The following is a 57,671-nucleotide window of genomic DNA, read 5'->3' as shown; positions in this document are numbered from 1 at the left end:
CCGATAGCAGCGCAGTTCTGGACTTTCTCATGTCCGGATACCACATCTTCAATCTCATTGGGATAGACATTGAACCCTGAGACCAGCACCATATCTTTAATACGGTCAACAATGCTCACATAACCATCTTCCCTGATTATTCCCACATCGCCTGTTTTAAACCAGCCATCGTCGGATAACACATTAGCTGTCTCGTTGGGACGATTCCAATACCCTTTCATCACTTGCGGCCCTTTGATACACAGTTCACCGCGCTCACCCAGTGGCAGCTCTTCCCCCTGTTCATTGATGACTTTTAACGCGGTTCCCACCGCTGGTATGCCAACCGTTCCCAGTTGCGTATAGACATCTGCAGGATTGGAACACACCACGGGAGACGTTTCAGAAAGGCCGTAGCCTTCGGATATCCTGCAACCGGTGATCTCTTGCCACTGCTCAGCAATGGCAGACTGAAGCGCGGTACCACCGGAAACCGTTAACCGCAGGTGCGAGAAGTCAAGACGCTTGAAGTCCGGATGGTTCATCAAGCCGGAAAACAACGTATTAAGCCCGATAAAAATATCAAATTTATGCGGCTTCAGTATTTTCATAAAAGCATCAATATCCCGGGGATTAGGGATCAGAACACTATGGCCTCCCAATTTGAAAAAGGCCATGAGATGCACAGTAAATGCATAGATATGATAGAGCGGCAGGGGAGCCGTAGCGGTAAAACCGTTGGGGTTGGCCAAAGGTTTACCGTTGTCGTCAGTCTGGGACTGATTGTTAGCCGTTTGCAGGACATTACTGACCAGATTACCATGAGTCAGCATGGCACCTTTCGATACCCCGGTAGTTCCACCTGTGTATTGCAGAACCGCCAGATCATCGGGTTTTGCCGGAGCAGGTTTCTGATATTGATGATTGCTCCCCAGTTTCATGGCCTGATTAAAACTCACGGCCTGGGGAAGACTGTAGTCCGGCACCATTTTACGAATATGCTTTACCGCCAGATTGATCAGGGTCCGTTTAGGCCAGGAAAGCAGGTCGGCCATTTCCGTGATCACCAGGTGTTCGATGTCGGTATCCTGAATAATATCAGCCACCATATGCCCAACCATATTAAGACAGATTAGCGCCCTGGCTCCGGAATCGACCAGTTGTGTCTTCATTTCCCTGGCCGTATACAGTGGGTTGATATTCACCACAACCAGGCCAGCTTTAAATGCACCGTAAACGACAACAGGATACTGCAACAGGTTTGGCATCTGTATTGCGATACGGTCACCTGGCTGAAGTTTTGTATGATTTTGCAGATAGCATGCAAACGTCGTACTTAAGCGGTCAACCGTATTGAATGTAAGCGTCTTACCAAAGCCGGTAAACGCTGGTCGGTTACCATGTTGTTGGATCGCACGTTCAATCAATTCAACAAGATTGTTGTATTCATTAAGATCAATTCGGTCTGAAACTCCGGGAGCTCTTTTTCCATCCCAAAAAACGGCATCCATACACGCCTCTTTTTATTATTGGTTAACTACCTGCATCCAGAGGACTGGATAATGGTCTTCGTAGTTAATTAATGTATTTTTTCTAAATAACGTTCGATTGCAAGACCCATGAACACCCCATAATCGGTTTACTGCAGCGGGTTAACTTATCTGCAATGATACGTGAGGAGTATGTTGACTTTCCGTTGCGGGTTCTGGGTATCAGGGTGAACGGAGATCGTATACATCAAACTCATCGAAATGGTGAGGTTACCGGGAACAAATGGTATTTTGCCATTTGTTCCCGTATCAGCCTGGTTACCAGTAAGCTTAACGTTTGCCCAGTCGACGCAGGTTGGCTGATTTCCAGAAGGAAAGTGGCTTCTGCTCTGCCAGTATATTACGCATGCCGACATCGCCATTTTCCATATTGGATACGGAATAAGTGGCATTAGCAAGGTCATGATAGACAGTAGGCGATGACATCATAGAGGGGATCTCATAAGCCATTTTCAGGTGAGCTGTATTTACTTTCCATAATCCTCCCCGGCTATCATAGGCTTCCATAATGGCTCCCGCCCAGCTGTCTTCATCCAGATACATACGGCGCTTGCTGTATATATGTCGGTTACCTTCTTTCAGGTTGCCCTCTATCACCCAGACACGGTGAAGTTCCCAACGGGTATAGTCAGGATTCAGGTGGTGAGGAGTCAGCAGCGTCTCACTCGAAAGGTCTTTACTGGCAAGCGCATAGCTATTATAGGGAATATACATTTCCTGCTTGCCCACGATCTGCCAGTCAAAGCGGTCCGGGGAACCGTTATAAAGATCGACTTCATCGGTGAGTATAAAACCGGTAGGTGTGTCATAAGCGGTGGTGGGCGCTTTCTTCACCCGGCGCTGTCCTGGCAGATAAATCCAGGCTTTCCTGGGCTCTGCCACCTGATCAACGGTCTCTTTAACCAGTGTCAGCTCACCAGCATCACGTACCGGTGTAATCTGCTCTCTGAGATAGAAAAACAGCGTGTTGTCCAGCTCCTCGGCTGTTACGTTTGGATCATAATACTTGAAGTAGGCGTCATACTTGGAGACCTCACGCTTCACTTGTCCGGAAGGCTGAACCAGTGCCGCTTCATTGACGCCTTCCACGTTAATGCCCTGCCACCGGGTAATATGATTCCAGATAATTTCATTGGCATTTTGCGGGATAGGGAAAGGTATTCCGGCAATAGCGCCGCTGAAACCATTACCGTCGTTGGCCAGCTGGGCGCTGGTGGCGTTATTCAGCGTATTGTTGACGACGCGCTCCGGTGCGGTAAACGTCCGGTGTGTTTTATACACCGGAATACGGAATGTATCTGGATAGGCTTCGAGCATGGCGATAATACCAGTGCTTAGCTTATCCTGATGCTCCTTATAGTTTTCTGCCGTGATTTCGAACAGGGGTTTTTCATCCGCGAATGGGTCGGCGCGTGTCACTCTTTCCGGGTCGTAACCATTGTCCACAGAAACCAGTTTGCCGGTCCAGGCTGGAATAGTGCCCTCTTTATTGCCCGCCCTTTCGGCACCAAACGGTGTGAGTTCGCTGGTTAATCGCTTGGCTTCCATGTTATCAACGGCTGCGAGCGACAAACTTGAAAAGGTAATGCCGACCGCTATAGCCAGCGTTGAAAATAAGGGTCTTGTTTTCATCCGTTCACCTCATTATTTTTGTTATTTTTTAAATGGCTTCGTTCGGATTGCCATAACGAAGCCTTTTATTTTTCCGGTGATTAAAAGGAGTACGCCACGCTAAAGGCGACATTGTCCCGGTCTCTCTGGTCGCTTTGGCTGTTCCAGGCGTTATAGCTCAGTTCGGCAGAGATATTGCTGCCGTAGTCTGCAGCAACCTTGGCACTGTAGCTTATGGCCCCCTGATCGTCTCCGTGGAGTTTATCATTGAGCGTCAATGATGGGGATAAGTCCAACCCGGGCAGTACGTTGTCGTATGAGCCGCTCAGAACCAGTGTGTACTCATAAGAGTTTTTGCTTAAGTTGGAAAAGTTGGCCACATCGGTAATGCTGCCGGGTATGATTTTACCGGAAACCTCTGAGATAAGGTTGATATCATCAGCACCAAGGTTTGGTCCGAAATTGTGGGTTGCGTTGACTGTCCAGGTGTATAGCTTGTCACGCCGGTAAAGATTGGTTTTTGTGCCTGAGCCAACGGTTCCTACTGCACCCAAGTCTATAGTGCCCATTGATCCTCCACCTGTCAGAGCACTGCTGGCCAGGGTTGCAAATTCTGCCCGATTGGTAGAGAACGGCATATTAGGGCGATAAGTGACTTCCATACCGATACTGGTTTCACCGATATTACCGGACAGGCTTAAGCCGTAGAGACGGATATCTTCAGGGTATGCAAGGTCATAGTAGGTGTTGTTGAGGTAATACAATCCATCTGAAAGACCCAATAATGCTGTTGCTTGGTCAATTTCTACTTGTGTGGAAGTTGGTGTTAATGCTGAATATGCTGTTAAACCAGCTTGACACAACGCAGCATATCTACCTGCGGCGGGGCCGGGTAACTGAGAGAAACACCCACTCTGCGCCCCTGTTTCTAGAGCAGCATAAGGAGCACGACTGTGATAGTTCATAAAGAACAACGAAGCTTCGACTTCAGAAAATTCATAACGCAGCGCGAGACCAAACTGACCGTCATCTGAAGCATCGATTTTCTGCCCTTGTCGGGCAATAGGTACAATACCGTTAGTATCATTCAGGCCAGGGATTAAAGCGGGCGGTACTATTGGCGGAAGAAGGCCACTAATATCTGAAATAACCCCCAAGGTACCATCACCAAAGATATCCTCCGTACTCATATAAGCCCCATTGGGTATCAACTCATGAGACTCCCACTCAAACTTATAAAACGCTTCCATACTGAGATTGTCGGTAATTCCCGCCTGCACATACGCCATATTCACCGGCAATGTATGGTTACGCAGTTCTGCCCCCGGAAGGCGCAGCCCGGCAATATCGTAAGGGTTGGCAGAGTTTATACCGCTGGTAAAAAAGAGCGCTTCCCCCCAGTTAATCACCTGACGACCCAGTCGGAAGGACAGCGGTTGGTCAGCAACATAACCATCCCAATAGGCATAGGCATCAAGAAGTCTTGCACCAGAAGCTGAGTCTTTGAGATCTTCAGAAAAGCGGGTTTCACTGCCGGAGTTGGAATAAATATTGCCATCTCCGGTCGGGTCTTTATCTTTCAGTTGGCTGTCATACCAGGCGTTGGCCCGCAAAAACAGGCCGTAATCATCTTTGCTCACTTCCAGGTCTAAGGTAATGCTGAAGATGTTCGAGACTAACCCGGTATCAAAATTATAATTACCGTCATTGGTATTGATATTGAGGTTGTCATCATCCCTGTCTTCTACTCGCCACATGGCACTGTATTTTACCTGGGTATCCAGCGAGATATTGACATCATTTTCTGTGGTCCAGCTGACGGCCTGACTGACACCGGGCATGGTGCCCAGAATAGCCAGCGTGAGTAGATAAGTTGATTTTCTGATTCCAACAGGCCGTTCCATCTGCCCGGAAGCACGGTGATTTTTTTGCATGTTGCTAAGGTCTCCTGCTCCTTCTTGCCACTACTGCCCTCAGTAGTCGGTTTCAGGTTTTTGTTGTTTTGGTTTTTTTTACGACCCTTTAACCTGTTGAAATGCACTTCCATGGAGACGACTGCATCAGTTCAGTTAAAGGTTCAGGGGTTCATATCAGGGTGTTTGGACCCGGTTATCCCACTCGTTTCCTTGCCTGTGAAAAGAGTTGACGTCTATCCATACGGAGTATTGAGAAGTAGCAGGATTCATTATTGATACCGTTTTTTATTATTAAATTCATGTATCGAAGATTTCAGAGCTTTGTGATCTTAGCCTGAGAATATGGTTGGAATCAATATACAGTACTGCACAGCGAAATGCGAGTTCGATTTTTTTATTTTATCTCAATCAAGTGCTACGTACTCGTTCCCACGCGGAGCATGGAAACGAGGATAGGACAGTATTCAAACCGTGTTATTTATGGTTATACCCCGGTAGCTTCAATATCCCGCACCACATGAACCAGCTGTGGCCCCAATGACTGCATGATCATCTCATCGGAGATAAGGTATTTCGGACCACCGCAGTTGATTGCCATAACCCGGCCGTCCAGAAGTTTGAGCGGGACAGCAACGGCATTAACATCTTTGCTCCAGTCGCCAAGGGATGTACAGAAGCCTTTTTCCTGATATTCATCAATAGCCTTGCTGATGCTTTTTTGCCAGGCTGGCCAGTGATCACCAGAGTACTGCTCCATCAGTGACAGAATCTGCTGTCTTTCGTGGTCTGACAGACCGGCCAGAAAGGCACGTCCGGAGGATGATGTTGCCAGTGGCAATCTTGAGCCAACATCCATGCGCAGAGCCTGTGTTTTTTCATTGCGACAATTCTCAACGTAAATCATCGACAGACGCTCGCGGATGGTCAGCCCTACAGAGACATTGGCTTGAGTGGCCATTTTTTCCATATAAGGCTTGGCAATTTTGCGTACGTTGAGATTGGAGGTGTAGGCGTAACCCAGTGCCAGCACACCGACGTCCAGTTGATATTTTTCCAGATGCTTCGAGTAGGTGAGATAGCCTAGCTGGGTCAGTGTATAAGTCAAACGGGAGATGGTTGGTTTGGGCAGCCCGGTAATTCTGGCAAGGTCCTGATTGCCGAGAACGCCGCCCTGTTGACTGAAAGCCCGCAGCAAATCCAGGCCACGTGCCAGCGCCTCAACGAATTTCCTGTCTTTCTCCCCCTTTCTCTCTTGGCAGGTCAATAATTTCATTCATATGCGGTGTGTCTTCTACTATTGTGTACGCTCTGCAAGGGGTGGAGTTCCGCTCCCTGCAAATTAAAGGCCATTATCAATACGGGTTAAAGGATTAAACATTTATAACATAGGTAAATCAGAAGTATCGGGTAAATCTCCGGGGTTTGCCGGTTAACATCCATCTATTGTTGCCTGGCACTGCTGCTGTTCCAGAACGCCGTAAGCAGCCCGGCGGCAATGACCAGCAGAATTCCTGTCAGTGCAAACCCGTCGGGAATATGGTTCCAGATCAGCCAGCCCATAATTCCTGAAAATACAACACCGGAGTAGTTTATGGGTGCCACGATGACGGCACTGGCAAGTGTCAATGCCCGGGTATAACACCACATGGTCAACGAGATAGAACCTCCAATATAGAGTAAATAGGGCAGCGTCCAGTAAGGAATAGGCTGCCAGTCAAGGATGGCTAGCGGGATGCTGCACAGAAACGATATCAAAAAATAGTAAGACAAAATCACATGGGTCGATTCCGTGCCTGAAAGGACCCGGGTGCTGACCATGGAAAGCGCCAGGAACACGCCGGACAGCAACCCGATGATATGCCAGTATTCAATGCCTTCAGCGTCCGGTCGCAAGATCAGCAGAATACCCAGGAAGCCAACAATAATAGGCAGCCACTGCCCCCCCCGGAATGGTTATTTTTAGCCAGGCCCAGACAAATAATGGGACAAATAACGGTGCTGTGTTACGCAGCAGAGAGGCGTCCACCAGGGGGATATGTTGAATCGCCAGATAGTAGGTAAAAAAACACAGCCAGCCGGAAATCCCCCGGACAGCATGAATAACCGGGTGTTTTGTATACCAGTTGTGAAGAGGGTGTTTCAACAGCAAAGGGATAAGAATAAGAAGGCAGATGCCGTACTGAAACAAAACAACCATAGAGATGGGAACTGCATCGGCTACTACCTTGGTGGCAACACCCGCGGTAGTGGATGCCAGTGCTGAGAGCAGGGCAAAGATTATCCCTTTCAGAGTGGCATATTGGTCATTCATATTGGATAGTTAACTGCCTTGTGCCTGCCAATTTTTCCATGGGTTGACTGGTAATCTTTTGGCTGGTCGGTTTTATACGGCGATAATTGTCTGTCTTGGGGCAAAAAATTGATGTCGTATAATATTGGGTTTTTCTGAAAATACCATAACAGCCTGGGAATAATCCCAGGCATCTATGAAGGTTATAACTGCCAAGTCATGCCTGCTCTTTTTCCCATTGAGTCAGGCTTTTGTTGTCGGTGACCAGCGTTTTCAGCAGTGCAGAGGGTGTCCAGTTCTGCTGGCCGAACTGTTCGCCAAACTGGCAAATTCTGGCATAGACTTTTTCAGGCCCCGGTTCTCTGCAAGCGCCATTGGGCCGCCGCGATAGGCTGGAAAGCCGTAGCCAAAGATATAAACCACGTCGATATCGCTGGAGCGCTGGGCAATCCCTTCTTCCAGAATGTTAAAGCCTTCATTGATCAGCGCTAAGGTCAGTCGGTCAAGAATTTCCTCGTCGCTGATCTCTCTTCGCACAACACCCTGTTTTGTGGCTTCTTCTTTATTACCCGAAGGATGGTTTCATCAGAACTCCGGGCCCGTGACGCGGGATCATACTGATAGTAACCGGCCCCGGTTTTTTGCCCCAGCCTGCCCATGGCTACCAGTCGGTCAGCAATGCAGTAGGATCTGGGATCGCCTTTTTCCTCGTCGGACAATCCCTGGCGGGCCTTATAACCGATGTCGATACCGGCCAGATCACCCACAGCCAGTGGCCCCATGGCCATGCCCCAGTTCTCCATGACCCGGTCGATCTGTTCCGGGGTTGCCCCTTCGATCAGGCATAATTGCGCTTCTCTTGCGTATGGCCGCAGCATTCGGTTGCCAATAAAGCCGTAACAGACACGGGAGAGGACCGGTACCTTGTTGATCTGTTTGGCAATGTCCATGGCGGTTGCCAGCACCTCGTCCGAGGTCTTGTCGCCCCGCACCACCTCCAGCAATTTCATGACATTTGCCGGGCTGAAGAAGTGCAGTCCAATCACGTCTTGTGGACGACGGGTCACGGCGGCGATGGCATCGATATCCTGATAAGAGGTGTTGGAGGCAAGAATAGCGCCGGGCTTGCACACGGCATCAAGTTGTTTGAAAACGGTTTGTTTGATGGCCAGGTCTTCAAATACCGCCTCGATCACCAGGTCCACTTCCGCCAGGTGGTCATAAGAGGTTGTGCCACGGATCATCCCGAGCCGTTTTTCTGCTTCGGCCCCGGAGAGCTTGCCTTTATTAACGGTGATACCGTAGTTGCTGGCAATAATATCCTTACCACGTTGCAGGGCTTGTTCATCAATCTCCAGCAGAGTGACGGGAATACCGGCATTGGCAAAGTTCATGGCGATCCCGCCGCCCATGGTGCCACCACCGATAATACCCACCGATTGAATCGCTTTAGCCCGGGTTTCTTTCGGCAGGCCATTAATTTTTGCAGCTTTGCGCTCGGCAAAAAACAGGTGTCGTAATCCCTGTGACTCAGGTGACAGAAGACACTCAACAAACAGTTTCCGCTCAAGCTCCAGCCCCTTGTTGATGGGTTGGTGAACGGCCGCTTCAACACAGGCGACGATTTTTTCGGGGCGCAATCTGTCCCCGGGCACGTTTGGCCAGCCTGGCCCGGTAGGCATCGAACAAGCCCGGCTCTATTTGGGCAGGGTCAATGGTTATATCACCCACGCGCCGGACTTCCGGTTTGTCAGCCAGCAGGGTGTTGGCAAACTCGATGGCACCGGTCAGCAAGTCGCCCTCAACCAATGAATCGAGCAGCCCGATACTTTGCGCCCTGGCCGCTTTCATGGGTTGACCAGACGTCATCAGATCCAGTGCGTTTTTTACCCCGGCCAGACGGGGAGCCCGCTGTGTGCCACCTGCGCCGGGCAGCAAACCCAGTTTGACTTCTGGCAAACCTACTTTGGCAGAAGGAACTGCAATGCGGTAATGACAGGCCAGGGCGACTTCAAATCCGCCACCAAGCGCCGTGCCATGGATAGCGGCAATCACTGGTTTGGCCGATGCCTCAATCAAATTGACCACATCCGGCAGCGATGGCTCCATGGGCATTTTGCCAAACTCGGAAATATCGGCACCGGCAAAAAAGGTGCGCCCTGTGCAGATGATAATTAACAGTTCGGAGTCATCGTACTGAGCCTTCTCAATGGTGCCTTTCAGGCCTTCACGTACCGGCTGGGAAAGGGCGTTGACCGGTGGGTTATTGATGGTGATAACACCAATTTTGTTCTGCAAATCATAGGTGACAGTCATAAATTCATTCTTATTGTGGTAAAAAAAAAGTCAGTGCATCAAACTCTTTCGATGACTACCGCAATGCCCTGGCCGATACCGATACACATGGTCGCCAAAGCGTACCGCCCGCCCGTGCGTTCCAATTGACGCAGCGCACTGAGCACGATTCTTGCGCCACTGGCACCCAGCGGGTGGCCAATAGCGATGGCACCACCATTGGGGTTGACCCGGGCATCATTGAAATCAATCTCCAGCAGCTTCATGCAGCCTAACGCCTGGGTTGCGAAGGCTTCGTTAAATTCCAGAACATCCATATCTGCCAGTGTCAGTCCGGCCCGTGCCAGGGCTTTGCGTGACGCTGGCACCGGACCAAGCCCCATGACCCGTGGCTCAACACCGGCAATCGCACCGGCAAGAATCCGTGCGCGGGGCCTGATACCTGCCTTCTCCCCGGCCTGTTGACTGCCAATGATCAGTGCTGATGCACCGTCGTTTATGCCGGAAGCATTACCTGCACTGACCACACCGCCTTGAAACAGGGGGCGCAAATTTTGCAGTGCCTGTATCTCTGTACCTGGGCGTGGATGTTCATCAAGACTAACGACAACTGGCGGTTTCTTGCGTCCTTGCGGTGCTTCTACCGGAATAATTTCATCGACAAAATAACCGGCTGAACGGGCGGCTTCATATTTAGCCTGTGAGGCAGCTGCAAAAATATCACTCTCTTCGCGGCTGATGCCAAGGTCGGATGCAATGTTATCAGCGGTTTCCGGCATGCTGTGGCCACCAAACTGATCGACAATTTTCGGATTGGTGAATCGGGCTCCCATGGTGGTATCAGCCAATACCTGACCACGGTCAAACGCTGATGCTGCCTTGGAGAGCACCATCGGGGCCCGGCTCATGGATTCAACGCCGCAGGCAATAAATAACTCACCCTCGTTGCAGCGAACAGCCCTGGCGGCATCCAGTGTTGAGGCCAGGCTTGAACCACACAATCGGTTAACGGTAATGCCACCGGTGGCCATGGGCAGGCCAGCCAGCAAACCGGCAAAGCGGGCAACATTTCGGCTGTCTTCACCGGCCTGGTTGGTGCTGCCTGCGATAACGTCTTCGTATTGATTCAGGTCGAAAGCATTGCGCTGAATGAGAGTCCTGATGATGTCACCCAACAGGTCATCCGGACGGATCGATGAGAGCGCCCCACCGTGTCGGCCGAAAGGGCTACGACCACCGTCGTAGATATAGGCATCGGACATGCTGTTACTTCCTTATTATTCTGCTGTGCGGAATTTGGTTTTAAATATATTGATTTTGCTTTTGTTAATCAATACCGGGTTTTATCTATTTTCAGTGACTGCTGACGTTAAGTCGTTTCAAGTTGTGGGTCTTGAATGGCTCGGTGGATACCTTCCCGGGGTGGGGATATCCCATAACTTATTCCATTTGAGCTGGTTTCAGAATCCCCTGTAGTGAAAGTCCGTAGCGGGATAGCAATCGGTCTGATTGGTGAAAGATTGACAGATAGTTATAATCAAATTTTTCTTTAGACTCCCTCAGGATAATATGACGACTTCTCTTTCCGGAACGGCAAAGACAGAATTTAACAAGCTGCAAAAAAGGTTGCGCCGCCACGCAGGTCAGGCTATTGAAGAGTTCAATATGATCGAGGATGGCGACAAAGTGATGGTCTGTTTATCGGGTGGCGCTGATAGCTACACGATGCTTCATATTTTGCAGAGTCTCCAGAAAAGTGCACCGATAACCTTTGATTTAGTGGCGGTGAATCTGGATCAGAAACAACCGGGCTTTCCTGAGCATATCCTGCCGGAATACCTGGATGGCCTGAATGTTCCTTATCATATTATTAACAGGGATACCTATTCGGTGGTTAAGTCGAAGATACCGGAGGGTAAAACCACCTGTGGTTTATGCTCGCGCTTGCGCCGTGGCACTTTGTACGCCTTTGCCGAAGATATCGGCGCAACCAAAATTGCCCTTGGCCACCATAAGGACGACATCGTCGAGACCATGTTCCTTAATATGTTTTACGGCTCCCGGCTGGCCGCCATGCCACCCAAGTTACTATCAGACGATGGCCGGAACGTGGTGATTCGCCCTTTGGCTTATTGCCGCGAGAAGGATATCAAACGGTTTGCTGAACAAATGGCGTTCCCGATTATTCCATGCAACCTGTGTGGCTCACAAAAGAACCTGCAGCGTCAGAATATCAAAGCCATGCTGGCTGAGTGGGAAAAAAAGAACCCGAGCAGGATCGAGTCAATTTTTACGGCTATGCAGAATATAGCGCCATCCCAGATGGCTGATACTGGGCTGTTCAATTTCAAGGATCTTGCAATGGATCGTTCTGGCGAGCGCAAGTCCTATGAGCATGAGGACAATCAAACGATCTTTTCCGGGAATATTCCTGATCCAATCGATACCGATAATGACATGGTAAAAATCATTACTATTTAGGGCCTGTTGACGTTCAATTCAGATCAGACTGCAACGGTGCGCCAATAGCTGGCAGGACAGCTTCTGTGCTGCCTTTCAGGAACCAGCCCACAATTTTTCTGTCAATAGTGTTTATGAAATCACCGGTTGTCCATGAATTCAACCGGGTACACGGTGACCTGAATACTGATGGAAAATTCAACTTCTCCAGTTTCCAACCCGACAAGGCAACCATTAAACGATGTCTGTCCGATTTGTCTGGTTGGCTTGTTTGGACACAACAGGGTAGTGATTACCCCTTGTCGCCATCGCTTTCACGAGCGATGTGTGACCCCCTGGCTTAACAGCCGGCAGTTGTCCAGACGAACTTGCCCGGTCTGTCTTAATGCAGCAGTGCCACTGATGCGAGAGGGTGGGGCGAAGCTCTATGAGTACTCAGTGTACAGCGAATCAATGCCCCTGAGTTGCTGTCGCTCCGGAAACCTGGCACAGCTTCAGCAATTGCTGAGCCTGGACCCGAGTATTGTCTTTGCCCTGTTTCGTACCGGTGACACAGGTCACCATGTCCGTCTGCTGTATATGGCCGCCAGCAATGGGCAAATAGGTTGCGTCAGGGCTTTGGTGGCAGCGGGGGCTTCGCTGGATGTCCCGGCCATCAATAACGGCATGACCCCACTGCACATTGCCCTGGTCAATGGCCACCTTGATGTGGTTAATTTTCTGATTCAGTCCGGTGCGGGTCTCAACATGACTAACCGGGATGGTGATGCAGCCCTTCATCTGGCAGCCAGGCTGGAAGATGGTAAGTTTGCCGAAGCATTGGTTCTGGGAGGGGCAAACCCTGCCACCAGGGACAGTGATGACCGAACGGCACTGCATATTGCTGCCCTGGAAGGCCGTTGTGAGTGTGCCAGGATACTGGCCCGGAACCCGGGCATTATTGATACCGTGGACAGCCGTGGCAGGACACCCCTGATTCTGGCGACCAAGGCCGGCCACAGGGCGGTTATGGATATTCTCATCAGCAATGGGTGTAACATGACCATAGCCAGCCGTCATGGCCGGGTGGCAGTTCACCATGCGGCCACCGGTGGTCATGGCCACTGCCTGCGATTACTTGCCGATAAAGGTGCGAACCTTGACGCAGTGACCCCCGTTGGCAGAACGGCGATGCATTACGCTGCCATGCGAAACCATAGTGAATGTCTGGAGATCCTGATTGATAACAACGCCAACGTTGAGGCGTTGGTCAATTGTGGCTGGAATGCCCTGCACCTTGCTGCTTATCATGGACACCTTGAAAGCGTGCAAACCCTGATCCGCAGGGGGGCCAATATCCAGGCCTTTACCAACGGCAATAGCGTTATGACAGCGCTGCACATAGCCACCCGATGCAACCATCTTGGGTGCGCCAGGGTCATCGTTGAGGCTAACGTGGATTTTTCGGCAAGGGACTCGGCTGGCAACACGGTGTTACACGACGCCGTCATCAACGGCAGGTATGTGTGCCTGCGCCTGTTTATTCGCTCCGGTGCTGATCCTGACATGACCAACGCAGAGGGTCAGACCGCACTGCATCTGGCGGTGCTTAAACACCGTTGCAATAGCCTGAAAGCCCTGGTCCAGGCAGGTGCTCAGCTTGATATTAAAGATAATTCCGGCCGTACGGCCATGCACTATGCCGTTGATATGTCCTTTATTCATTTCTCCTTTAATGCTTCCCTGAGCCTGCTGATTCGAGCGAAGGCGGATCTGAATATTCCCGATCAAGACGGCAATACCGTTCTGCATCTGGCGGCATTCAATGGCAACCTGAAAGTTGTCAGGATGCTGTTGAATGCCGGCGCAGATCATCGGGTGAGAAACAGACATGGCAGGACTCCTTTGGTACTTGCCAGACAGCTTAATCACACATCCTGCATCGCCTGGCTGAAACGGCTGCCTTATTTGCGGCCACCGCAGTAGGGCAGCTTATTCTCGGGCAGGCTCCTAGACGGGCGCTATTCTCGGACAAGCTCCTAGTACATGGTTTCACTGAGTTTGACGGGTTGTCGTGCTTCCGCACTCCGTTCGCCCTGAGCCTGTCGAAGGACGGAAACTCCGGACTCTGATAGATCGTGCCAAGCACCCTTCGACTCCGCTCAGGGTGAACGGAGATCGTACACGTCAAACTCATTGAATTGATGTACCAGGTGGGAAAATGTTTTTCCGGATTGAAACTGAATATTACGTTTACGGTATCAATGATCTACTATTTGAATTCATGATTTTGGAAAGAATCAGTACGCCGCAGGTTGGTAATTACTTTATCCGTTTTTGTGAGTGGGGATAAGGTTCGTCGGCGTTGTTTTATGGTAAAGAGTGACCTTTTGACACAACCATTGTTTATAGAATAAACAGCAGGATTCTACAGTATTTTTGTGCAGGGGTAGCAAAATGACAAATCATGATAAGTGGCAGAAATGGTTGATGGCTCGCAGGGATGAGCTGAATACGCGTCTGGGTAAAATTAAACAGGATGCTTCCCGAAAAAACAGTGCCGACTGGTCTGAGCAGGCGCAGGAACGGGAGAATGATGAGGTTATTGATGCACTGGGTAACGAGGCGGTGATTGAACTGGGTAAAATTAACCGCGCCCTTGATCGTATAAATGAGGGCGATTACGGTTTCTGCCTGTCCTGCGGTAAGGAAATTCCGGTTCAGCGCCTTGAGGTTATGCCTTATGCTGACCTCTGTGTTCAATGTGCTGAGGCCAAGGGGTTGTAGGGGAGCATCCATCATCAAGGCGATAAGGGAGCAGGCAGGCTGAATCCTGTTATGCCGGTTTGGCTGCAGCCTGGTTAAAGTACGTTGACTCCTCTGTGGAGCAGCCTGATTCAATAATCATCTTTTGATAGCTTTCGCAGAAGCTCTGGAGTGTTCCGGGGTTTCTGCTGTGGAAGTGCTTTTGCCATAATCTGGCCATGGCAGTGATGTCTTCTTTATCAATATCTTCGATCTGAATACCGCAGCGGTGATAGATAAGCCAGGCAATGGCGGTGGCGTAAACCAGGTTGGTCGCCAGTTCATGATGGGGGTGGGAAAGAAACTCCCGCTGGCTGGCCAGTCCCCGGACTTTGCTGGATAAGTCAGCGTTCGGGGCCAGAAACAGGTCCCAGATATTGCGGTGCATGCGTGGGGAAATCTGATAGATACCGAGCGCCTGGTGATTGGCCTGTTTCAGATGAAAACCAAGCCCGGACTCTCTGGCCGCGGTACCAAGCAGCAGGTTCTCAGCAGTAGGGCTCCACATACCCAGATGCTTGAGTGCGGGGCGAACAACATAGTGCCTTAGTTCCTTGGCGCATATTCCCATTTGCAAAGTCCTTTTTCCGGGTAGATCCCGGTCTGTGCGTCCTGTAATTGCGGGAGTGGCTCTCAGATCCAGACATTGACCCTGGATCTAAGAGACATATCGTATCATCCCTGAAATTCTGAACTGAGGGTGGTTTTACTCACCGGCAAAATTGCACAGGGCATAGGTTGGAATGCCCGCCGCATTGAGTCTGTCAGCACCCTTGAGGTCTGGCAGGTTGATGATAGCTGCAGCTTCCAGTGTGCTGGCTCCTGCTTGTCGGATCAACTGATCGGCAGCCAGCAGTGTGCCTCCGGTGGCGATAAGGTCATCCACCAACAGAATGTTTTCACCGGGCTTAATGGTGTCTTCATGCATTTCCAGTACGGCTTTACCATATTCAAGGTCATACTCGACACTGAGGGTTTTGCCGGGCAGTTTGCCTTTCTTGCGAAACAGTGCCAGCGGCTTGTTCATGATATAGGACAGTGTCGAGCCAAGCAGGAAACCGCGGGCATCAAGCGCGCCAATGCGATCAAAAGTCTGGTTCTCATAACGCTGAACCATGACATCCACGGCCTTACGCCAGGCTTCCGGGTTTTCAAACAGTGTGGTGATATCCCGAAACAGGATGCCTTCATGGGGCCAGTTGGCGATGGTTCTGATTTGCGTTCGCAGATATTCCTGAACGGATGAACATTCGTTTGTATGCATGGGAGGGAGCATGCCGCTGTCAGTCAATGGATAAAAAGGAAGAAGCCACCTCAAAGGGTAGCTTCTTTAGAGGATAAAGTCAGGCGTTGGTAGCAATAGGGTTGGGTTCCAGGGTTTTTCCCCCGGCCAGGGCACAGAGTTCAACCGAGTTGCGAATTTCGATTTCCTTGCCCACGGCGGAGATCAGGCCGTTTTTCTGGAATCGGGTAAATACACGACTAACCGTTTCTACCGCCAGGCCCAGGTAGTTCCCCATCTCATTTCTCGACATGGACAGACGGAACGACTGCGAAGAAAAGCCCCGGCGACGAAAACGGCTGGCCAGGTTAATCAGGAAGGTGGCAATACGTTCATCGGCGTTTTTCTTGGACAGCAGCATCATCATTTGCTGGTCTTCACGGATACGCTTGCTCATCAGGCGCATCAGATGTCGGCGCAGTTCCGGGAATTGATCGGAAAGGGTTTCCAGTTGCTCAAAAGGAATCTCGCAGATCATGGTGGTTTCCATCGCCTGGGCCGACACCGGATAGGTATCCGTATCCATACCGCTCAGGCCAAGAATTTCGCTGGGCAGGTAAAACCCGGTGATTTGTTCCTCACCTTCATTGGTCGCTGTGTAGGTTTTGAGAGCCCCTGAGCGAACAGCAAAGACGCTGGTAAAGGGGTCACCTTCCAGAAACAGGTGTTCGCCTTTTTTCAAAGGACGCCCACGCTTGATAATGTGATCCAGCTGATCGATATCCTTAATGCTCAGTGCCAGTGGCAGGCACAGTGAGCTGAGGCTGCAGTCTCTGCAAGCCACATGGCTCGGCTGTCGGACGTTGGGCTTTGACGTCATTGAGAGGCCTCAAAGTCGTATTTGGCGAAATTCGACACTGTTTATGGAAAACCAAGTGTATGAAAAGTATTACCGGAGTGTAAATCAGGTATGTACGCAACCGGGCAGACCCAGGGTAGGGGTTTGGTGCTGCTTTAGCAATGCGTCATAAACTGCGGTGGTTCCGGTGAGCTTTCATCTGCCGTGTCGTCTATCCAGCCCAGGGCTGACCCTGATAATAGTATGGTCATGGCTCCTGGTGGTTGTATGTCTTTATCCCTGGAAAATCAATCTGACATTGTCTTATGTCACAGGATTAAATTTTCGTTCGTGGTATTTAACGGACATGACAGATTTTGCACTTATGTTTCAAGTAAATCAATGTGATAGTGGTGGCAAGTCGTCGTCAGTTTCAGTTTTTTGCTGATAAGCCGGTGAGCTGCAGAGAGGTTTCGGTTCTGTGCGGGATGATCAGTCATTGTCGGTACTGGCGGGAGAGGGGCTCCGGAGCCTGGTGATTGCTCCGGAGTGCTGCTCAGATAACCTTTGAGTAGAGCGTCTTTTCTTTCATTTCCGGTTGATGGAGATAGTGGTCGAACTGCATACAGATGTTACGGATCAGCAGCGTTCCCTTCGGCAGTACTTCCAGCAAGCCATCGCTATTGAGACTGATCAGGCCGTCCGCCCTCATCGGCTCCAGTCTTGCCAGCTCATCCCGGAAGTAATCCCTGAATTGAATATCAAACCGCTGTTCAATATCGCTGAAATGCAGTTTGAAGTGGCAGATCAGCTGGGTAATCACTGCCTGGCGGACTTTGTCATCAGCGGTCATCTTCAGACCGCGAACCATTGGCAATTGCTGTTCATTGAGCATTGCACAGTACCGGGCTTCATCGGTGCTGTTCTGAATATAAGTGTCGCCTACCTGGCTGATGGCAGACACGCCCATGCCGATCAGGTCGCAATGGCCATGGGTGGTATAACCCTGAAAATTCCGGTGCAGCGTGCCATCCTCCCGGGCCATGGCCAGTTCATCGTCTGGCAGGGCAAAGTGATCCATGCCGATGTAGATGTAGCCCTGATCCAGCAGCTTTTCCGTGGCCTGATGCAGAATGTCCAGCTTCATTTCCGGCGCTGGCAGATCCTGCTCATTGATCCGGCGCTGCGGCTTGAAGCGGTGGGGCAGGTGGGCGTAGTTAAACAGGGATAGCCTGTCCGGGGCCATATCAACCACACGATCGATGGTTGCCATAAAACTGTTGGTGGTCTGGAAAGGCAGGCCGTAAATCAGGTCCATGTGTACCGAGCGGAATGCCATGACTCTGGCAGCATCAAGGATGGATTGAATCATGCTTTCAGGTTGAACCCGGTTAACGGCTTGCTGAACTTTGGGGTTCAGGTCCTGAACGCCCATGCTGATCCGGTTGAAGCCGAGGTCCCTCAGGGTGCCCATCATGGGCCAGTCTACTTCCCTGGGGTCCAGTTCAATGGAGTAGTCTGCGGTATCGCTTTGGGTCAGTTGGAAGTGCTGGCGGATATGCCCCATCAGATCCGTCATCTGATCTCTGCTCAGAAAGGTCGGTGTGCCGCCGCCAAAGTGGAGTTGCTCGACCCGCTGTTCCTGACTGTAGAGTGCTGCCTGCATCTCTATTTCACGAAACAGGTATTCCAGATAACTATTGGCGCGCCCACGGTGTTTGGTGACTATTTTATTACAGGCGCAGTAATAACAGACATGGGAGCAGAACGGAATATGAAAGTAGAGTGACAGGGGCTTGATGGCCCTGGCACTGGAGTGGGCATTGTGCTGATATTTCTCAATATCAAAGCTGCCATCAAACTGCACCGCCGTGGGATAGGAGGTATAACGCGGGCCTGAGTGGTTGTATCGGTGAATCAGGTCTTTATCCCAAACTGGTGCGGTATTCATTATTGCTCTCGGTAATCTTCATGTCTTATTAGTCAGTGTGTTCGCCTTCTGGTCGGTCTTTTGTGCCGGAAAGGGTAAGGCAAAAACAGTCGGTATTACGTCATGATGTTTTTGGCTAGTTTAGAAAGATTTTCAAGGTTGTTCTTTGATCGGTGTCAATAGGTATGAACCGAACCGGCATGCCTTGGTGGTTCGTCTTTAGGGCAAGTGATGAGGATTGTGTCCAACGTGGCGTGAAGCTGTTGAGGTAGGCTATTGTATCTGCCATCTGGTTATTAATCGAGCAAATAATGCCCTGGCTGGCAGGGTTGTGCTGAAAAGGGTCTGATGGATAGTGATCGGTGAGTTCATTGAATGTGCTATTTTTGCTCTTGGATCATAAAAAGTCACAAATATGTCCTGGTCACTGATCAGACAGGAGGAGTCATTATGGGTGCAGACATACATATGTATGCTGAATTCAGAAATAGTGCCGGGCAATGGGAAGAAATCCCGGGTTACGAACCTTTTTCAGATCGCAATCGTCATGTCTTTTCATTCTTTTCCGAGGGTTTTGTCAGAAGCGATTATGACTGGGGCTCCTGGCATGTTACTCCGTATCCCATTATTGAGGAGGCTCGTGGGCTGCCCGGGGATGTCAGTCTTTCCATCAAGGCTAAGTCTGATGAATGGGGAACGGGTGGATCTGGCCACTCCTGGCTGTCTGTTGATGAATTGGTTTCTTACGACTACAACAAGCCTTTAAGAGAAAGGAGCGTTGATGTTCCAGAAGAGTTTGCCCAGCTTACGATCAGGGAATCGTTGGGGGAAAAATATTTTTTGGAGTTGGCTGAGTTGCAGAAGCAAAAAGCGGAGCGTCTCGTCTTTTGGTTTGATTTCTGATTCATAACTTTAAGAGCCTCCTAGTGCAGCTAAGCGCTGTTACCCATACCGTTCGTCCTGAGCTTGTCGAAGGGCGGAACTCCGGACTCTGATAGATCGTGCCAAGCACCCTTCGACTCCGCTCAGGGTGAACGTGGTGTACGGGTAATAACGCTTGGCCGCACTAGGAGGCAGAACTTTTTTTCCTTTTATCACATATGGTGGTGGTGCAGCATGGACATCAACCACCTCTGGTGTGCGCCGGGCATAGACCACAAGCCAAAAAGGATAATCAGCAACCCCGCCAGGTTGCGGGTGATACTGGCTTGAATAATGCCGCTGAGCTGTCTTGAGAACGCACCCAGCAGGAACACTGAGGGTATGGTGCCAATACCGAATGAGGCCATTAACAGCGCACCCTGTACCGGTTGTCCCTGGCTGGCGCTCCAGGCCAGGGTGCTGTAGACCAGGCCGCAGGGTAACCACCCCCAGAGCATGCCAATGGTAAGGGCATTGGGAAAATTTTTGATGGGCAGCAGTGCTTTGGCCTTGGGCTGGATATGTTGCCAGAGCTTATGCCCAATCTTTTCCAGGTGTGTCAGACCACGCCACCAACCGCTCAGATAAAGCCCCATGGCGATCAGCATAATGGCCGCAAAATAGCGCAGTCCCATCTTTACTGCCGGGCTGATACCGCCCAGATACCAGCCAATGCTGGCCAGAAGGAGACCAGCGATGGCGTAGCTGGTAATCCGTCCGAGATGATAGGTCAGCATCAGCCAGAAGATCTGTGCACGGGACTTGCCTGCCAGGGAGAGGCTGAGGGCGGAGGTAATGCCGCCACACATGCCGATACAGTGGGCGCTGCCCAATACGCCCAGGGTTAATGCGGAAAGTAAGGTGGGGACTTCATTTATGGTCATGTGCATTAGCTTTTGCTATCTGTTGAGGCTCATCAAAAAGAATGCTGTGGGCTGGCCCTTCAAGGTCGTCAAACTGACCGTCGTCTACTGCCCAGAAGAAGAGTTTGATCGCTACAGCGATCAGGATCAGGGCCAGAGGGATCAGAATAATCAGGCTTTCCATGGTCAGGCAGCTCCTCTGGGTTCAAGGTGGGCGTAAACGTCTTCTGACTCGGTCGGTGTTTTGGGCAGTTTTCCCGGGCGGTTCAGTCGCAGGGCGTTGGCCACCACAATCAGTGAGCTGAGCGCCATGCCGGTAGCAGCCATCCATGGGGCAATCATGCCTGCTGCGGCCAGGGGCAGGGCAGCAAGGTTATAGCCAAGGGACCATGCCAGGTTTTGCCGGATAATTTTTCGCGTTCTTATGGTCAGGTTAAAGGCATCGGCCAATCGCTCAAGGTTGCCGGAAATCAATACTGCATCGGCACTGGTGCGCGCCAGGTCTGAGGCGTTGCCCATGGCCATGGAGATATCCGCCCCCGCTAAAACAGGAACATCATTGATGCCATCACCGACCATCAAGACTTTGTGGCCCTGACTCTGCAGCGTCTGGATATAGTGCAGCTTGTCATCCGGGCTGCTTTCAGACTTCCATTGCCGTATACCCAGGGATTCAGCGGTTGCCGCCACCACCGGCTCGGCATCACCACTGAGCAGGGTTACGGTTTTGCCCATCTGTTGCAGCCGTTGGATGGTGTGGGCGGCCTCAGGGCGCAGGCTGTCGGTAATCCTGAACCAGCAGAGCGGTTGCCAGAGTTTCTGGTCAGTACTTTCTGACATCAGCAACCACTGTCCATCCTGTTCTGGCGTTGCCACATTGCTGGCTGGGCAGGCAAAGTCAGGCCTCCCGATACGATAACGGCAATTGCCAATGGTGCCTTCTATCCCCTGGGCAAGATGGTTTTTCACCTCGTGAGCCTGCTCATGCAGTGACTCAACGGTGTAGAAAAAGGCTCTGGCGATAGGGTGTTCAGAGTGTGCTTCCAGGGCTGCTGCCCGCTGCAGCAATGCTTCTTTTGAGCTGTTGCCGTTAGCAAGAGGAACCACCTGGCTTAACGACAGCTCCCCTTTGGTTAAGGTGCCGGTTTTATCAAAGATCACATGGTCGATGGTTTTCAGGCCTTCCAGAACATGACCACGGGTCACCAGCAGGCCAAGGCGGTGCAGATAGCCGGTAGCCGCAGTCAGGGCAGCGGGGGTGGCCAGGGACAGGGCGCAGGGGCAGGTCACCACCAGAACCGACAGGGTAATCCAGAACGCGTCTTGTGGCGCAATGCCGGACCAGCCCCAGTACACACAAATGGCCACCAGCAAAACACAGGCAACAAACCAGCCGGCCACTTTATCGGCAATTTTCGCGATGGCGGGCTTATCCTGCTGTGCCCGTTGCAGCAGCTGGATAATGCCGGCTACCCGGGTCTCTTCGCCCACTTTGCTCACCTTAAGCTCAATGGGATGGTCCACATTGATACTGCTGCACAGCAGTGTGTCACCGGGCTGCTTTTCGATGGGCAGGTACTCACCGGTCAACATGGCTTCATTCACGCTGGTGGAGCCACTGATCAGAATGCCATCTGCGGGAATGGCATCACCGGGAAGAACTCTAACTTTGTCGTCTGGTTGCAGATCGGCCACCGGGACGCGCTGATAGTGACCATTGACTTCTTTCAGGCAGCTGGGCGGCAGCAGGTTGGTCAGCGCCCGTGCAGCCCTGGCGGTTGCATGGCGGGCACGAAGCTCAAGGTAGCGGCCGGTCAGCAGGAAGAAGGTAAACATGGAGACTGAGTCATAGTAGACTTCGCCAGAGCCCTCAGCGGTGGAATAAAGAGAGCCCTCAGCGATGGAATAAATAGAGCCATCAGTAAAGAAATAAACGGAGAAGGTAGCCCACAGGCTGGCCAGATAAGCGCCACCAATGGCAATGGATACCGGAACATCCATGCCGAGATGCCGTATTTTGATATCCCGCCAGGCTGCCTTGAAGAAGGGCGCAGCAGAGTACAACACCACAGGCGTGGCAATCACGGCGCTGAAGATCCGGATCAGGTCCCGGTAAATGTCCGGCATATCGTCACTGATGGCACCGGAATAGAGGGCGATGGCGTACATCATCACCTGCATGGCACCAATACCGGCAACGGCAAGCCGTCGTATAAAGGTGCGGTTTTCGTTTTTCAGCAGGGCTTCCTGCTGGTCGGCACGCCAGGGGAACGCCTGGTAACCGATTTTGTGAATTTCCAGCAGAATGGTACTTAAGGGGATCTCGCTGTTATCCCAGGTGATCTGTGCCTCATGGGTGCTGAGGTTAACACTGGCCCGGGCAACACCCGCCAATGCTTCCAGATGGTTTTCCAATAACCAGATACAGGCGGCGCAGGTGATGCCGTCTATCAACAGACTGGCAGTGAGGTGGTTATCCTGGCTTTGGGAAGCTGAGTCTGCGGGTCTGACAAAGTCCTTTTGTACCTCTGCACGGTCATAGATCTGCAGTTCTTCCTGAAGTCGCTGATTCAGGTCAGTGACCTGGTTGGCGCTTTCGGTACGGTGCCGGTAATAATTCTCCAGACCGCCGGCCACGATGGCCTCGGTCACGGCCTTGCAGCCCGGGCAACACATGGGCTGCGCTGTTCCTTCAACGTCTGCAAAAAATACCACCGGCTGGCTGACCGGCAGTGTGCAATGAAAGCAACGGGTATCGGTCATCAGGCATCCGGGTTTTTCAGGGTAATTGGTGTTCCAGGTGAGACGACGGCCTCCAGGGTAATCTTCCAGCCGGTCTCATAGCCCACTTCCGGAATCAGCTCATCCAGGGTTTCCAGTTGCAGGTAGTAACGGCCGGTAACCAGGGCGTCCAGCTGGCCGACATACATTGGGTTTTGCCCGGGTTGTGCCGGGCTGGAATCTGCGGCTGATTTGGCGCTGATGCCAAAGGAGCGGTTCAGCACAATGGTTTTGTCTTTGTCTTTAAATACCGGAGAAAGAAAGCTGAGTTTAAGCTGCCCGGGCCACACTTCCGGATTTCCCCGCATCGTCACCCGGACTTCGCCGATCAGTTCATCAATGGCCAGTGTACCGGCAACAGCCAGGCTTCGGGCATTGTCAATCCGGGTCATGTCCTGGTTGATGGTTTTGCCGTTTTTGTAATAGTCATCAATCACCACGCTGTCCTGATGGGTAAAGGCGGTGTAGACCTGAAAGCCGCCCCAGGCAAAGGTGACCAGCAAAATACCCACGATGTACCAGGCCCAGGGTTCCCGGTACCAGGGGGTAAAAGGTTCCCTGTTGGTGGCAGGCTGGCCGCCTGCCGGGTTAGCTCTGCTGGTGGTTGATTGCGTCATGGTTCAGGGTTTCCTCTCTGGTCCGGGCATCATAAATCGGCTTTCAGCGGTAATGGCTTCCAGTCCGGGCTGGCTGGAACTGATGCTGAAGCGAACCGGCCGGGTGCTGGGGGCACCATCAATCAACGGTGCGATAACCCTGATGATTTCCTGTTGCACACTGCCCGGCTCTGCCACAATGGCGGTTCTGCCCGCTATTTTCAGATTCTCGATACCAGCCACCCGTATTCTGATGAGATGGGGTTGCTGGTCTTTGTTAGCGACTTTCAGTGTGTAGATATTTTCTACCTGGTCATCATTGATGACCCGGAACAGGACATTTCTATCCCTGAGTACTTCCAGCTCCAGCGGCATTCGATGGCTAACGCTGAAGATAAACAGGCAGATCATGATAAACAGTGCTGAACCATACCCGATCAGTCGGGGACGAAGCCAACGGGTTTTCTGGCCGGCAAGTTCGTTATCGGTGGTATAACGGATCAGGCCTTTGTCGTAGCCCATTTTGTCCATAATAGTGTCGCAGGCATCGATACAGGCGGCACAGCCGATGCACTGATATTGCAGCCCATCACGGATATCGATACCGGTAGGACAGACCTGCACGCAGACACTGCAGTCCACACAGTCCCCCAGCCCCATGGTTTTGTGATCAGCGCTTTTCTTGCGTGGGCCACGCTGCTCACCGCGATGTTTGTCGTAAGCCACCACCAGGGTATCGTTATCGAACATAACGCTCTGGAAACGGGCGTACGGGCACATGTGAATACAAACCTGCTCCCGCAGGTAACCCGCATTGCCATAGGTTGCCAGGGTGAAGAAGCCGAGCCAGAAAATACCCCAGGGGGCAACATCCAAGGCAGCGATGTCCAACACCAGTTGCCGGATGGGAATGAAATAACCGACAAAGGTGAGCGCCGTAGCAAAAGCGATACTCAGCCAGAGGGTGTGTTTGGCACTTTTGCGCAGAAACTTCCCGAGGGACATGGGCTCTTTGTCCATCTTCATCCTGCGGTTGCGTTCACCTTCGGTGATGCGTTCTGCCCACATAAATACCCAGGTGAAGACGCTCTGGGGGCAGGTGTAGCCGCACCAGATTCGTCCGGCGAACACCGTCAGTGCAAACAGACCAAAGGCGCAGATAATCAGTAGCCAGGACAGCAGGATAAAATCCTGGGGCCAGTAGGTGGTGCCAAAGATATGAAACTGCCTGGCGGGCAGGTCAAAGAACACGGCCTGACGGCCATTCAGATTGATCCAGCAGGTGCCAAAAAAAAGCAAGAAGAGAAATGTTCCGCCAGCCAGGCGAAGCGTTCGGAAGTGGCCCGAAAAGCTTCTGGTGTAAATCTTTTCAGGCTTCTGATACAGGTCGATCAGTTCCGGTTCCTGGTTGGCATTGTCTGTGTTCATAGAGCCCAAATTTACCGTTAAGGTTTTATTGGAACCACAAAGGCACAAAGTTTTTTCAGGCTTGCCTGAGCCGGGCTTAGCAAAAAAGCTTCCTTTGTGTCTTTGTGCCTTTGTGATTCATAGCTTTTGTCCCTGCGCCTGAGCAGATCACTCAGCCTTGTGGGTCAGGCTGTAAACGTAAGCCGTCACCAGATGAACCTTCTCTTCACCAAGAATATCGTTCCAGGGTGGCATAACGCCGTTTCGTCCCTTGCGGATGGTGTATTCCACTTGCGCCTGACTTGAGCCGTACAGCCAGATATTGTTGGTCAGGTTCGGAGCGCCCAGGGCATGGTTACCGGTACCATCGGCGTTATGACAAACGGCGCACGTCGTACTGAAGATCTTTTCGCCAGCGGCCAGGTCCGCTTCGCTGGCACCGCTATCAATACCAGACAGTTCACGGGTATAGCTGGCAACCTGCTTCACACCGATATCACCGATCACGGCACCCCAGGCGGGCATTTGCCCCTGACGACCATGGGCAATGGTGGCCTTGATGGCGTCCGGAGTGCCACCGTAAAGCCAGTCGTTGTCAGTGAGGTTCGGGAAACCGAAGTTGCCACCGGCATCCATACCGTGACAGAGGGCACAGTTGTTGATATAGACCCGCTCACCCATTTTCAGAGCCCTGGGGTTGTTAATCAGCTGTTCAACCGGAGTGGCGGCGTAACGGGCAAATTCAGGGGCATATTTGCGGTCATGCTTGAGTTGATCCTGTTCCAGCTCATTCACCTGAGTCCAGCCAAGGACGCCTGCCCACTTACCCATACCCGGGTAGAGAATCAGATAGCCGACAGTGAATACCAGGGTGGCGATGAACATGATAAACCACCACTGCGGCAGCGGGTTATCATACTCCTCAATGCCATCATAGGCGTGACCGGTGGTCTCATCGGTCATATCCCTGCGCTGGCCCTTGCGAGTTGCAAACAGAACCCAGGTGACCAGTACCAGGCAGGCGGTGGTCAGCAGAACAATCCACCAGTGCCAGAAATTACTCATCGTTATACTGCTCCTCTTTCTGGGAGTTCTTATGGGTTTCCCGGTGGCTGCCCGGGGCATCGGTATTCTCAGTACCCTCCTGCTGGTCATCAGCAAATGGCAGGGCAGCGGCCTCATCAAAGTCGCCTTTACGTCGGCTGCTGTAGGCCCAGAAGACCACCGATAGAAATGCGACCAGGGCGACCAGTGTCGCCAGTCCTCGAATCGTATTGATATCCATCAGCGCTTACCCGAAATAACAGTGCCTAGTCCCTGGAGATAAGCCACCAGGGCGTCCAGCTCGGTTTGTCCTTTGACAGCATCCCGGGCACCGGCAATATCTTCATCGGTGTAGGGAACACCCAGTGTGCGTAGGGTTTCCATCTTTCTTGCGGTCAGCTTGCCATCCAGCGTGTTCTCTGCCAGGAATGGGTAGGCGGGCATGATGGACTGAGGCACCAGGTCACGTGGGTTAATCAGGTGGGCACGGTGCCAGTCATCGGAGTAACGGCCGCCGACACGGGCCAGGTCCGGACCGGTACGCTTGGAACCCCAGAGGAATGGGTAGTCATAAACGGACTCGCCAGCCACCGAGTAGTGACCATAACGCTCCACCTCGGCACGCAGCGGACGAATCATCTGGGAGTGGCAGCCTGCGCAGCCCTCACGGATATAAATATCACGGCCTTCCAGCTGCATGGCGGTGTAAGGTTTCAGGCCCGCCACGGGCTGAGTGGTCTCTTTCTGGAAAAACAGCGGAACGATCTCCACCAGGGAGCCAAAACTGATGGCAACGACCACCAGTATCACCATCAGGCCCAGGTTCTTTTCAACAATATCGTGTTTGCTCGCCATTATTATTATCTCCCTTCAACCGGCGCAGTGGTCGGGTTGAGTTCGAGGGATTCTTTATCGGAAGAGGGCTCCTCCGACTCTCTGGCGGTGCGGTAGACGTTATAAGCCATTGTCAGCATGCCAAGAACAAAGAAGGCACCACCAATAGCACGGACAATGTAGCCGACGCCGCTGGCTTCTACGGACTCAATAAAGCTATAGGTTAACGTGCCGTCTTCGTTCACTGCACGCCACATCAGGCCTTGGGTGATACCGTTTACCCACATGGCAACGATGTAAAGAACGGTGCCGATGGTGGCCAGCCAGAAGTGCATATTGATCAGGCCAACGCTGTACATCTGTTCCTTGCCGTACAGCCTTGGAATCAGGTGATAGAGCGAACCGAATGACACCATGGCTACCCAGCCCAGGGCACCTGAATGCACATGACCAATGGTCCAGTCGGTGTAGTGGGACAGGGCGTTAACGGTCTTGATGGCCATCATCGGGCCTTCAAAGGTGGACATGCCATAGAAAGAGAGGGAAACCACCAGAAAACGCAGAATCGGATCGGTCCGCAACTTATGCCAGGCACCGGAGAGGGTCATGACCCCATTGATCATGCCACCCCAGGACGGTGCCAGCAGCACCAGTGACATAACCATGCCCAGGCTCTGGGCCCAGTCCGGCAGTGCGGTGTAGTGCAGATGGTGCGGGCCGGCCCAGATGTAGATGGCAACCAGCGCCCAGAAATGCACGATGGACAGACGATAAGAGTAAACCGGACGCTCCGCCTGTTTTGGCACGAAGTAATACATCATGCCCAGGAAGCCAGCGGTCAGGAAAAAGCCTACCGCATTGTGGCCATACCACCACTGGATCATGGCATCCATGGCACCCGCGTAGGCAGAGTAGGACTTGGTCAGGCTAACAGGTAACGAAGCGCTGTTAACGATATGGAGCACGGCAACCGTAATAATGAAGGCACCAAAGAACCAGTTAGCCACATAGATGTGCTTACTCTTGCGCTTCATAATGGTGCCAAAGAAGACCAGCGCGTAACTGACCCAGACAACGGCAATCAGAATGTCAATGGGCCATTCCAGTTCGGCGTACTCTTTGGAAGAGGTAATGCCCAGGGGCAGAGTAATGGCCGCCGCAACAATCACCAGTTGCCATCCCCAAAAGGTGAAAGCGGCCAGCCGCGGCATGGCCAGTGTCGCCTGACAGGTTCGCTGGACGATGTAATAGGACGTTGCAAACAGGACACAGCCGCCAAACGCAAAAATCACCGCATTGGTGTGCAGTGGCCGCAAGCGTCCAAAGCTGGTCCAGGGTAAGCCCAGGTTGAGTTCGGGAAAGACCATCTGAGAGGCAATCAGCAGGCCTACCGCCATACCAACAACTCCCCAGACCACGGCCATGATGGCAAACTGCCGAACTACTTTGTAGTTATAGGTCGGCTGTAACGTTGCAGTGCTCATGCTCCATGCTACCTTCGGGTTATGCTTATAAGATTTGATGGTTATTGTGGGTAAACCGAAATGGGATTGTATTGATACGGATCAATATCCGGTCAAAAAATGAGCCAGTTGCTTCTGTTCAGAGATAGGGGGTTACGCCCCGGGAGTTGCAGACTTTTTCCAGGAAAAAGCGGAATGTGTGTGCTGTTTTTTAGCGTTTTTTCCTTATGATAGTGCTTGTTTAGTTAACGACTCTGACCCCGTTGCCAGAGCACTTGAGTGCACAACTCCATTGGAAAATCAAAAGCACCCCTGCTTTCCCCTTGCCAACCTTCTAAACAGGCTTTGCTGCACCGACAGTTCTGACTTTCTTATGTCCTCATCTGGTTATCGGGAGCATATACTCCGCCGATCCCGCGGCAATCATACAGAAATATAAGAGTGGCTGCTAATGCTTTTTCGGTCTTTACTGATGTGTTCTGTTAGCTTTTTTAAGAGCTGGGTACCAGACTGGATTGCCCGGAACCGATGATGACGGACAGCCAGTCAGGGATATGCCACGGGGCAGGGGGCTGGCAACGAAACCCTCCACCCAGTGAGATATCCCCGGGTTCTGCAATTTTCCGGATAGCTTTTTAGTTAGTGGATCAGATTGGCCCAAACGTCAGTTTGTCTATCTGACCCCTAAACGCCTGGTTCAACCGGATTGATTGGACTCCGCCAGCCATAAGGCAATTCTGGCAAACGGTGGCTCAGCCTTGTACTTATTGGCAGTCTCACTTTTGAAGAACGTTCTGGTGAAATCATCACTACCTTTCAGGCCCTTAGCGGCAATCTCGTTGCTGAGTTCTTTATGCTCGTCAGCCTGGCCATGGTTCAGTATGCTGTGTGCTTTGGCCAGATGCGTAAGATTCTCCGGATTGATATCAAGTTTGGCAAATTCGTCCGCAAATTTTGAATTTCTTGCGACAAATGAAACCAGCAAGGCTGCATCATTGGTCAGGGTAGCGCGGTTGTCTGCACCCTGTCTGGCCAGTAATTGTTTCAGGTGATACGGTTGATTACCCTGCAGCAAGTTAGTGATGTCTTCATTATTGCCCAGCATGCCGATCAGCCCTGAGTCGGAGTCGAACAGCTGTTGTTGTAACGCCAGGATCTCTTTTGCCAAATTATCTGCACACAGCTTCTGCCGTGGGTAGATCAGGCTTCCAGTTAGCTTGCTGACTTGTTCCCGGTCGAATTGGTCAAAAGTTATTGACTCTTTGAAGTTACCGATTCCGGTATTGCCAGCGATCTGCATTTTGGCCATCCTTAGTGCATCTTTCAGTTGATCCATTTCTTTCGTTTCAAAGTTTGCTTCCGAGAATTGGGAGTCAATAAAACTATTCATTAACTTATCCCGAAAAAAACTGAAATTTTGTGATGTCATGCCATAGCCCGGAGGCAGGGTAATCGGATTATTGTTGTCCTTGTCGGCGCTATCCTTTAACTTCTGACAGTCATCCTGATTGTCAGGATTCTCATCCAGTTTGCTGTTAGCAAACGCTTTGAGGGAATTAATGTCATGGCAGTTGGTGAGGGTCAGGAGGATTTGAATGGCTTTGAGCTGGCTGGACTCTTCAACCAGGATATCATCCAGATTAAAAGCACTGGTGAAATTTTTGCACATTAGTGCAATATCGCTAGCGTCAAGCCCTTCAGTATTTGGCTTTTCAGTACCTGTCTTTTCAGTTTCAGACTTTTTAGCATTCAGGATGGCCGATATATTCTCGTTGAAGGTGTTCAATCGGGTTGCCAGTATTTCAGCTCCCGGCTGATTGTCGAAGCTGTCAGCCGTAAACTGAGGGACTGATTGTGCAGCTGAGGCCGGTTGTTCGGTTGATAGCTGAGTTGATAAGGGTAAAGGAACTTTTGCAGATTCAACGTGCATGTAACCACCTGTTTCGTAGGAGTTTTGTTGTTATGGCTTATTGTCAAAACGGGTAATGTTTTGGGCATAAACCGGTTGGTCTTTGTGTCCATCTGCCTGCGTTGCAGCAATCCGGACACTATCGTAGACCATTGACTACCGAATTAGTTTCATAAGCCGTGGGATTTGCTTAGGTGATTAGCAGCATTAACAAAGCACCTCAGAAGAGGTGCTGACAGTGGTTACTGATTGTTGCTCAAATATTCAATGCCAGAAATTCACGAGAGGGCGCAAAGAAAGCACAGCCAGTGACTGCCGTGGAAAAATTCATCAAATGATCATAGTGACCATGGGCATCGGCTTTAATCATCGCTTTCAGCATCAGATTAAAATGTTTTGGTGTCTTGCCATAGGCAATAAAGAACAGGCCTGACTCCCTGGCGTCACCATAAGGCATACTATGGCGGAGAATCTCCATACTGTTGCCGTGTTCGTCTTTCAGGTTGACCCGTTTGATATGGGCTATGGGAGCCTTCTGTTCAGCGCTGAACTCAATATTGTCCTCCTTGGTGCGGCCCATGATCGTTTCCTGAACTTTCAGCGGACACTGTTCCCACTCTTTTAAATGGTGAACATAGCGCTGGGTGTGGATATAGCTGCCCCCTGCAAACGGGCTATCCTCTTCCCCCACAAGTGCGACTTCTGCACGGTGCTCACCTTCGGGGTTTTCAGTGCCATCGACAAATCCGGTCAGGTCACGGCTGTCCAGATACCGGAAACCGCTGATGTCTTCCTGAACTTGCACGTTACTGCCCAGCAGGCGAAGCACCCGGCTCATCAGCAGGTAATTGATATCCTTTCGGTCTGAGCGAATGTGCAAAAGCAGGTCGCCAGGAGTTGCAGGCGCTTCACGACCAGCGTCCTTGATGGCCATAAAAGGGCGCAGAGCCCCGGGTTTGCTACCGGAATAAAGCCGGTCCCAGGCAGCACTGCCAATACTGATGGTTGATCTGAGCCTGGCATCGGGGTATTGCCTTGCCAGAGTTTCAGTAAGCTCTGGAATGCCGGAGAGCGTCTGGCGGATTTGCGATAGGCTGTCGCTGTCGTTTTTTTTGATCGTCAGTATCAGAAATTGAGCGTTGGTATTGGCATCCGGAGTGATGCCGGACTGAGGCGTTGGCATGGTCTTGAACCTTGAAAGTCTATGAATTGAAATGTCTGTCACATTCGTGAACGGTGATCTGGCCTTTGGTTAAGCCGGGTTCCAGCGTATGACTGCTGTTATAAATCTCTCACCTTCTCGCGGCAAGGGTGGTGACAATATATCGAATAAAATCGGTGTCTGGTTGTGGTGGACTGATCATTATATTACCACCACGGAGCATTTGTTACTGTCAGGGATCAATGTTGTATAGACGTCAGGGTTAAATCATTTTGGTGATGAAAGCACTCAGTGAAGATTATTCACAGGCTTCTGGCTCAGTTATTGATTTGTCAGCAATGAGCCTTTTCAGTCCCGGAGAGGTAGGAAGCTGGTCGATCTGCTCTGCAAATTTCACCCGGTCTCTTAATGTCAGTTTTGACAGGTCTTGCAGTGAGAGTGGAGTGGCATTACAGCCTTTGTTATAGGTGACTGAGATTTCTGCGTTTCCCCAAACAGCGGACACAGCAAGGAAAACGGTTTTATGCTTCAGCCCCGAAAATGCGTCTCCCAAATATTTCTCGTTGGTTTTGAAGCCGATGGTTCCTGTAATCATATCTATTATGCAGCTTATCTTTTTGGGTACATTAAATACCCCATCCGCTTTGTCTTTGGGGTAATTGCCCATGGTTTGGCCGTTATGAATCAGTTTTTTGTTTTTATGTCCCAGCCCCAGGAGGACTCTGTGCTCCCAAGAAGATTGGTATAAAAGGTTGCATTTATCGGCGTTCCTGCCAGTGCAACCCCAATCACCGCATGAGTTCCTCGCATCTCTGTCGGCCATTCAACATCCAGAATATGCATGCCTTTTGCAAAGCCGATATCTGACATGGCAAGGTCTGTACTCAGGCGAGCAGGTTGACGATGTAATGTTGATGGCACCTCATCGTTGTTGATGCGAATATTGGGACTGCTTTTGTCCGGATCCCACCCGGTGCGGATATAGACACCGGTATACTTAATCTACTTCCACGCCTTCCCGGCGCAAGGATCCATGGGTGCACTCGGCTAATGGCAGCCTGACACTCCTTCCTTGCCGGGTGTTTCCGCTTGTTGCCTGTTGTCGGCAGGGAGAAGACGTTGCCTGTCGGTGGTTATGTCCCGCTGAGGCCGGTGGACTGGTTTGAGCAGGGTTATCTTGCGAATGCTCTGGCCGACACGGCAGACAATGTGAAAAAAGACGTTTCAGATTCATGAATTCATTCTTAACAGTTGAAAATATTAAGCAGTCAGACAGCTTTAGAATGAAAAAGTTCTTATCCTGACCACTTTGGTTTTTTTGCAGGGGAGAAAATGGTGTAAGTGGTTAACGTGAATGATTACTTATTTCTGTTCATAAAGACGCTCTATAAAATACTCCCTTGTGATTAAGGCGCAGAAGGAGTTGACCCCTTGCTATCGGCTTCGGCAACTTATCAGCGGGTGTGGCATTTTGCCTGGCCTGCCATTATTTCCAATATTTCGGTACCGCTGCTGGGGCTGGTGGATGCGGCTGTCCTTGGTCATCTCTCTGCACCGGAATATCTGGGAGGTGTTGCCGTTGCGGCAACCCTGTTCAGCATGATTTTCTGGGCTTTTGGTTTTCTGAGAATGGGGACCACCGGGCTGGTTGCCCAGGCAAAGGGCCGCAATGACCGTTACGCCCTGAGAAAGTGGCTGTTACAGTCGGTGGTTTTTGCCGCTCTCACAGGCTTGCTGCTGATTCTCTGCTCCCCGTTGATTTTACAATTGGCGTTGCCTTTATTTGCCGCCAGTGATGTGGTGGCGAGGCAGGCTGAAATCTACTTTCAGATCCGGATATTGTCGGCACCAGCCGTATTGGTTAACTATGCGTTGATTGGTTGGCTGATAGGAATGCAGATGCCGAAGGGGCCGTTGTTTATCCTGGTTGTGGGTAATGCCGTCAATATTGTGCTGGACCTGTTGCTGGTCCTTGGTCTGGGCTGGGCAACCCAGGGTGCCGCGTTGGCAACGGTGATTGCTGACTATCTGGCGCTGGCTCTTGGGTTGTTGCTGGTGAGGCGAACTCTGGCCGGTGATGATGGCCAGTTCAGTACTGACATGGTGTTTGATATGGCTGCGTTTCGTCGGCTGATCATGCTCAATCGCCACCTGTTTGTCCGGACATTGTGTCTGTTATCAGTACAGGCATTTTTTACCGCCCGGGGCGCTCGCCTGGGGGATGAAGTGCTTGCTGCCAATGCGCTGCTGATGAATCTGATGGTGCTGATTTCCAATGGCCTGGATGGATTCGCACACGCAGCAGAAGCCCTGACCGGTGAGTCCATTGGCAAAGGTGATCGCCGACAGTTTCATCAGGTAGTCCGGGTAACCGGCTGGTGTTCCCTGATCTGTGGCGGGCTGTTCTGTCTGTTGCTTGGCCTTGGGGGGCAGGCTTTGCTGGGTGGGTTGACCAATATCCCGGAGGTTGTAGAACAAGCGTCTGTTTACCTGCCCTGGCTGGTAGCCATGCCGCTGATTGCTGTTTGGTGTTTCTGGTTGGATGGCGTCTTTATTGGCGCGGTCAGAACCGATATGATGCAGAACACGATGCTGATCGCCACGGTTCTGGTGTTTCTCCCGGTCTGGTTCCTGTTTCGTGATATGGGAAATCAGGGCCTGTGGCTCGCTTACACGGTTTTTATGGCCGCCCGGGGCCTGGGGCTGATCTGGGTGTATCGCCATTTTAGTAACAACGATGTCTGGTTTGCAGCCCGACATGACCTTTTATGAGGAGCTGGTTTGAAAGACTGGTTTAACGTTTGATGTCAGACATGTTGCTTGAAGAGAACGCTGGCACTATTGAAGTGCAGCATGAGCTGGATACCTGTGGCCTGTTCTGTCCGGAGCCGGTGATGCTGCTGCATAATAAAATCAGGGATATGGCTTCTGGTGAGGTGGTTCGGGTATTGGCGACTGACCCTTCCACGAAACGTGATATCCCTAAGTTCTGTAATTTTCTGGAGCACCAGCTTCTTCAGCATCAAGAGACGGATGCTGTTTTTTCTTACTGGATCAGAAAGAAAAAGGTGGAACGGGTATAAGTACCCTCGAAAATATCCGGGTTAAGCCATTGCCGTCAGGTCTTCAGGCAACGGCGTCAGACTATTGATCAACGCGTCAGCAGCACTGCTGGCGGCGGATTTTGCGCCGCCTTGATAATGCTCTCTAACCATGGCATCACTGCGCTCCAGGCCCATTGCCAGGGCAGTGCTGTCTGAGAGTGCTGGATTGTCTGCCTGCGCCTGTGTTTTCAGTGACAAAATCTGGGCAGCTTTCAAGTAAGACTTCAGGTGTTTCTCCGAGTGGTGCGTGATGATTGAAGCCAGCACCATTGCTTTTGTGGTCATCTCGGATACAGGGTGGGATAACGCCTGAATTAATTGCTCCATTTGGTCTTCTGGAACTGTGCCCTGTAAAGCGCGGGTCAGGTTTTCCTTATTGGTGAAATGCTGTTCTAAATCACTGGATTTATTCAGAAGTTCTTCTCTTGCCTGGTTGAAAATCCCACGATTAGGGTATTTGAAATTAGCAGAAAAAGTGGCCAGGTCTCCAGCTGTTTCAAGCTTCAGTTTCATAATTTGTGCCTCGATACGGCCTATATCGCCACCTGATGTTATCTGATTCTTTAACAGCATCAGTGTATCTTTAACGCGTTGCTGCTTATCTTCCTGAAACCACGCTTCGATTTGCTGTTCTACAAAGCCCTGCCGTTCAATGCCCATGCAATAAGCACCTGACTCGGACTTGATCTGATTATCTGCCCTTGAAATGGCTCCCAGATCTCTTTCCAGTGCTTCCAGTGTGGGTTCTTCACTTGTTGCGCCTGATGGATCCTCAAGCCAAATGAATTTTTTTATAATATCATCTTGAATGTAATTAACTTGCTGAAGTATTGATATGCCCTCACTACTGGCAAGATTACACTGGGCCAGAGCAAGAGCCGCGAAATTATCATTATCCCGCTCTATGCAGCGGTCACTGTCGTTAGCGTTATGAGAAGGGGCAAAACCTCTAAAAAGATCAAAGATTGCATCTCTCACGTAAAGGTCATTACTTAACAGGCTCTCTGCCTGTTTCAATCGGTCTGAAAAAACATCCTGAAGTGTTTGAAGTTCCGGGTTTACGGCGGCTTTCTCAGTCTGGGTATTTTCTGTGCTGCCGACAGGTGATGTTGCCCCTGTTAATGGAGGGAGTTGAGTGGAAGATGAAATCATCGAGGATACCCCTTGAATTTATGGCATTCATTAATTGTTGCAAGCATGAATGCCGTTTTGACTGATTGCTTGCAGAGCGACGCTGCAGTTATGACCAGTCAGACATTAATTAGTTCCGGCAAAAATTAGTTCCGGCAAAAATTAGTTCCGGCAAAGTTTTTGCCGGAAGAAACTACTTCTCAGAGATGATGTACCATTGCCTTAGGCTGCAAGCACCGCAGAAGGGGTGACTTTTCGCCCCTGTAATGGCTTGTTGCCCCAAAAATGATTATCAGGTTCCACTCATGGTGTGTCAGGGTGAGCTGAAGCTTTAATATTGACTTAGACTGCGCATCCGTCAGGAGAATCACTGATAAAGGCATTTTCTCGTTTAAACAGTAAACAATCCAGTACACTGTCTTCGGAGCGGCATTGTTCAAACCATGAGCCTAAAGCCTTACGCAGATTGCTGCCTTCAGGAAAATTCTTAAGGTATTCCAGTACCTGATCTTTATCGATCTGTCGTTCATTAACAGGCTGGCCGGTGATACAGCAGTGTGCCAGAAAGAAAAAATGGATTTGAGATTTCTGAAATGAGCACCTGAGGGTTTGGATGGATTGCCATACCTGTGCTGCCGACACTTTTTGATGGTCAATTGGCAGTTCAAGCTGCATAGCTATGAATTGCAGAATACATTGCAAACGACGTTGCTCTTCTTTGACCGGTACGCCGTTTAAGATTTGCCAGGCCTGGTGAATGATCTCCCTGGCCTCTTTGATGGCATTGTACCGTTGAGATTGAACCAGCCTTTGTATCAGGTATTCGGCTTGCTTTAACGAATAATTCCCGAGGGCTTTATTAAACGCTGATAATACTTTCTGGTTATCCAGATAGCTGTCATTCAATGCTCTTCCATTCAATGCCAGCAGAGCATAAAAAATAGCGTTTTCGAACAACCAGCCACCGCGTTGAAAGTCCTTGACCACCGCATCCGGTGTAACCGGCTGGCCAGCTAATGGAAGGCCTTTCAGGCAACATTCCGCTTTGAAGCGCACTAACCCCAGTTTGCCTGCCGGATTATCCGGGAAAGCCGTAACGACCAGATCCGGTGTGAGTTGCTCGCCATTTAACGGCAGGCTCCTGAGACAGCAATCTGCTTTGAAGCGCGCTATGCCCAGTTTACCTTCCGGGCTATCCGGGAAACCCTGAACCACCTCATCCGGTGTGACCTGCCTGCCATTTAACGGCACGCCTCTCAGACAGCATTCTGCTTTAAAGTGCGTTAGCCCCAGTTTGCCTTCCGGGCTAGCCGGGAACTTCTTGATCACCGCCTCCGGTGTAACGCGCCAACCACTTAACGCCAAGCCCTTCAGGCAACATTCTGCGGTAAAGCGTGCTATCTCAAGTTTGCCTTCCGGGCTATCCGGGAAAGCCTTAACCACTGCCTCCGGGGAGACCAGCCGACCATTTAACGTCAGCCCCTTCAGGCAACATTGCTCTTTAAAGCGCGCCAGCGCCATTGTTGCTCTGGCGGTCTGATAATCCTGAACTACCGCCTCCGGTGTGACTGGCAGGCCATTGAGCATCAGGCCCCTCAGGCAACATTCCGCTTTGAAGAATAGCAGCCCCAGTGTGCTTTCCGGGCTATCGGGGAAATCCCTGGCTGCCTCATCCGGCGTGACCTGTCGGCCATTCAACAGCAGGTTCTTCAGGCAGCATGTGGTTTTGAAGCGTGCTCTTGCCAATTTGCCTTCCTGAGTATCCGGGAAACCCATAATCACCAGGTCCGGTGTGACCTGTCGACCATTCAACTGCAGGCCTGCCAGACAACATTGTTCCTTAAAGCGCGCGAGCTCCAGAGTTGCTCTGGCTGCCTGATAATCCTTGACTACCGTTTCCGGCGTGACCGGCTGGCCATTCAACGAAAGGTTTTTCAGGCAACATTCCGCTTTGAAGCGAGCCATTCCCAGTTTGCCTTTCGGGCTATCAGGGTAAGCCCCGGCCACTTCATCCGGCGTGACCGGCAGGCCATTGAGCAACAGGCCCCTCAGACAACATTGTTTTTTGAAGAGCGCGAGCTCCAGTATTGCTTTAACTGCCTGATAATCATTGACTACCTCATCCGGCGTGATCGGCTGGCCATTTAACGAAAGGCCCCTGAGGCAACATTCCGCTTTGAAGCGTGCGGGCTCCAATATTGCTCGGGTTGCACGATAATCCCTGGCTACTGTATCCGGTGTCACCTGCTGGCCATTCAATGGCAGCCCCTCCAGGCAACATTCCTCTTTGAAGCGCACTATCCCCAGCCTGCCTTCCGGACTATCCGGGAAACCCTTGACCACCGCATCCGGTGAGATCTGCTGGCCATTCAACGCCAGGCTTTTCAGACAACAGTCTGCTTTGAAGCGCGCCAGCTCCAGTGTTGCCCCGACCGCCAGATATTCCCTGACCACTGTATCTGGTGCGACCTGCTGGTGGTTTAACGGAAGGCCTTTCAGGCAACATTCCGCCTTGAAGCGCGCCAGCTCCAGTGGTGCCCCCGCCGCCTGATAATCCATAACCACCTCATCCGGTGTCACCAGCTGGCCATTTAGCGGCAGTTTTTGCAGGCAGCATTCCGCTTTGAAGCGGGCCAGCTCCAGTGGTGTACCGGCTGCCAGAAAATCCTTAACCACTGCATCCGGTGTGATCTGCTGGCCATTCAATGCCAGACCTTTAAGACAGCAGTGTTGCTTAAAGTGCGCTAGTTCCAGTATTGCCCTGATCGCCTGATAATCCTTAACCACCTCATCTGGTGTGACCCGCTGGCCATTTAACGGAAGGCCCCTCAGGCAACATTCCGCTTTGAAGCGCGCCAGCTCCAGTTTTGCCCTGATTGCCTGATAATCCCTGGCCACCGCATCCGGTGTGACCTGCTGGCCGCACAACGTCAGGCCCCTCAGGCAACATTCTGCCTTGAAGCGCGCTATCCCGAGCCTGCCTTCCGGACTGTCCGGAAAAGCCTTGACCACCGAATCCGGCGTGACCTTCTGGCCGAACAACGCCAGGTCCTGCAGACAACAATGTTGCCTGAAGCGTGCCAGCTCCAATGCTGCCCTGATTGCCCGAAAATTCTGAACCACCGTTTCCGGTGTGACCCGCTGACCATTCAACAGCAGGCCGTTCAGGCAACATTCCGATTTGAAGCGTGCTATCGCTAGTTTGTACTTATGATTTCGACCTGGCTTGCGGTTGAATTCCCGTATGACCTGGTCCGGGGTGACTTTTTTATCATCATAAAGAATGTTCTTTAAGCAGAGTTTTAGCAGGAAGAAACCACCTCTAAGCGATGTGGTGTCTCTGCCATAGGCTGTGAGCACATCAGCCGGGGTGATTTGGCGTCCTTGTAATGTTTTTTTTTCCCAGAAGGCATCTTCAGTACATTTGCCATGATCCGGGGGGGGGAGCTGTGCCTCTATAAGATGGATGGTTGTCAACTTTTTTACCGTTAAAGGCCCTTCCGGGGCGGTCAGTAAACCGGCTTGAGCCAACAGGTCGGTTATACCGGCCAGCAGGTTTTGGGTGGGATCTGGTTGATGCTGTGGCTGGCAAAATAAACCCTTCACACCAAGACAATAAATACCGTCATTGGACTTCAAAATAGCGGTTAGGTTCCGTTTACGGTGTATCAGGGCAAGCCGGAAACATCAGACAAGAACCGTTCCTGATTGCATGGCAATCATCTTGCGTAACCAGAAATTTTCGGAAGTGGAACTTTTTTCTGGGCCCGGGCTCAAAACAACCCGGAATAAAAGACGAAGGTTGACTTATGCATCAAGCCGCTGATGTTTCACTCCAGTTGAAATCATTTATTCTTAATCCTAAAATAGAGGATTCAGATATTCCATACGCTTTTTTCGGTTTCAGGAAGGTGCACGTACAGGAAGTACGTAACCAACCGGATACCTGTCATTTGGCGGCACTTCCTGACGAAGCACTGCAACTCATTGCCCGGCAGTTGAGTTTTTCTGATTTCGTCAATTTCAGTGCGACTCATACACGCCATGTGTCGTGCCTCCGGTCAGATTCCCTGATTAAAGAAATTTTTGACCGCGATACATCCATGACATTGCTGCTTGTGGAAAGGGCGAACAACAAAGCGAAATGTTACCTGGGCTGCCAGCGGTGGAATGACCAGTGGCTCACACCGGATGCCGTGATCGAGGCTTTTCCGGATTGTCCACAAAGCAAGATGGGGATAGTGCAGTTCAAGGCAAAATGTTGCCTGGGACGCGCGCTGTTGAATGGTCAGCCGGTCACCCCGGAAGCAGTGGTTGAGGCTTTTCCGGACACTCCGGAAGGCCAACTGGCGCTGGCTCTCTTCAAAGTGGACTGTTGCAAAATGGAACTGTCGCTGTATGGCCAGCCGGTCACCCGGGAAATGGTGGTTGAGGCTTTCCCGAATACTCCGGAAGGCCAGCTGGAGCTGTTGCACTACAAAGTAAAATGCTGCCTGAGAGAGGAGTCGCTTTATGGCCAGCCGGTCACCCCGGAAGAAGTGGTTGAGGCTTTCCCGAATACTCCGAAAGGCAAGGTGAGTAGAGCGGGCTTCATAGAGGGATGTTGCCTGAGGAACCTGCCGTTGTATGGCGAGCCGGTCACACCGGATGCGGTGGTCGAGGCTTTCCCGGATTGTCCGGAACGCAAGTTTATGATAGCGCGCTTCAAAGAGAAATGTTACCTGTATGGCCTGACGTTGAAGGCGGTTTGAGCAAGTTTGTAGTAGCGGTAGTGAGCAAACTTACACAACCGGCCTTCAAGTGAGGCGCGGGGCCGGATTACAGCGTTTTATGCCGCCACACTGTGCACTGGGCAACCGAATGCTGATATTTCCGGGCTGTTTCCCTGATCACAAACGGGAGATCGACGGGGGGGCGTACCTCTTCAAAATGTTTGCTCAAGGCTCTTTGCAGTCCGGTATAGGTGTCCAGGGCTTCACCATTTTCACGGATGCCTCCGAGCCAGTTCTGCCGGGGCGTATACTCTTCCAGCCAGGTATAGGGCGAAGTGATCACGAGGATGCCGCCGGGGCGTATGCGCTCATGAATCATGTCCAGAAATTGCGCGGGGTTATTCAGGCGATCAATCAGGTTACCGGCAAAAACAAGATCATAGTCGTTAAACATGGGTTTCAGGTTGCAGGCATCCCCCTGGGTAAAGCGGATACGGCTGGTATCGATATCATCCAGCCCCATCTCCGTGGTATAGGCAATAAAGTAATCACCCAGTTCGCCTTCTGTGGTCAGGTGGTAGCGTATTTTTCCCCGCTCCTGCAACTCGGCCGCCGCAGAAATGAATCGGGCAGAGAAGTCGATGCCATCCACATGTTGAAACCAGCGGGCCAGTTCAAAGCTGGTGCGTCCCACTGAACAGCCCAGGTCCAGTGCCCGTGTTCGAGGTGTCTCGCCACTGACTTCATAACAGAGGCGGGCACAGGCTTTGGGGTAGTTGGGTACATCAAAGTAAGACTCCCCAAAATGGAACGCCAGATATTGGGCAACCAGGGCATCACTCTCATAAGGGTTGCTGGAGGTATTGGTCATGGCACTGGACTCTACGTAACGGAAACCGGCATGTTGGAAGAAGTGGCGGCGAAAGGCGTAGCGGGATTCTTTAATAGCGTAGTTGCCGGTTGATATCCAGCAACCCCCTTTAATCAGGTTGTGTCGTCCATCAAAGGTCGGGGTTGAGAAATCATCGTAGCAGGGGTGAACACGGAATCCTTCATAACCGTCAATGGGGGTGGTGGTCCATTGCCAGACATTCCCGATAATGTCACACAGCTCCCCGGTTCTGAAGTGGTCAACCGGGCAGGATGAAGACCAGTATTCGAGATTGATATTTCCGGGGGCTTTATCCCACCAGGGCTGGTCAGTACTGATGGTCTCCCTCAGATGATGCCATTCGGCTTCACTGGGCAGCTGAATCTGTTTGCCGGTCACTGCTGACTTCCAGCGACAAAAGGCCTGGGCTTCATGACAGTTGACGTCTACTGGCCAGTTCCAGGGCATATCGATCTCTGCCAGCATGGTGCGGTAGCGATAACTGTCCCCATCGGGGATCCAGAATTCGGGGTGGCGCACTTTGCCATCGGTGTTGCTGAACGTGTTCCAGGCCCAGCCTTCATCCGTCCACCAGCGTTCATTGTCATAACCACCGGCATCAATAAAGGCTTTAAACTCCTGATTGCTCACCAGGTATTCGCTGGCTTTGAAGGGGGCCACCTCAACCTCGCAGCGGCCATATTCATTGTCCCAGCCGTAGAGCGAAGCATCGTAATCTTTGCCCAGGCGCAGTGATCCTCCGGGCATCTCAATCAGGCGGTTGTCCGGTGCTGGTCCTGTGTTTGGACAGTGTTGCCAGTAAGTGTGTGGCTTGACGCAGGCGATTGGCAGCTGACGAATCAGTACTGATGAGGTTTCCAGGTGAATGCGTTCATGTTCAATGCCCATCAGAATGATCCAGGCCTGACTCTCCCAGTTGATGGGTATCTCCAGTGGCATGTTCCGGATGAAACCGGAAACCAGTGCCCTGACTTTACTGCGGTAGTCGCGGACCTGTTGCACGGTTGGCCATTGGTAATTGTTGTCGTCCAGGTCATCCCAGGACATTTCATCCACACCAATGGCAACGGTGGACTCAATATAAGGGTCAACTCGTTCCGAGATCAGTTTTGCGGTGATCAGTTTGTTCACAAAAAAAGCGGCAGTGTGCCCGTAATAAAAAATCAGCGGGTGACGTAGGGGTATTGCCTTTTCGTACCAGGCTTTCTGGCAAGCCAGGGTTTCAAACAGCAGCTCATATTGATCAAACGTCTGGTGGAAATAATTTAATAACTCCTGTCGTTTGTTCTCAGGGCTGCCGTCGTTTAGAACTATGGTTCGTGTTATTTTTTGGGGATAATCGTCCGGGGTGACACTGTGGTCTATTTGACTCGCAGTATTCTCAGCCACGTTTCCTCTCCTGAATGTTGATGTGTGGGGCGTTGAGCAATCAGTTAGCCGTCAGCAGAACCAGCACTAAACAGTATGGTGTGTTTCATCATAGAGAAACAGCATATCCACGACTTATTGCTGTTAAACGATAGTGTACGGAGCAAATGCAATAGGTGATCAAACAGCAATCATCCAGATTTTATGTGGACAATGTTGTGGATAAGCCGTTAGGTGATCAGGGAGAGCATCAGGTCAGACAGCTTGACTGATATCGACTATTTTTTGACCACTCTCGCAGCAGTTAATCCAGTCAGAAAAGGTGCTCTATAGTCATGCATAACAACTTTCCGAGGCTGCGTAACAACGTGCCCGGAAATTTTCCAACGTTCACTGGTGGAGATGATGAAGGAACCGCCTGCGGATGAGGCGGTGGAGACAGTAAGGATTGCTTCGTTTTTTGGGTGGTTGATGGGGTTGATGTCAGTTGGGAATTCAAGATTCAAGACCTGATGACCACAGCTTTCAACCAGCGAAAGCCCCCATTATTAATTACCAAAAGCCGAAGCCGGGTAAACCCAGAGAGGTTGAGCCGCCAGAAGTCAGCCTGTAGGCACCGGACGCTACTTCCGAGGTTGATCTACCATTAACGATTTCAGAGATAGCATAAGTAGTAGGGTGAAGGGAACAAGCATTGCCGATGCTTGGCAATGGAGGAGAAGAGTACAGTACTGGCTGGGACTGAACTGGTGCTGTGCTGATGGAACCATTTCCCGAGTAAGGCGGAGGTGGTTCTGACAGGAACCGAACAGACTCTATAGGGTTGCAACCAATTCCCGGGTAAGGCGGAGGTTCAGCCGATATTGGCTCCTGTTTATGTTGCTGCCCAACTGCAAGAGGGGCCAGTTCGGTGGAGGTGGTGATTTCTCGATCACGAAGCTTAATGTAATTGCAGTCATCGGAGCAGCAATTTACACAAAGACACACGCCGAAAGAAAAGCATATGCCAACAGACAGGCCGCTGAAGACACCAGTGACAGTGCTGACAATTGGGCTTGCAGGATTATAGCCTACAGCACCACCAATAGCAGCACCTCCAACGGCAACCAGCGGTGTAGTGATGCCACACGCAAAGCGATCTTGTTTAATTCGCTCACAATCAAGGGTGTAGTTACATAACCGGTGGGCCTCTGCTGGTTGTGTTGTCACCGTCAAAGACCTAGCTTGAGAGACATTCATATACCTTATTATCCTCAGATTATTTGTTACTTCCGATCCATAATTTTTATTAGCAATAATTTTGGCAGCGGACAGACAAATTATCCGACTTAATTATTTCCAAAAAGTTCCTTATGAATTACCAAAATAAAAGATAATTTCCTGTGGCGAATGATCGGAAGCAACTTGCTGGAATTTTCTTATTCATGTGCTCAATTGGCAGGCTCAGCAAATCAGACTGGCCAGTCAACATCGTTTGATGAAAAAAACCTGAGTAAAGAAAGGTCAGCAGAAAGCTGGTGTCAGGTCTTTGTCAGGTCTTTCATTGTGCAAAAGCCTCTTCTTATCTCTATAAACGACAATTGTTATGCATAATGAAAGACCGGCCCCCAGCTTTTGATGAGCAGCTTTTGATGAGGAACTATTCCTTGCATACCTTGTCCGAGAAATCACCTATTTAATTTAAAGCGATAAATTATGAATGTATCCAATTTAGGTAGTGCTTCAGGCTTACCGCCTGCCTATGAAGCTGTTATGGCAGAGACATTAGGTCCAGAGGTTACCCGATTTATTGAATCAATAGGTGGATATGCCACGGAATTACAGAGCAAAAATTTGCTCGATTATTTGATCAAGGCACATAATACCCGGCACGGTCAAAACTACTGCTTATCTCGCGGATCAGTGAATCAAGAGACTTCTTCCGGCGGTGTATCAGTTGCAGAGAAGACGCGACAGAAAATACAACAGAAATATCCAGATATGGACAGCAAAATTGCTGAATTTTCAAGTTGTATATCCCATGGTAGGGACGTGTTGAAAGAAGTTATACGAAAAAACCTGATTTTTTTGGATAATCTTGTTGAAATATATGTTCAGCAGGAGTTAATTAACGTAAACAACAAATGTGACCGTTTTAAGGATCTTGATCCGTACGCTTCTAACGCATGTCTGAATGTTGATGATTATCGAGCAACGGATAATCCAAAGAATGCAAAAAAACTATTAATGGATGGTTTAGATATTCCTTCTTTTCGTTGCGGGGATAATCAGGCTAGAGCGAAAATAGAAGCCTTATTCAAAGCAGCTCTTGGTATCGACCTATCGTAATTGGCTGCTTTTATCCTCCTTATTATTCACGAAGCTTGTTTTAAATGGCTGTGACCAGACTTAATTGTCGGGTCAACAATTTCAGTTATTCGAGTGCTAAAGCCGTTTTAATATCTACTTTTGTCATTAACTAATCACTGAGAAAGAGATAGATTACGAAAGATCAATTACGTCTTGTATTGATATTGACCTTCATATGGCAGAAGTAATCATAGAGCCTATTTCTGTTGCAACCCCTCTCTTTTCATCAGCCAACCAGCGCCCCCCCCATTATTAATTACCAAAAGCCTAAGCCCGGTAAACTCAGAGAGGTTAAGCCGCCAGAAGTCAGCCGATAGGTACCGGACGCTACTTCCGAGGTTGATCTACCACTGACGATTTGGAGATAGCATGAGTAGTAGGGGGAATGGAGCTAAAATTGCCGATGCTTGAAAATGGTGAAGAAGAGTACGGTCCTGGCTGGGACTGAACTGGTGCTGTGCAAATGGAACCAGTTTCCGAGTAAGGCGGAGGTGGTTCTGACAGGAACCGAACAGACGCTGTAGGGTCGCAACCAGTTCCCGGGTAAGGCGGAGGTTCAGGCGATAGTGGCTCCTGTCTATGTTGCTGCCTAACTGCAGAGGGACCCGGTTCGGTGGAGGTAGTGATCTCTCGATTACGAAGCGTAATGTAATCGCAGTTATCTGCGAAGCAATTTACAAAAAGAAGCACGGCGCAAGAAAAGCCAATGCCACCAGACAGGCCGCCCACGGCACCAACAACAGTTTTGCCAAATGTTACTGCAGTACTAACTTTCCCTGCAGTTTTACAGGCTACAACACCACCAAGAGCAGCACCTCCAGTGGCAGCCAACGGTGTAATGATGCCACACGCAAAGCGATCTTGTTTAATTCGTTCACAATTAAGGGTGTAGTCACATAACCGGTGGGACGTTGATTGTGCTGTCACCGTTAAAGGCGTTCCAGTAGAGTGATTCATATACCTTATTATCCTCAGATTATTTGTTACTTCCGATCCATAATTTTTATTAACAATAATTTTGGCTGCGGACAGACAAAATATTCGACTTAATTATTCCCAAAAAGTTTCTTATGAATTACCACAATAAAAGATAATTTCCTTCTTACTCTTGAAAATATACCTGTCAAATCGTCACTGGAAGGACAATTTATTACTGTATTAGTCCAGGCGACTTGCGATGAACTAATCGATATTCCGAAACAGGATAATTCCGGTTCTGAGCTGGCACCCGGCATTATGCTGGATTTCAGCATTTTTACCATCGGCGGCACTATGTTGGCCAATGCCATGGGATTTCTGATAACCCGGTCTGACAGCTACTGCCACTGTGTTCAGTCTCATGTACTCTGTCGGCAGATTAATGTTGTAGTAAGTATTTGCGTTGCTGGGACTATTATGGCAGGTACAAAGTTTGCTATGATAGTGCGTTATTTCGCGGGCGGCTGTTTTACCCGTTGTGCGCTAGCCTGTGGTCATCCTCCGGCTATTGTCATGGCCGGGATTGTTGCCGAACTCTCTCATCCTTTGCATGAAGGCGGGGGTACTTCATGGCTGTAGTTGCCAAAAAGTCATCCATGATTTTTTTCTCGGATCCAGCTGACCATTACTGTCACCGGGTTCGTATTGTACTGGCAGAAAAGGGCGTTGCGGTTGACGTTCAGAATGTAAATCCGGAAAACCTTCCTCGGGAGCTTTCCGATCTGAACCCCTACAACAACGTTCCTACGCTGGTTGACCGGGAACTGGTTCTATATGAACCCAACGTCATGATGGAATATCTGGACGAACGTTTCCCACATCCACCGCTGCTGCCGGTTTATCCAGTCAGCCGCGCCCAGAGCCGACTGATCATGCACCGCATTCAGAAAGACTGGTGTGCCCTGGTGGATACTATTCTGGATCCCAAAACCAAGGAGACACCTGCGGCCCGTGCTCGTAAAGAGTTGCGGGAGAGTCTGTTGGCGGTTGAGCCTGTTTTTGCTGAAATGCCGTTCTTCATGAGCGAAGAGTTTACCCTGGTGGACTGCTGTGTGGCACCGATTCTCTGGCGTCTGCCGTTGCTGGGTGTTGAGCTGCCGAAACAGGGTAAGTCTATTCTGGACTATGCTGAGCGTTTATTTGAGCGTGAGTCGTTCCAGGAAAGCCTTTCTGAAATCGAAAAGGAAATGCGTGAGTAACCTGGCTGGCGGCGTGAAGTTTTTGTCCGGAGGCTGTTATGACAATGACCAGTAGCCGTTCGTATATTGCCAGAGCATTGTATGAATGGATTCTTGATAATGATTGCACACCCTTTATTCTGGTGGATGCCTATCGACGTGGCGTTGAGGTTCCACAGGAGTTCGTCAATGATGGCCAGATTGTTCTGAACATCTCGCCAACGGCGGTACGGGCTCTGGATATTGGTAATGATTACATCATGTTTGACGGTCGTTTCGGTGGTCGCGCCCTGACGATTACCGTACCTGTTCCGGCATTGATGGCTATTTATGCCCAGGAGAATGGTCAGGGAATGGTCTTTGAAGCGGAGCCGCTTGATGAGCAGGAAGAGGCGGAAGAGATTCAGGCAGAAGTGCCGGATGAAGAGCCTCCTCAACCACCGAAAAAGCCGGGGCGTCCTCACTTAAAAGTGGTTAAGTAGCCCGTTTCTGATCCAAAGAGCCGCTATGCGGCTCTTTGTCATGATGCTCCGATTAGCCTCTGTACAAAATTTCTCTGTTGCGGCCTAAGCAGGCGACCTTTGAAATTTTCCATCGCCTGGGCAAGCGTTTCCATTTTGTTGCGGATTTCAGTGATGGAATTTTCGGGCAGGGTTTCTTCCGGGGCTGCATTAAGACTTTTCGCACCAGATGGCCTGTTTTTCGAGGCGTCACTGCCGGTGGCTGGCAAACCGGGCTGGCCTGAAATTGATTTCCTGGCCATTACTTCCTTTATAAGCGCCAGCAGTTGCCTTCGGCAGTTAAGGAGCTCTATCAGATTTTCACTGGCTGTTTTTATATTGGATACAAAGCGGGTAATACGATCCTGTGCTTCGATAATCAGTTCAAGGTCAAATTTGATCGGTGATAAATCCTGTGTTTCCTGATCACTGTCGAGGGTGAATAGTTGCAGTATATTGATGATCTCTTTTGCAGCGTAAACGCATCTTGCAGTATTTGTTGATGTGTTGAGAATAAGGTTGCCAGTTCAAAAACTTTATCACTGAGATTCCGTATCGGCTGTTTTTGTACAGTAATTTTTGTATTTTTATCGATTTTTGACAGCTCTTTTTGTCTGGCCAGATCGGCTTCCATTTTTTTCAGATAGTCAGTGGAGCACACTAAAATACCCCGGCTTCTCTGCATACCCTGAAGTACGACATCAAAAAATTGTTTAATCAGTATCTCGGATCGTAACGACTTTATCTGAACAATCAATAGTGAGTCGTCCGGCGGGTTATGAAGCATCTCCAATACAAGGGTATTGGCCTGTGATAGCTGGCCACTCCCAAAATGTTGCCATGCCATTTTCAGTGAATCCAGTGAGCCAATTTCGATGTCCAGAGAAGCGATGTCTGTATGGTCATTAACGTGATCACTACTGGCACTGCAGGGTGGTTGATGATTTTCCCCTGAGGTGGATTCTTCGCTGTCAGACTCATCGGGTTCCACAGTGTTTTGATTCTTTTGTTCTGAGGCTATTGTAGACAGTTTGCGATTGATAATGGATTCTAATTTTTTCTGCTCCCTGGCATTATTTTCCTGCTCTTCTTTGATTAAGATATTCCAATACTTTTCTGCTTTGGCATTTTTAATCTCCAGCTCCTGGCTGGTCATTTTTTTGAGTCTTTCTAATTGGGGTGACCAGATGGACTGGTAAAAATTGACCTGCTCGGTTGAAGCAAATTTTCCCAGTATTTTTTCAACATTCTGGTAGAGAATCAGTTGGTCTTCTTGATCATAACTATCGTCTTGCTTGGCAGTTAAGTACTGAATTTTCAGTAATATTGTATCAATAAGAGGGTTAAACTGTGTGATGAATTCATGGTCACTCAAGTCCAGCGTAATGATCAGCTCCAGTGTCTCCAGCAGATTGCTTTCATCGTGGCAATAGGCTATCCACTGTTTGATCAGAGCTTGTATAGAGGGGACATTTCTATCGCTTATAAAGTTGGCAAAAAGGCCCTTACAGGAAACCAATATCAATACCATGTTTTTTAAGAATTGTTCAGATATATCGGCGTACTGTAATGGGTTCAGCAATTCGATGAAGTTGGCTACCAGTTTTTCCAACTTGTGATGTTCTTTGACGGTAATGTATTCTGCTGACTCTTTGGTAAGCAGGGTATTGTGAAATTCTACTAATTTCTGCGTCACCTCCTGTTCAAACAGTAGCTCTTCTTTAATATGTGCCAGTGCAGCAAAACCGTACAGGGTGTTGTAGGTTAACATGGCTTCTTGCATTTTGGTTTTTTCCAGAAAATTGTTTTTTGCCCTGTTTTTGGAAGCGTTTTCGAGTTCGCGGGTAATGATGGGGATATCCCGGGTGGCCAGTTCAATGCTCTGGTCAAGTAACAGAATGGCCCGGACATAAATATTGGCAGTGTTTCTGGCTTTTTTGGGATTGGCATTCTGATATAACTGAATAAAGTCAGCTGACAAAGCGTCAACACGTTGTTTCAGGGTTCGAACAATCTCTACCGCTTTTCTGGTTTGTTTTTTTGCTTCCAGCTTCTCGCTGATTTTGTACTTTGCCTGCAATACCGGGTCTGCACATTGGGTTTTATTGCCACTGGCAGAGCTGGCCAGTCTGTATTCCTTACTGTTTCTGGCGACGAGAGAGGTTGTGTCTGTCTTATCGGGTTTTTGCCTGGCATTGTGGGTCGGGAGTTCCTGAATGGGGCTGCCATGATCAAACAGGAATTTTGTCTGGTGATCCATTAACGACTTAAACGTCTCAAAAGACTCAGGCAGTGTCTGCCCCATCAGTGTGGCTGTTTTGCTGTAGGCGTAGGTAAACCAGCTGTGAGTCCATAGTGATTCGGTAGCTCGTTGAGCCTTGATGGCATAGAGCAATGTTTTCAGGCTGGCAGTCTCAAGGCGGTGTCGGATAAGATCAATATGAGGCATCCAGCTATGGAGAAAAGGCGCTTCTGTTTGCAGGTTGCACTGCGGATCAATACGGGAAATCAGGCGAATGGTCATATAAATAGCCGATAGGCCCGCCGCCTCTTCATAATGACTGATATCAGCCCCGTTATCAGTGGCCATTATGTAGGCAATGGCCGATTTTAAAAAGAACGTCAGGGAGCGTGGAGTGTCACCTCGGTGCAGGGATATATGGCCCTTGTATGCGCAGTTCAGCATTGCCGAGCGTATTGTGGTGATGTCGGTTTTAGCATATTCAGGGGAATCACTGATTAACTGTGTCGGGGTTAATAAGCGGTTGATCTCTTCATTTACCGGAAAATGCAGATCAATCTCTTGCCAGTCAGCGGCAGAAAAATTCTTTTTTTCTATATAATGCCCAGCAATGTGAATATGTTGGGGAATAATGGTCCTGTAATCAGGGTAGATTTCGTCGAACTCGGCAGGAAGAGTGAAGCGCAGCTTATGATATGTCTGGTTGCAGAAAGTCGGGTAGAGCGGCTGCATGGCAAGATTGAATGCTTCAGGAGATCCGGTCCGGGCCGCCAGAATCGCCAGTACAACGGGGGCTTGTATGTGCCATGCACGGTTGACGGTATGCAGGTCCCTGAGTATTTCAGTCATGAATATCGGGTTGTTCGCGTCACAGTGATGAATAATCTTATGCAGTGCCAGAAACAGTATGGATTCTATGTGATTTAACCGCTTTCCTGTTTCCAGTGCTAACAGTGTCGTATCCGAAAAGGCTCTCATGTCAACCGTTATCGGATTCGTCTGGTCGGGTTCCTGAATAACCTTTAACACCTCATCAAATAAACTGTCGCCCAGGTTATCCAGTTTTTTCTTACTCAGGCTATTACTGGTTTTCGGGTTGGATATGATGGTTAACACGATCTGAATTTTTTTCTTGATGCGTTCCTCCCGGTCTGACGCTGTGGTCTCTGCCGGATTCGCTGGTCCGGCTGTTGCTTCTTTTGATGGCGTTTCTATTTCTGCAACACTTTCTGCAACACTTTCTGCAACACTGCTTACTGGTCTTTCCGGGGGTAGGCTTTCGTTTTTCTGTTCGACAACATCTAAGCTTGGGTGTATGAAGCCCAATGTCTCTTCAGTGATAGCTTGCTGATGAGCCGGTGGTTGACTGGCGTGATGTTGTGGCTGTTTACACTCAGTTTCTTTAGCCCGGAAAGGCATAATAAGATAATGTTCAGCCAGCATATAGGGTCTGAAAACGTTAATCAGCCCTGGCGATGGTGAGGCTGAATAATAATGGTCTCCTCCGGAGTGAGCAATAAATAATAAACTGGTTATTCGTGCATCATTTCGCATCGCTATTAAACAGTGCTGGCTGTTTAGCCCTTAATGTTTTAATCAGATTTGGCGTTAATTGATTGGCTTCATGAATACTGTGCTTATGTTTCTCAATGTTTTGTTTTTTGGGATTGACTTTCAGCAAGATAATGGTTGTCCCGGTGACAATAGCCATTATGTGCAATAGAGAGCTCCATCCGTAGTGGCCGGTATCATTGGGATTAGCTGCCGGATCGGCAATGAGTCGGCTCTTCAGCAGGTCATGGATGGATTTGCCCGGCTCCGGAAGGATCAGAGTATTCAGTTCCTCGTACTCAGAGGCGCTTAATCCGGCGTTGAGTGCACAGCCTATCCAGCAGTGGATTATATGCCTTACCATGTCAGGACGGATAACAACCTGCTCATGCGCAGTATTGTGGAGCGAGGTGCCCAGCAGAACATTATAGGTTTTCAGGAAGTTGGTTGCTGCTGCTCTGTTTTTATTCAGTCCACTGGCCAGGGACGCGTAAAAACAATTGCCATCTTTTGCCGTATTTTCCAGATCAAAATCATTTCTCAGTAAAATCATCAGTTCATTGAATGAGTAGGCCGTTTCATGCCTGCATTTATCGGACGAAAGAATATTGATCAACGCCCTTTTTTCCTGGGATCTGGAATGTTTTAGCTGATAGGGTGAATCAAAAAAGCTGTGATATAGCTGATCAGCAGAGTAGATGTTCCTGATTAAAGTAATTGCTTCAACAAACCCACTATTCAGTGCCTTAAAGGGTTCTGACTTATGTAAACCCGGATTTTTTGGGTGATAGTAAAGGGTGAAAACGTGCTTCTCTATTTTTGAAAGAGTCATTGCGCTATTGAGTATGACTCTCAGTTTTTGATTGTCTTCTGTCGTTGTGATTAAGTTGTCATGAAGTTTTTTCAACGAAAAAAGGTCGAGAGCCAGATAACCCATTGTCGACAAAACAGGAATAGTACCTTTGTACTCTGTACTTATATGGGTGGGGATTCTGATGACATAATCATCCCGGGTGAGGTCCAGTTCTTTCATCCATGTGGTTTTAACCGAGCATTCAATTTTGATCCAGGGTTTTCCGGTATGAAACAGGGTTAACTGCCCTGATAAAGGTGATAGCTCAGCATTATGCGGTTGGTTACCAACAAGACGGAGGTTTGGGCTACAGTCTTTCCAGGGGAAATCTTCGCTAAACACAATTTGTTGCAGTCTTCGATTGAGTTGAATAAGCAGATTGTTGGTGGTTTTTTCATCATTCAACAGTATATCAATATCATTCACATTTTCATTGATACGAGTGTGTAGCAGGTCAATACCACAGGAACCAAAAATAACCAGTTGCCCCGGATGATCACAGTGAAAGTACATGATTTCCGTCAGCACTTCAAAGAAGATAGTCCGCTTGGTTGCTGCCAGAGAGGGTTGTGTTATTTTTGCCGCACTGGCTAACGGCAGGTCTTTTTGCGCGATTTCCGGGGGAGGGCCCGATGCTGCTTCATGCTCAGAAGTTGCTTTAACTGCTGATGCAGAGTTCATTTTTTCGATTTTATAGCGGGTTAGCGGTTTTTCCAGCGAAGTGTTTAACGGTGGAGTCTGACGATTTAATTGTGTCTCAACATTATCGGTATTATCGGTGCGAGCAGTACCGCTGGTGTTGACCCCGGTTAATAACGTTGCTGATGACGCTGCATTATTTGACCCATTTGATACCTGCATTGTGAGACCTTGCCAACTTTACTTATTTAAAATACCTGAAGGCCTAATCATAGCAGTGCAGGAAGCGGTAGTGACGACCTGGCAAGATTGGTAAAAAATAAACCCGGATGTTGAAACTCTCTGTTAAAGTTCTCAGTGCAATTGTCCAGAGCAGAACAGGAAGAAAAATGAAGCTTGCAATTATCAGTGGCAGTCATCGATTGGAATCCCAGAGTGAGCGGATCAGTCAGGTTTTGGCGAAACGTGTGCTTGAGCTTTCCTTATTTGACTCGGTTGAGATTCTATCGCTGGCGGGCAACCCGCTTCCCCATTGGGATGAGTCCATCTGGCGTGGTGATGAGCAGTGGCAGGCCAGACTGGCACCCTGGAAACAAAAATTGAAAGAGGCGGATGCGCTGATTGTCGTGGCACCGGAGTGGAGCGGCATGGTACCGGCGGGGTTGAAGAACTTCTTTCTTCTCTTTGGTACCGCTGAGCTGGGCCATAAACCCGCATTGATTACGGCGATTTCTGCCGGGCAGGGTGGGGCCTATCCTGTGGTGGAACTTCGTACCAGTAGTTACAAGAATTGCCGTATCTGTTATCTGCCTGATCATGTGATTGTCCGTCATGTTGGCCAGGTGTTCACTGGAGAGGATCCTGAAGGGGATAAGCATTTGCAGGACCGGGTGGACTACTGCCTTAAATTGCTGAAGGCGTATTCAACAGGGTTACAGCACGTCAGAGACAGTGGGGTTGTTGATCACAAGACATTCCGCAATGGCATGTAGCTGTGATACTCGGGAGACTGTTTTCGACAGCCTCCCGGTTCCCGCATTGCCTTATCATAGAATTCAATGGCTATCTCCCGCCTGTTTGAATTTCCTTTTGTTATAGAACTATTTAAGCCAACGTGTAGTCCACCATCTGGTCTGGGGTTGATCGGTGGTTGCTGTTTTCATTTTTCTACAAAAGCATCTAAAGCCGATGATCAGCCTCCTGGTCCATGCCACATATCAATTCATCAGTTGAAGAGGTGCTCAAATGACTGTTGGCAATGCTTCTCTGGCTCCCTTGCCCAATGTCTCATTTTTCTGCACCAGCCCAAACAATGCGGTGATCTATGGAATCAATTAGCAGGTTTTTTGGATTGTCCTCCTATCAGCGATTTGATCAACCCGGTTCTGCCAATTCCAGAGCAAGCTGTGCCAATCCCTACAATGAGCCCGAACCACTGGCGGCCTGCAGGGTCGGAGATATCGGCCGTCTGGATAAAGAACTGCAAAAGCACAGATCTATTGTTTACCAGGATTACCGATCCAAAAAAACCGGGGATATCGTTTCCTTGCTGGTTATTGCAGTTGCTGGAAGTCATGTTGAGCTGGCTCGACTACTGATTAATCAAGGGGCTTATGTTGACTATGTCACTAAAGATGGGTTCACGCCGCTCAGGTATGCTGTGCAAGCAGGTCATGTTGAGCTGGCCCAGCTGCTGATCGGCAACGGGGCTTGTGTTAACCAGACTGGTAACAAAGGGTTCACGCCGCTCTATGATGCTGCGACAAAAGGGTATGTTGAGCTGTCCCGTCTGCTGATCTACAAAGGGGCTGATGTTAGCCTGAAAACTAAAAAGGGGTTCACACCACTCTCTAGTGCTGCGGAAAAAGGGCATGTTGAGCTGATCCGGCTGCTGATCGACAAAGGGGCTGATGTTAACGTGGCTACTTATAAGGGGACTACGCCGCTCTATTTTGCAGTTCAGGAGGATAATGATGAGGTGGCCCGGCTACTGATTAGCAATGAGATTGTCAGACTCTTATTAGCTAATGGAGCAGACCCAGAGAAAAAATTGAAAATATTGAACTTGGGGCGTTATTCTTTCACCAAGGCACCTCTTAGTGCCGCCATAGTCAATCGCGGAGACAAAGAAACTGTGGAAATGATAGAAAAAGCCATAAGAGAAAGAAAAATCCATTCATCCAGTGAATGTTCATCGCTGCGTGCTGGTCAAAATGCTTCTTACGGTGCAATTCGATAAGCGGGTATCAGTTGTGTTGACCGGCTTCCAGCTCCTCAAAAAACATACCAATCGAAAGTTCGATTGGTATTTCTCTTGATTATTGAACGTACTCAAACACCTTTACAACGCGAGACACTCCGTAGGTATTGGCGGCAATCGATACGGCCTCCTGTGCCATTTTGGGAGTAATGAGTCCCATCAGATACACGGTTCCCTGTTCTGTATTGATTTTGATTCTGTCAGCGACAACGGCTTCATTGGTCACCATTGAGGTTTTGATTTTGGTGGTTAACCAGCTGTCGTTACTTTGCACCAGGATATCGGCGTTTGGGCCAATTTCCAGCTCATTGTAGACTTGACGGACCTTTTCCACCCTCTGTGCTGTCTGACCAGCCAGCCTTTTCAGGTTGGCGTTGGGAACCTGGCCAATAAGCAAGACAGTACCGTTAAAGCTGATCACCTTGACTCTTGACCCTCTCAGGGCCGGATCTGCCTTGTTAATGTTCACGGCAGTGACGGTTTCAATGGTCTGGTCATCTACCCAGGACCCCCAGGTCCGTTTGCTGTTATCAATGTTGACAGGCTCTTCGTTAACGGAGTCAACCAGCGCGGCGCAACCACTTAACAAGGTCAGTAATCCGGTGAGCAGACAGGTGGAGAGCGCAATGCCGATAGGTTTCATGATGACCCTCATGCAGAGTGAAAAATTAAGGTTTGCTAGGAGGCTGACCGAGAATAGACTGCCCTACCGGCAACTGCTCCTGCGTTGCTCTAGCTCCTGCATCCATGCAGTCGTGCGGTGGCAGCAAATTGGTCTAAAAAGTCGGAAATTTTTAGCAAATAGAACCACTATTCACTAAAAATTTCCGACTTTTTATCCTCAATTTTCTGCCATCCTCGCTACGGGCGCTATTCTCAGTCAGCCTCCCAGGTTATTCAGCGGAAAACAGGAACTCATCAATCAGATCGCACAGGCAATGAATAACCAGGGTATGCACTTCCTGTATGCGCTGGGGGCTTATGTCGGGCACCCTGATTTCCACCTCTTCCGGGTGGAGCAGGCGCGCCATGTCGCCACCGTCCTTGCCGGTCAGGGCGATTACCTGAATGTTCCTGTCATGGGCGGCCTGTATGGCCTGAACCATGTTGGGACAGTTGCCGTGGGCTGATATGGCCAGCAGTATGTCACCTTCGTGACCCAGTGCCCGTATCTGTTTAGAGAACACTTCGTTGTAACTGGAATCGTTAGCGATGGAGCTCATGGTCAGGCTGTCTGCGCAAAGTGACAGGGCTGGCAGGGCAGGGCGTTCACGATCAAACCGGTTAAGCAGCTCAGAAACAAAGTGCTGGGCATCGCCGGCTGCGCCGCCATTGCCACAGGCCATGATTTTTCCCTCGTTCAGCAGAGATTGAACCATCATCTCTGCGGCGTCGGCAATGAGCGGAGGGAGCGTATCGGCCGAGCGGATTTTGGCGTCGATGCTATCGGAAAAGTGTTGCGTTATACGTTCATGCATGCCTGAAACCTTGAAATGAAAACCATCCGGTTTTCTTTCTTCTTAAAAAGCACTTTTAATCCATTTTAAGCTGTTTTGCCCTGTGCCGTCATGATTGTCAATGGATATTGCATCAAATCGACAGATCCTGTGGCTGTGCTGGCGGTATTTTTGCAAATAAACGGCGGCGGTCTTGCGAATTTTCTGTTGCTTGGTTCGGTCAATTGAGCTGGCGGCATTACCGAATTGGACATGGCTTCGGGAGCGAACTTCGACAAAAACCAGGGTGGCATGGTCCAGCATAATCAAATCCACTTCACCGGCTTTGCAGGCAAAGTTTCTATGCAAAAGCGTCAGTCCCTGCTGCTGCAAAAACAACAGGGCGCTTTTTTCTGCCTCGGCACCCTTTCTGCTACTAAGGTTGAGCTTCCAGGGCATAGAGTGGGGAAGTAGTGGTGGTTGCTGGTTTGGTCACTCTGTTTTTCACAGAGGTGACACGTTCCGGGGTTTTGGGCTTCACGATAGGGAGTGGCGTGAGTCGGCCATTCCTGAATATTTGCCACGAGAGTTCACGACGGACTTTGCCACTCGGAGCAATACTC

Annotated in this window: 52 protein-coding genes (2 of these 52 only partly in view); 14 read left to right on the top strand and 38 right to left on the bottom strand. The window is 50.1% G+C overall.

All coding sequences use genetic code 11. The features are described 5' to 3' along the window. The 10 genes from O3276_RS07675 to O3276_RS07630 form a co-directional block, all read right to left on the bottom strand. A protein-coding gene (locus O3276_RS07675; RefSeq protein WP_269675104.1) for an AMP-binding protein crosses the window boundary here: on the bottom strand, positions 1-1,490 show its 5' portion. Its footprint begins 223 nt before the window's first position; only the first 1,490 of its 1,713 coding nucleotides appear in the window; its start codon is at positions 1,488-1,490; its stop codon lies off the left edge, out of view. 309 nt (positions 1,491-1,799) lie between these two features. Further along, on the bottom strand, positions 1,800-3,161 hold the full coding sequence (locus tag O3276_RS07670) for a DUF1329 domain-containing protein (protein WP_269675103.1): 1,362 nt from the start codon (positions 3,159-3,161) through the stop codon (positions 1,800-1,802). A gap of 80 nt (positions 3,162-3,241) precedes the next feature. Beyond that, a complete protein-coding gene (locus O3276_RS07665; RefSeq protein ID WP_269675102.1) occupies positions 3,242-5,074 on the bottom strand; it encodes a DUF1302 domain-containing protein in 1,833 nt (610 codons plus the stop codon). A 466-nt stretch (positions 5,075-5,540) separates the two neighbouring features. Further along, positions 5,541-6,329: an IclR family transcriptional regulator gene (locus O3276_RS07660; RefSeq protein WP_269675101.1), complete on the bottom strand. Its 789-nt coding sequence runs from the start codon at positions 6,327-6,329 to the stop codon at positions 5,541-5,543. Between the two features lie 167 nt (positions 6,330-6,496). Further along, positions 6,497-6,949: a DMT family transporter gene (locus tag O3276_RS07655; protein ID WP_269675100.1), complete on the bottom strand. Its 453-nt coding sequence runs from the start codon at positions 6,947-6,949 to the stop codon at positions 6,497-6,499. Beyond that, positions 6,933-7,367 carry an EamA family transporter gene (locus O3276_RS07650; protein WP_269675099.1) on the bottom strand — a complete coding sequence of 145 codons (435 nt, stop codon included), beginning with the start codon at positions 7,365-7,367 and terminating at the stop codon, positions 6,933-6,935. The genes O3276_RS07655 and O3276_RS07650 overlap by 17 nt, the downstream gene beginning before the upstream one ends. A gap of 252 nt (positions 7,368-7,619) precedes the next feature. Continuing rightward, a complete protein-coding gene (locus O3276_RS07645; RefSeq protein ID WP_269675098.1) occupies positions 7,620-7,883 on the bottom strand; it encodes a hypothetical protein in 264 nt (87 codons plus the stop codon). Then, on the bottom strand, positions 7,841-8,986 hold the full coding sequence (locus O3276_RS07640; protein WP_269675097.1) for a 3-hydroxyacyl-CoA dehydrogenase family protein: 1,146 nt from the start codon (positions 8,984-8,986) through the stop codon (positions 7,841-7,843). Before O3276_RS07640 ends, O3276_RS07645 begins: the two co-directional genes overlap by 43 nt. Further along, on the bottom strand, positions 8,955-9,662 hold the full coding sequence (locus O3276_RS07635; protein WP_269675096.1) for an enoyl-CoA hydratase/isomerase family protein: 708 nt from the start codon (positions 9,660-9,662) through the stop codon (positions 8,955-8,957). The genes O3276_RS07640 and O3276_RS07635 overlap by 32 nt, the downstream gene beginning before the upstream one ends. A gap of 38 nt (positions 9,663-9,700) precedes the next feature. Continuing rightward, positions 9,701-10,903, bottom strand: coding sequence for a 3-oxoadipyl-CoA thiolase (locus tag O3276_RS07630; RefSeq protein WP_269675095.1), 1,203 nt, complete (start codon positions 10,901-10,903; stop codon positions 9,701-9,703). Positions 10,904-11,210: 307 nt separating this feature from the next. Between O3276_RS07630 and ttcA the strand changes: the two genes are divergently transcribed. The 4 genes from ttcA (at position 11,211) to O3276_RS07610 (ending at position 14,867) form a co-directional block, all read left to right on the top strand. Beyond that, positions 11,211-12,122 (top strand): tRNA 2-thiocytidine(32) synthetase TtcA, encoded by a 912-nt coding sequence (ttcA, locus tag O3276_RS07625; RefSeq protein ID WP_269675094.1) that lies wholly within the window; start codon positions 11,211-11,213, stop codon positions 12,120-12,122. A 113-nt stretch (positions 12,123-12,235) separates the two neighbouring features. Beyond that, a complete protein-coding gene (locus tag O3276_RS07620; RefSeq protein WP_269675093.1) occupies positions 12,236-12,445 on the top strand; it encodes a hypothetical protein in 210 nt (69 codons plus the stop codon). Then, positions 12,390-14,066: an ankyrin repeat domain-containing protein gene (locus O3276_RS07615; RefSeq protein ID WP_442876593.1), complete on the top strand. Its 1,677-nt coding sequence runs from the start codon at positions 12,390-12,392 to the stop codon at positions 14,064-14,066. The genes O3276_RS07620 and O3276_RS07615 overlap by 56 nt, the downstream gene beginning before the upstream one ends. A gap of 471 nt (positions 14,067-14,537) precedes the next feature. Then, the gene (locus tag O3276_RS07610) at positions 14,538-14,867 is read left to right on the top strand and encodes a TraR/DksA family transcriptional regulator (protein ID WP_269675091.1); all 330 of its coding nucleotides are present in this window, start codon (positions 14,538-14,540) and stop codon (positions 14,865-14,867) included. 49 nt (positions 14,868-14,916) lie between these two features. Here O3276_RS07610 and O3276_RS07605 read toward each other — a convergent pair whose 3' ends face one another. The 4 genes from O3276_RS07605 to hemN form a co-directional block, all read right to left on the bottom strand. Next, positions 14,917-15,393, bottom strand: coding sequence for a hypothetical protein (locus O3276_RS07605; RefSeq protein ID WP_269675090.1), 477 nt, complete (start codon positions 15,391-15,393; stop codon positions 14,917-14,919). 198 nt (positions 15,394-15,591) lie between these two features. Further along, complete coding sequence (locus O3276_RS07600) at positions 15,592-16,149, bottom strand: adenine phosphoribosyltransferase (RefSeq protein WP_269675089.1); 558 nt, start codon at positions 16,147-16,149, stop codon at positions 15,592-15,594. 79 nt (positions 16,150-16,228) lie between these two features. Beyond that, positions 16,229-16,987, bottom strand: coding sequence for a fumarate/nitrate reduction transcriptional regulator Fnr (gene fnr, locus O3276_RS07595; RefSeq protein WP_269675088.1), 759 nt, complete (start codon positions 16,985-16,987; stop codon positions 16,229-16,231). A 514-nt stretch (positions 16,988-17,501) separates the two neighbouring features. Continuing rightward, positions 17,502-18,896, bottom strand: coding sequence for an oxygen-independent coproporphyrinogen III oxidase (gene hemN, locus O3276_RS07590; RefSeq protein WP_269675087.1), 1,395 nt, complete (start codon positions 18,894-18,896; stop codon positions 17,502-17,504). Between the two features lie 429 nt (positions 18,897-19,325). Here hemN and O3276_RS07585 point away from each other — a divergent pair, with 429 nt between their 5' ends. Next, on the top strand, positions 19,326-19,778 hold the full coding sequence (locus O3276_RS07585) for a hypothetical protein (protein WP_269675086.1): 453 nt from the start codon (positions 19,326-19,328) through the stop codon (positions 19,776-19,778). A gap of 191 nt (positions 19,779-19,969) precedes the next feature. On the opposite strand, the gene O3276_RS07580 is transcribed toward O3276_RS07585, so the two are convergent. The 13 genes from O3276_RS07580 to O3276_RS07520 form a co-directional block, all read right to left on the bottom strand. Next, the gene (locus O3276_RS07580; RefSeq protein WP_269675085.1) at positions 19,970-20,686 is read right to left on the bottom strand and encodes a sulfite exporter TauE/SafE family protein; all 717 of its coding nucleotides are present in this window, start codon (positions 20,684-20,686) and stop codon (positions 19,970-19,972) included. Further along, the gene (gene ccoS, locus O3276_RS07575; RefSeq protein ID WP_163373184.1) at positions 20,667-20,843 is read right to left on the bottom strand and encodes a cbb3-type cytochrome oxidase assembly protein CcoS; all 177 of its coding nucleotides are present in this window, start codon (positions 20,841-20,843) and stop codon (positions 20,667-20,669) included. Before ccoS ends, O3276_RS07580 begins: the two co-directional genes overlap by 20 nt. A 2-nt stretch (positions 20,844-20,845) precedes the next feature. Then, positions 20,846-23,422: a heavy metal translocating P-type ATPase gene (locus tag O3276_RS07570; RefSeq protein WP_269675084.1), complete on the bottom strand. Its 2,577-nt coding sequence runs from the start codon at positions 23,420-23,422 to the stop codon at positions 20,846-20,848. Further along, the gene (locus O3276_RS07565; protein WP_269675083.1) at positions 23,422-24,057 is read right to left on the bottom strand and encodes a FixH family protein; all 636 of its coding nucleotides are present in this window, start codon (positions 24,055-24,057) and stop codon (positions 23,422-23,424) included. The genes O3276_RS07570 and O3276_RS07565 overlap by 1 nt, the downstream gene beginning before the upstream one ends. Before the next feature lie 3 nt (positions 24,058-24,060). Further along, complete coding sequence (gene ccoG / locus O3276_RS07560) at positions 24,061-25,464, bottom strand: cytochrome c oxidase accessory protein CcoG (protein ID WP_269675082.1); 1,404 nt, start codon at positions 25,462-25,464, stop codon at positions 24,061-24,063. Between the two features lie 147 nt (positions 25,465-25,611). Next, a complete protein-coding gene (gene ccoP, locus O3276_RS07555) occupies positions 25,612-26,508 on the bottom strand; it encodes a cytochrome-c oxidase, cbb3-type subunit III (protein ID WP_269675081.1) in 897 nt (298 codons plus the stop codon). Next, positions 26,501-26,728 carry a cbb3-type cytochrome oxidase subunit 3 gene (locus O3276_RS07550; RefSeq protein WP_269675080.1) on the bottom strand — a complete coding sequence of 76 codons (228 nt, stop codon included), beginning with the start codon at positions 26,726-26,728 and terminating at the stop codon, positions 26,501-26,503. Before O3276_RS07550 ends, ccoP begins: the two co-directional genes overlap by 8 nt. Further along, complete coding sequence (gene ccoO / locus O3276_RS07545) at positions 26,728-27,342, bottom strand: cytochrome-c oxidase, cbb3-type subunit II (RefSeq protein WP_269675079.1); 615 nt, start codon at positions 27,340-27,342, stop codon at positions 26,728-26,730. Before ccoO ends, O3276_RS07550 begins: the two co-directional genes overlap by 1 nt. 5 nt (positions 27,343-27,347) lie before the next feature. Continuing rightward, complete coding sequence (ccoN, locus tag O3276_RS07540) at positions 27,348-28,805, bottom strand: cytochrome-c oxidase, cbb3-type subunit I (protein ID WP_269675078.1); 1,458 nt, start codon at positions 28,803-28,805, stop codon at positions 27,348-27,350. A 676-nt stretch (positions 28,806-29,481) separates the two neighbouring features. Beyond that, complete coding sequence (locus O3276_RS07535) at positions 29,482-30,714, bottom strand: hypothetical protein (RefSeq protein ID WP_269675077.1); 1,233 nt, start codon at positions 30,712-30,714, stop codon at positions 29,482-29,484. Positions 30,715-30,949: 235 nt separating this feature from the next. Further along, positions 30,950-31,876 carry a Dyp-type peroxidase gene (locus tag O3276_RS07530; protein ID WP_269675076.1) on the bottom strand — a complete coding sequence of 309 codons (927 nt, stop codon included), beginning with the start codon at positions 31,874-31,876 and terminating at the stop codon, positions 30,950-30,952. A 277-nt stretch (positions 31,877-32,153) separates the two neighbouring features. Then, on the bottom strand, positions 32,154-32,522 hold the full coding sequence (locus O3276_RS07525) for an SPRY domain-containing protein (RefSeq protein ID WP_269675075.1): 369 nt from the start codon (positions 32,520-32,522) through the stop codon (positions 32,154-32,156). A 17-nt stretch (positions 32,523-32,539) separates the two neighbouring features. After that, positions 32,540-32,776: an SPRY domain-containing protein gene (locus O3276_RS07520; RefSeq protein ID WP_269675074.1), complete on the bottom strand. Its 237-nt coding sequence runs from the start codon at positions 32,774-32,776 to the stop codon at positions 32,540-32,542. A gap of 168 nt (positions 32,777-32,944) precedes the next feature. Here O3276_RS07520 and O3276_RS07515 point away from each other — a divergent pair, with 168 nt between their 5' ends. The 3 genes from O3276_RS07515 (at position 32,945) to tusA (ending at position 34,938) form a co-directional block, all read left to right on the top strand. Further along, the gene (locus O3276_RS07515) at positions 32,945-33,091 is read left to right on the top strand and encodes a hypothetical protein (RefSeq protein WP_269675073.1); all 147 of its coding nucleotides are present in this window, start codon (positions 32,945-32,947) and stop codon (positions 33,089-33,091) included. Between the two features lie 195 nt (positions 33,092-33,286). Further along, positions 33,287-34,627, top strand: a complete 1,341-nt coding sequence (locus O3276_RS07510) for an MATE family efflux transporter (RefSeq protein WP_269675072.1) — start codon at positions 33,287-33,289, stop codon at positions 34,625-34,627. Between the two features lie 32 nt (positions 34,628-34,659). Then, positions 34,660-34,938 (top strand): sulfurtransferase TusA, encoded by a 279-nt coding sequence (gene tusA, locus O3276_RS07505; protein ID WP_269675071.1) that lies wholly within the window; start codon positions 34,660-34,662, stop codon positions 34,936-34,938. Positions 34,939-34,959: 21 nt separating this feature from the next. Here the strand turns inward: tusA and O3276_RS07500 are convergent, their stop codons facing one another. Then, positions 34,960-36,111, bottom strand: coding sequence for a hypothetical protein (locus O3276_RS07500; protein WP_269675070.1), 1,152 nt, complete (start codon positions 36,109-36,111; stop codon positions 34,960-34,962). Positions 36,112-36,432: 321 nt separating this feature from the next. Continuing rightward, a complete protein-coding gene (locus tag O3276_RS07495; protein ID WP_269675069.1) occupies positions 36,433-39,729 on the bottom strand; it encodes a hypothetical protein in 3,297 nt (1,098 codons plus the stop codon). A gap of 170 nt (positions 39,730-39,899) precedes the next feature. On the opposite strand from O3276_RS07495, the gene O3276_RS07490 reads away from it, so the two are divergent. Further along, positions 39,900-40,841, top strand: a complete 942-nt coding sequence (locus O3276_RS07490) for a hypothetical protein (protein ID WP_269675068.1) — start codon at positions 39,900-39,902, stop codon at positions 40,839-40,841. A gap of 67 nt (positions 40,842-40,908) precedes the next feature. Here O3276_RS07490 and ovoA read toward each other — a convergent pair whose 3' ends face one another. Next, the gene (ovoA, locus tag O3276_RS07485) at positions 40,909-43,083 is read right to left on the bottom strand and encodes a 5-histidylcysteine sulfoxide synthase (RefSeq protein WP_269675067.1); all 2,175 of its coding nucleotides are present in this window, start codon (positions 43,081-43,083) and stop codon (positions 40,909-40,911) included. A 1,674-nt stretch (positions 43,084-44,757) separates the two neighbouring features. Between ovoA and O3276_RS07480 the strand changes: the two genes are divergently transcribed. Then, positions 44,758-45,390: a hypothetical protein gene (locus O3276_RS07480; protein WP_269675066.1), complete on the top strand. Its 633-nt coding sequence runs from the start codon at positions 44,758-44,760 to the stop codon at positions 45,388-45,390. Between the two features lie 1,203 nt (positions 45,391-46,593). Here the strand turns inward: O3276_RS07480 and O3276_RS07475 are convergent. Next, positions 46,594-46,752: a hypothetical protein gene (locus O3276_RS07475; RefSeq protein ID WP_269675065.1), complete on the bottom strand. Its 159-nt coding sequence runs from the start codon at positions 46,750-46,752 to the stop codon at positions 46,594-46,596. Positions 46,753-46,958: 206 nt separating this feature from the next. Between O3276_RS07475 and O3276_RS07470 the strand changes: the two genes are divergently transcribed. Then, positions 46,959-47,588 carry a glutathione S-transferase N-terminal domain-containing protein gene (locus O3276_RS07470; RefSeq protein WP_101746485.1) on the top strand — a complete coding sequence of 210 codons (630 nt, stop codon included), beginning with the start codon at positions 46,959-46,961 and terminating at the stop codon, positions 47,586-47,588. A gap of 44 nt (positions 47,589-47,632) precedes the next feature. Then, a complete protein-coding gene (locus O3276_RS07465; protein ID WP_269675949.1) occupies positions 47,633-48,049 on the top strand; it encodes a ClpXP protease specificity-enhancing factor in 417 nt (138 codons plus the stop codon). A 38-nt stretch (positions 48,050-48,087) separates the two neighbouring features. On the opposite strand, the gene O3276_RS07460 is transcribed toward O3276_RS07465, so the two are convergent. The 3 genes from O3276_RS07460 to O3276_RS07450 form a co-directional block, all read right to left on the bottom strand. Beyond that, positions 48,088-48,297, bottom strand: coding sequence for a hypothetical protein (locus O3276_RS07460; RefSeq protein ID WP_269675064.1), 210 nt, complete (start codon positions 48,295-48,297; stop codon positions 48,088-48,090). Positions 48,298-48,446: 149 nt separating this feature from the next. Beyond that, positions 48,447-51,752 (bottom strand): hypothetical protein, encoded by a 3,306-nt coding sequence (locus O3276_RS07455; protein ID WP_269675063.1) that lies wholly within the window; start codon positions 51,750-51,752, stop codon positions 48,447-48,449. 100 nt (positions 51,753-51,852) lie between these two features. After that, positions 51,853-53,574: a hypothetical protein gene (locus O3276_RS07450; protein WP_269675062.1), complete on the bottom strand. Its 1,722-nt coding sequence runs from the start codon at positions 53,572-53,574 to the stop codon at positions 51,853-51,855. 167 nt (positions 53,575-53,741) lie between these two features. Between O3276_RS07450 and O3276_RS07445 the strand changes: the two genes are divergently transcribed. Further along, positions 53,742-54,344 (top strand): NADPH-dependent FMN reductase, encoded by a 603-nt coding sequence (locus tag O3276_RS07445; protein ID WP_269675061.1) that lies wholly within the window; start codon positions 53,742-53,744, stop codon positions 54,342-54,344. Positions 54,345-54,898: 554 nt separating this feature from the next. Continuing rightward, entirely contained in the window at positions 54,899-55,591 is a 693-nt protein-coding gene (locus tag O3276_RS07440; protein ID WP_269675060.1) for an ankyrin repeat domain-containing protein, read from the top strand. Between the two features lie 79 nt (positions 55,592-55,670). On the opposite strand, the gene O3276_RS07435 is transcribed toward O3276_RS07440, so the two are convergent. The 4 genes from O3276_RS07435 to O3276_RS07420 all read right to left on the bottom strand — a co-directional run. Further along, positions 55,671-56,255 (bottom strand): BON domain-containing protein, encoded by a 585-nt coding sequence (locus tag O3276_RS07435; RefSeq protein WP_269675059.1) that lies wholly within the window; start codon positions 56,253-56,255, stop codon positions 55,671-55,673. 250 nt (positions 56,256-56,505) lie between these two features. Beyond that, positions 56,506-57,090 (bottom strand): phosphoheptose isomerase, encoded by a 585-nt coding sequence (locus O3276_RS07430; protein ID WP_269675058.1) that lies wholly within the window; start codon positions 57,088-57,090, stop codon positions 56,506-56,508. A 42-nt stretch (positions 57,091-57,132) separates the two neighbouring features. Beyond that, entirely contained in the window at positions 57,133-57,507 is a 375-nt protein-coding gene (locus O3276_RS07425; RefSeq protein WP_209201170.1) for a YraN family protein, read from the bottom strand. After that, positions 57,485-57,671: the final stretch of a penicillin-binding protein activator gene (locus O3276_RS07420; protein WP_269675057.1), read on the bottom strand. 1,793 nt of this gene lie beyond the right edge of the window; the window shows 187 of its 1,980 coding nt (coding positions 1,794-1,980); its start codon lies off the right edge, out of view; the stop codon is at positions 57,485-57,487. The genes O3276_RS07425 and O3276_RS07420 overlap by 23 nt, the downstream gene beginning before the upstream one ends.

The sequence above is a fragment of the Endozoicomonas sp. GU-1 genome, from assembly GCF_027366395.1.
Taxonomy (GTDB): Bacteria; Pseudomonadota; Gammaproteobacteria; order Pseudomonadales; family Endozoicomonadaceae; genus Endozoicomonas.
Note: the sequence above shows the minus strand (reverse complement) of the source record. Positions and strands in the feature narration are given on the sequence as shown.

Excerpts from the sequence above, each read along its gene's own strand:
- O3276_RS07670 (WP_269675103.1), bottom strand. The coding sequence starts at position 3,161 with ATGAAAACAAGACCCTTATTTTCAACGCTGGCTATAGCGGTCGGCATT.
- O3276_RS07665 (WP_269675102.1), bottom strand. The coding sequence starts at position 5,074 with ATGCAAAAAAATCACCGTGCTTCCGGGCAGATGGAACGGCCTGTTGGA.
- O3276_RS07660 (WP_269675101.1), bottom strand. The coding sequence starts at position 6,329 with ATGAAATTATTGACCTGCCAAGAGAGAAAGGGGGAGAAAGACAGGAAA.
- O3276_RS07650 (WP_269675099.1), bottom strand. The coding sequence starts at position 7,367 with ATGAATGACCAATATGCCACTCTGAAAGGGATAATCTTTGCCCTGCTC.
- O3276_RS07635 (WP_269675096.1), bottom strand. The coding sequence starts at position 9,662 with ATGACTGTCACCTATGATTTGCAGAACAAAATTGGTGTTATCACCATC.
- O3276_RS07630 (WP_269675095.1), bottom strand. The coding sequence starts at position 10,903 with ATGTCCGATGCCTATATCTACGACGGTGGTCGTAGCCCTTTCGGCCGA.
- ttcA (WP_269675094.1), top strand. The coding sequence starts at position 11,211 with ATGACGACTTCTCTTTCCGGAACGGCAAAGACAGAATTTAACAAGCTG.
- O3276_RS07620 (WP_269675093.1), top strand. The coding sequence starts at position 12,236 with ATGAAATCACCGGTTGTCCATGAATTCAACCGGGTACACGGTGACCTG.
- O3276_RS07610 (WP_269675091.1), top strand. The coding sequence starts at position 14,538 with ATGACAAATCATGATAAGTGGCAGAAATGGTTGATGGCTCGCAGGGAT.
- O3276_RS07605 (WP_269675090.1), bottom strand. The coding sequence starts at position 15,393 with ATGTGGAGCCCTACTGCTGAGAACCTGCTGCTTGGTACCGCGGCCAGA.
- O3276_RS07600 (WP_269675089.1), bottom strand. The coding sequence starts at position 16,149 with ATGCATACAAACGAATGTTCATCCGTTCAGGAATATCTGCGAACGCAA.
- fnr (WP_269675088.1), bottom strand. The coding sequence starts at position 16,987 with ATGACGTCAAAGCCCAACGTCCGACAGCCGAGCCATGTGGCTTGCAGA.
- hemN (WP_269675087.1), bottom strand. The coding sequence starts at position 18,896 with ATGAATACCGCACCAGTTTGGGATAAAGACCTGATTCACCGATACAAC.
- O3276_RS07585 (WP_269675086.1), top strand. The coding sequence starts at position 19,326 with ATGGGTGCAGACATACATATGTATGCTGAATTCAGAAATAGTGCCGGG.
- O3276_RS07580 (WP_269675085.1), bottom strand. The coding sequence starts at position 20,686 with ATGCACATGACCATAAATGAAGTCCCCACCTTACTTTCCGCATTAACC.
- ccoS (WP_163373184.1), bottom strand. The coding sequence starts at position 20,843 with ATGGAAAGCCTGATTATTCTGATCCCTCTGGCCCTGATCCTGATCGCT.
- O3276_RS07570 (WP_269675084.1), bottom strand. The coding sequence starts at position 23,422 with ATGACCGATACCCGTTGCTTTCATTGCACACTGCCGGTCAGCCAGCCG.
- O3276_RS07565 (WP_269675083.1), bottom strand. The coding sequence starts at position 24,057 with ATGACGCAATCAACCACCAGCAGAGCTAACCCGGCAGGCGGCCAGCCT.
- ccoG (WP_269675082.1), bottom strand. The coding sequence starts at position 25,464 with ATGAACACAGACAATGCCAACCAGGAACCGGAACTGATCGACCTGTAT.
- ccoP (WP_269675081.1), bottom strand. The coding sequence starts at position 26,508 with ATGAGTAATTTCTGGCACTGGTGGATTGTTCTGCTGACCACCGCCTGC.
- O3276_RS07550 (WP_269675080.1), bottom strand. The coding sequence starts at position 26,728 with ATGGATATCAATACGATTCGAGGACTGGCGACACTGGTCGCCCTGGTC.
- ccoO (WP_269675079.1), bottom strand. The coding sequence starts at position 27,342 with ATGGCGAGCAAACACGATATTGTTGAAAAGAACCTGGGCCTGATGGTG.
- ccoN (WP_269675078.1), bottom strand. The coding sequence starts at position 28,805 with ATGAGCACTGCAACGTTACAGCCGACCTATAACTACAAAGTAGTTCGG.
- O3276_RS07535 (WP_269675077.1), bottom strand. The coding sequence starts at position 30,714 with ATGCACGTTGAATCTGCAAAAGTTCCTTTACCCTTATCAACTCAGCTA.
- O3276_RS07530 (WP_269675076.1), bottom strand. The coding sequence starts at position 31,876 with ATGCCAACGCCTCAGTCCGGCATCACTCCGGATGCCAATACCAACGCT.
- O3276_RS07525 (WP_269675075.1), bottom strand. The coding sequence starts at position 32,522 with ATGGGCAATTACCCCAAAGACAAAGCGGATGGGGTATTTAATGTACCC.
- tusA (WP_269675071.1), top strand. The coding sequence starts at position 34,660 with ATGTCAGACATGTTGCTTGAAGAGAACGCTGGCACTATTGAAGTGCAG.
- O3276_RS07500 (WP_269675070.1), bottom strand. The coding sequence starts at position 36,111 with ATGATTTCATCTTCCACTCAACTCCCTCCATTAACAGGGGCAACATCA.
- O3276_RS07490 (WP_269675068.1), top strand. The coding sequence starts at position 39,900 with ATGCATCAAGCCGCTGATGTTTCACTCCAGTTGAAATCATTTATTCTT.
- O3276_RS07480 (WP_269675066.1), top strand. The coding sequence starts at position 44,758 with ATGAATGTATCCAATTTAGGTAGTGCTTCAGGCTTACCGCCTGCCTAT.
- O3276_RS07475 (WP_269675065.1), bottom strand. The coding sequence starts at position 46,752 with ATGAGACTGAACACAGTGGCAGTAGCTGTCAGACCGGGTTATCAGAAA.
- O3276_RS07470 (WP_101746485.1), top strand. The coding sequence starts at position 46,959 with ATGGCTGTAGTTGCCAAAAAGTCATCCATGATTTTTTTCTCGGATCCA.
- O3276_RS07465 (WP_269675949.1), top strand. The coding sequence starts at position 47,633 with ATGACCAGTAGCCGTTCGTATATTGCCAGAGCATTGTATGAATGGATT.
- O3276_RS07455 (WP_269675063.1), bottom strand. The coding sequence starts at position 51,752 with ATGCTGGCTGAACATTATCTTATTATGCCTTTCCGGGCTAAAGAAACT.
- O3276_RS07450 (WP_269675062.1), bottom strand. The coding sequence starts at position 53,574 with ATGCAGGTATCAAATGGGTCAAATAATGCAGCGTCATCAGCAACGTTA.
- O3276_RS07445 (WP_269675061.1), top strand. The coding sequence starts at position 53,742 with ATGAAGCTTGCAATTATCAGTGGCAGTCATCGATTGGAATCCCAGAGT.
- O3276_RS07435 (WP_269675059.1), bottom strand. The coding sequence starts at position 56,255 with ATGAAACCTATCGGCATTGCGCTCTCCACCTGTCTGCTCACCGGATTA.
- O3276_RS07430 (WP_269675058.1), bottom strand. The coding sequence starts at position 57,090 with ATGCATGAACGTATAACGCAACACTTTTCCGATAGCATCGACGCCAAA.
- O3276_RS07425 (WP_209201170.1), bottom strand. The coding sequence starts at position 57,507 with ATGCCCTGGAAGCTCAACCTTAGTAGCAGAAAGGGTGCCGAGGCAGAA.